The 46,162-nt window shown below is 53.5% G+C and carries 50 protein-coding genes and 1 pseudogene (1 of these 51 cut by a window edge); 36 read left to right on the top strand and 15 right to left on the bottom strand.

The window, feature by feature from the left end; all coding sequences use genetic code 11:
* The 12 genes and pseudogenes from DU000_RS12995 to DU000_RS10150 all read left to right on the top strand — a co-directional run.
* A pseudogene (locus tag DU000_RS12995) lies at nt 1-343 on the top strand (integrase core domain-containing protein); the annotation flags it as partial.
* 206 nt (nt 344-549) lie between these two features.
* Entirely contained in the window at nt 550-891 is a 342-nt protein-coding gene (locus DU000_RS10195; protein WP_147266997.1) for a hypothetical protein, read from the top strand.
* Nucleotides 892-1,044: 153 nt separating this feature from the next.
* A complete protein-coding gene (locus tag DU000_RS10190; RefSeq protein WP_114403304.1) occupies nt 1,045-1,908 on the top strand; it encodes a biotin--[acetyl-CoA-carboxylase] ligase in 864 nt (287 codons plus the stop codon).
* Nucleotides 1,908-2,891, top strand: coding sequence for a type III pantothenate kinase (locus tag DU000_RS10185; protein ID WP_114403303.1), 984 nt, complete (start codon nt 1,908-1,910; stop codon nt 2,889-2,891). Before DU000_RS10190 ends, DU000_RS10185 begins: the two co-directional genes overlap by 1 nt.
* A 43-nt stretch (nt 2,892-2,934) precedes the next feature.
* Nucleotides 2,935-3,693 carry a hypothetical protein gene (locus DU000_RS10180; RefSeq protein ID WP_147266996.1) on the top strand — a complete coding sequence of 253 codons (759 nt, stop codon included), beginning with the start codon at nt 2,935-2,937 and terminating at the stop codon, nt 3,691-3,693.
* Nucleotides 3,662-4,105, top strand: a complete 444-nt coding sequence (locus DU000_RS10175) for a hypothetical protein (RefSeq protein WP_114403301.1) — start codon at nt 3,662-3,664, stop codon at nt 4,103-4,105. The genes DU000_RS10180 and DU000_RS10175 overlap by 32 nt, the downstream gene beginning before the upstream one ends.
* Before the next feature lie 105 nt (nt 4,106-4,210).
* Complete coding sequence (locus DU000_RS10170; protein ID WP_114403300.1) at nt 4,211-5,104, top strand: LysR family transcriptional regulator; 894 nt, start codon at nt 4,211-4,213, stop codon at nt 5,102-5,104.
* An 83-nt stretch (nt 5,105-5,187) separates the two neighbouring features.
* Nucleotides 5,188-6,420 (top strand): CaiB/BaiF CoA transferase family protein, encoded by a 1,233-nt coding sequence (locus tag DU000_RS10165; RefSeq protein ID WP_114403299.1) that lies wholly within the window; start codon nt 5,188-5,190, stop codon nt 6,418-6,420.
* Nucleotides 6,421-6,424: 4 nt separating this feature from the next.
* Nucleotides 6,425-7,336, top strand: a complete 912-nt coding sequence (locus DU000_RS10160; RefSeq protein WP_114403298.1) for a hydroxymethylglutaryl-CoA lyase — start codon at nt 6,425-6,427, stop codon at nt 7,334-7,336.
* Nucleotides 7,337-7,437: 101 nt separating this feature from the next.
* Nucleotides 7,438-8,406, top strand: coding sequence for a Bug family tripartite tricarboxylate transporter substrate binding protein (locus DU000_RS10155; protein ID WP_114403297.1), 969 nt, complete (start codon nt 7,438-7,440; stop codon nt 8,404-8,406).
* Nucleotides 8,407-8,557: 151 nt separating this feature from the next.
* Nucleotides 8,558-8,725 (top strand): hypothetical protein, encoded by a 168-nt coding sequence (locus DU000_RS12750; protein WP_158529684.1) that lies wholly within the window; start codon nt 8,558-8,560, stop codon nt 8,723-8,725.
* A 94-nt stretch (nt 8,726-8,819) separates the two neighbouring features.
* The gene (locus DU000_RS10150; protein ID WP_114403296.1) at nt 8,820-12,464 is read left to right on the top strand and encodes an indolepyruvate ferredoxin oxidoreductase family protein; all 3,645 of its coding nucleotides are present in this window, start codon (nt 8,820-8,822) and stop codon (nt 12,462-12,464) included.
* A 6-nt stretch (nt 12,465-12,470) separates the two neighbouring features.
* On the opposite strand, the gene DU000_RS10145 is transcribed toward DU000_RS10150, so the two are convergent.
* Nucleotides 12,471-13,577, bottom strand: a complete 1,107-nt coding sequence (locus DU000_RS10145) for a DUF3108 domain-containing protein (RefSeq protein WP_114403295.1) — start codon at nt 13,575-13,577, stop codon at nt 12,471-12,473.
* A gap of 284 nt (nt 13,578-13,861) precedes the next feature.
* Here DU000_RS10145 and DU000_RS10140 point away from each other — a divergent pair, with 284 nt between their 5' ends.
* From DU000_RS10140 to DU000_RS10130, 3 genes are all read left to right on the top strand, one after another.
* Nucleotides 13,862-14,965, top strand: a complete 1,104-nt coding sequence (locus DU000_RS10140; protein ID WP_240001873.1) for an HD-GYP domain-containing protein — start codon at nt 13,862-13,864, stop codon at nt 14,963-14,965.
* A 49-nt stretch (nt 14,966-15,014) separates the two neighbouring features.
* The gene (locus DU000_RS10135) at nt 15,015-15,638 is read left to right on the top strand and encodes a PhaM family polyhydroxyalkanoate granule multifunctional regulatory protein (protein ID WP_114403293.1); all 624 of its coding nucleotides are present in this window, start codon (nt 15,015-15,017) and stop codon (nt 15,636-15,638) included.
* 128 nt (nt 15,639-15,766) lie between these two features.
* A complete protein-coding gene (locus DU000_RS10130) occupies nt 15,767-16,936 on the top strand; it encodes an FIST signal transduction protein (protein WP_114403292.1) in 1,170 nt (389 codons plus the stop codon).
* Here DU000_RS10130 and DU000_RS10125 read toward each other — a convergent pair.
* From DU000_RS10125 to DU000_RS10110, 4 genes are all read right to left on the bottom strand, one after another.
* A complete protein-coding gene (locus DU000_RS10125; RefSeq protein ID WP_147266995.1) occupies nt 16,933-17,628 on the bottom strand; it encodes a zinc ribbon domain-containing protein in 696 nt (231 codons plus the stop codon). The two genes, DU000_RS10130 and DU000_RS10125, sit on opposite strands and share 4 nt — an antisense overlap.
* 98 nt (nt 17,629-17,726) lie before the next feature.
* Nucleotides 17,727-19,232, bottom strand: a complete 1,506-nt coding sequence (locus DU000_RS10120) for a GGDEF domain-containing protein (protein WP_114403290.1) — start codon at nt 19,230-19,232, stop codon at nt 17,727-17,729.
* A 104-nt stretch (nt 19,233-19,336) separates the two neighbouring features.
* Nucleotides 19,337-21,280, bottom strand: coding sequence for a PhoX family protein (locus DU000_RS10115; RefSeq protein WP_114403289.1), 1,944 nt, complete (start codon nt 21,278-21,280; stop codon nt 19,337-19,339).
* A gap of 117 nt (nt 21,281-21,397) precedes the next feature.
* Nucleotides 21,398-23,080: a hypothetical protein gene (locus DU000_RS10110; RefSeq protein WP_114403288.1), complete on the bottom strand. Its 1,683-nt coding sequence runs from the start codon at nt 23,078-23,080 to the stop codon at nt 21,398-21,400.
* A 234-nt stretch (nt 23,081-23,314) separates the two neighbouring features.
* On the opposite strand from DU000_RS10110, the gene DU000_RS10105 reads away from it, so the two are divergent.
* Nucleotides 23,315-23,764 carry a hypothetical protein gene (locus DU000_RS10105; protein WP_147266994.1) on the top strand — a complete coding sequence of 150 codons (450 nt, stop codon included), beginning with the start codon at nt 23,315-23,317 and terminating at the stop codon, nt 23,762-23,764.
* Here the strand turns inward: DU000_RS10105 and DU000_RS10100 are convergent.
* On the bottom strand, nt 23,761-24,702 hold the full coding sequence (locus DU000_RS10100; RefSeq protein WP_114403286.1) for a MerR family transcriptional regulator: 942 nt from the start codon (nt 24,700-24,702) through the stop codon (nt 23,761-23,763). The genes DU000_RS10105 and DU000_RS10100 overlap by 4 nt on opposite strands.
* 56 nt (nt 24,703-24,758) lie before the next feature.
* A complete protein-coding gene (locus tag DU000_RS10095) occupies nt 24,759-24,992 on the bottom strand; it encodes a hypothetical protein (RefSeq protein ID WP_114403285.1) in 234 nt (77 codons plus the stop codon).
* Between DU000_RS10095 and DU000_RS10090 the strand changes: the two genes are divergently transcribed.
* The 15 genes from DU000_RS10090 (at nt 24,991) to DU000_RS10015 (ending at nt 37,426) form a co-directional block, all read left to right on the top strand.
* Nucleotides 24,991-25,578 (top strand): glutathione peroxidase, encoded by a 588-nt coding sequence (locus DU000_RS10090; protein WP_114403284.1) that lies wholly within the window; start codon nt 24,991-24,993, stop codon nt 25,576-25,578. The genes DU000_RS10095 and DU000_RS10090 overlap by 2 nt on opposite strands.
* Nucleotides 25,579-25,693: 115 nt before the next feature.
* Complete coding sequence (gene folE2, locus DU000_RS10085) at nt 25,694-26,488, top strand: GTP cyclohydrolase FolE2 (protein WP_114403283.1); 795 nt, start codon at nt 25,694-25,696, stop codon at nt 26,486-26,488.
* 270 nt (nt 26,489-26,758) lie between these two features.
* Nucleotides 26,759-28,135, top strand: coding sequence for an NAD(P)/FAD-dependent oxidoreductase (locus DU000_RS10075; RefSeq protein WP_114403281.1), 1,377 nt, complete (start codon nt 26,759-26,761; stop codon nt 28,133-28,135).
* The gene (locus tag DU000_RS10070) at nt 28,132-28,980 is read left to right on the top strand and encodes a DUF1365 domain-containing protein (RefSeq protein ID WP_114403280.1); all 849 of its coding nucleotides are present in this window, start codon (nt 28,132-28,134) and stop codon (nt 28,978-28,980) included. The genes DU000_RS10075 and DU000_RS10070 overlap by 4 nt, the downstream gene beginning before the upstream one ends.
* A 6-nt stretch (nt 28,981-28,986) precedes the next feature.
* On the top strand, nt 28,987-30,255 hold the full coding sequence (locus DU000_RS10065) for an SAM-dependent methyltransferase (RefSeq protein ID WP_114403279.1): 1,269 nt from the start codon (nt 28,987-28,989) through the stop codon (nt 30,253-30,255).
* A 55-nt stretch (nt 30,256-30,310) separates the two neighbouring features.
* A complete protein-coding gene (locus DU000_RS10060) occupies nt 30,311-30,898 on the top strand; it encodes a chalcone isomerase family protein (RefSeq protein WP_114403278.1) in 588 nt (195 codons plus the stop codon).
* Nucleotides 30,895-32,316, top strand: coding sequence for an MFS transporter (locus DU000_RS10055; RefSeq protein ID WP_114403277.1), 1,422 nt, complete (start codon nt 30,895-30,897; stop codon nt 32,314-32,316). Before DU000_RS10060 ends, DU000_RS10055 begins: the two co-directional genes overlap by 4 nt.
* Nucleotides 32,313-32,852, top strand: coding sequence for a DUF3833 domain-containing protein (locus DU000_RS10050; RefSeq protein ID WP_205074057.1), 540 nt, complete (start codon nt 32,313-32,315; stop codon nt 32,850-32,852). The genes DU000_RS10055 and DU000_RS10050 overlap by 4 nt, the downstream gene beginning before the upstream one ends.
* 71 nt (nt 32,853-32,923) lie before the next feature.
* On the top strand, nt 32,924-33,025 hold the full coding sequence (locus tag DU000_RS10045; protein ID WP_240001872.1) for a DUF2256 domain-containing protein: 102 nt from the start codon (nt 32,924-32,926) through the stop codon (nt 33,023-33,025).
* Nucleotides 33,015-33,788, top strand: a complete 774-nt coding sequence (locus tag DU000_RS10040; protein WP_114403275.1) for an SDR family NAD(P)-dependent oxidoreductase — start codon at nt 33,015-33,017, stop codon at nt 33,786-33,788. Before DU000_RS10045 ends, DU000_RS10040 begins: the two co-directional genes overlap by 11 nt.
* A gap of 5 nt (nt 33,789-33,793) precedes the next feature.
* The gene (locus tag DU000_RS10035; protein ID WP_114403274.1) at nt 33,794-34,228 is read left to right on the top strand and encodes a nuclear transport factor 2 family protein; all 435 of its coding nucleotides are present in this window, start codon (nt 33,794-33,796) and stop codon (nt 34,226-34,228) included.
* Nucleotides 34,229-34,285: 57 nt separating this feature from the next.
* On the top strand, nt 34,286-35,155 hold the full coding sequence (locus tag DU000_RS10030) for a ferritin family protein (protein ID WP_114403273.1): 870 nt from the start codon (nt 34,286-34,288) through the stop codon (nt 35,153-35,155).
* Between the two features lie 180 nt (nt 35,156-35,335).
* Nucleotides 35,336-36,523, top strand: a complete 1,188-nt coding sequence (locus DU000_RS10025; RefSeq protein ID WP_114403272.1) for an ATP-binding protein — start codon at nt 35,336-35,338, stop codon at nt 36,521-36,523.
* Nucleotides 36,520-37,011 (top strand): D-glycero-beta-D-manno-heptose 1-phosphate adenylyltransferase, encoded by a 492-nt coding sequence (gene rfaE2, locus DU000_RS10020; RefSeq protein WP_114403271.1) that lies wholly within the window; start codon nt 36,520-36,522, stop codon nt 37,009-37,011. The genes DU000_RS10025 and rfaE2 overlap by 4 nt, the downstream gene beginning before the upstream one ends.
* 28 nt (nt 37,012-37,039) lie before the next feature.
* Nucleotides 37,040-37,426, top strand: a complete 387-nt coding sequence (locus DU000_RS10015; RefSeq protein WP_114403270.1) for an RNA-binding S4 domain-containing protein — start codon at nt 37,040-37,042, stop codon at nt 37,424-37,426.
* 10 nt (nt 37,427-37,436) lie between these two features.
* Here the strand turns inward: DU000_RS10015 and DU000_RS10010 are convergent, their stop codons facing one another.
* Complete coding sequence (locus DU000_RS10010) at nt 37,437-38,204, bottom strand: helix-turn-helix domain-containing protein (protein ID WP_114403269.1); 768 nt, start codon at nt 38,202-38,204, stop codon at nt 37,437-37,439.
* 132 nt (nt 38,205-38,336) lie between these two features.
* Between DU000_RS10010 and DU000_RS10005 the strand changes: the two genes are divergently transcribed.
* Genes DU000_RS10005 through DU000_RS09995 form a run of 3 tightly spaced genes read left to right on the top strand, consistent with a single transcriptional unit; the run spans nt 38,337 to nt 40,260 of the window.
* Nucleotides 38,337-38,885 (top strand): fatty acid desaturase CarF family protein, encoded by a 549-nt coding sequence (locus tag DU000_RS10005; protein WP_114403268.1) that lies wholly within the window; start codon nt 38,337-38,339, stop codon nt 38,883-38,885.
* Between the two features lie 35 nt (nt 38,886-38,920).
* On the top strand, nt 38,921-39,523 hold the full coding sequence (locus tag DU000_RS10000) for a YebB family permuted papain-like enzyme (protein WP_114403267.1): 603 nt from the start codon (nt 38,921-38,923) through the stop codon (nt 39,521-39,523).
* On the top strand, nt 39,517-40,260 hold the full coding sequence (locus DU000_RS09995) for a sterol desaturase family protein (protein ID WP_114403266.1): 744 nt from the start codon (nt 39,517-39,519) through the stop codon (nt 40,258-40,260). Before DU000_RS10000 ends, DU000_RS09995 begins: the two co-directional genes overlap by 7 nt.
* 19 nt (nt 40,261-40,279) lie before the next feature.
* On the opposite strand, the gene DU000_RS09990 is transcribed toward DU000_RS09995, so the two are convergent.
* From DU000_RS09990 to DU000_RS09975, 4 genes are read right to left on the bottom strand one after another with little or no spacing between them, the layout of a single operon-like run.
* On the bottom strand, nt 40,280-41,011 hold the full coding sequence (locus DU000_RS09990; RefSeq protein WP_114403265.1) for an LrgB family protein: 732 nt from the start codon (nt 41,009-41,011) through the stop codon (nt 40,280-40,282).
* The gene (locus DU000_RS09985) at nt 41,008-41,385 is read right to left on the bottom strand and encodes a CidA/LrgA family protein (protein ID WP_114403264.1); all 378 of its coding nucleotides are present in this window, start codon (nt 41,383-41,385) and stop codon (nt 41,008-41,010) included. The genes DU000_RS09990 and DU000_RS09985 overlap by 4 nt, the downstream gene beginning before the upstream one ends.
* Before the next feature lie 12 nt (nt 41,386-41,397).
* Nucleotides 41,398-42,195, bottom strand: coding sequence for a tRNA threonylcarbamoyladenosine dehydratase (locus DU000_RS09980; RefSeq protein WP_114403263.1), 798 nt, complete (start codon nt 42,193-42,195; stop codon nt 41,398-41,400).
* A complete protein-coding gene (locus DU000_RS09975; protein WP_114403262.1) occupies nt 42,188-42,700 on the bottom strand; it encodes a TlpA disulfide reductase family protein in 513 nt (170 codons plus the stop codon). The genes DU000_RS09980 and DU000_RS09975 overlap by 8 nt, the downstream gene beginning before the upstream one ends.
* A 26-nt stretch (nt 42,701-42,726) precedes the next feature.
* Here DU000_RS09975 and DU000_RS09970 point away from each other — a divergent pair, with 26 nt between their 5' ends.
* A complete protein-coding gene (locus DU000_RS09970; protein ID WP_114403261.1) occupies nt 42,727-43,449 on the top strand; it encodes a DUF4197 domain-containing protein in 723 nt (240 codons plus the stop codon).
* A 16-nt stretch (nt 43,450-43,465) separates the two neighbouring features.
* Here DU000_RS09970 and DU000_RS09965 read toward each other — a convergent pair whose 3' ends face one another.
* From DU000_RS09965 to DU000_RS09955, 3 genes are read right to left on the bottom strand one after another with little or no spacing between them, the layout of a single operon-like run.
* Nucleotides 43,466-44,254 carry a hypothetical protein gene (locus DU000_RS09965; RefSeq protein ID WP_114403260.1) on the bottom strand — a complete coding sequence of 263 codons (789 nt, stop codon included), beginning with the start codon at nt 44,252-44,254 and terminating at the stop codon, nt 43,466-43,468.
* Between the two features lie 47 nt (nt 44,255-44,301).
* On the bottom strand, nt 44,302-44,871 hold the full coding sequence (gene slmA / locus DU000_RS09960) for a nucleoid occlusion factor SlmA (RefSeq protein ID WP_114403259.1): 570 nt from the start codon (nt 44,869-44,871) through the stop codon (nt 44,302-44,304).
* Nucleotides 44,872-44,905: 34 nt separating this feature from the next.
* On the bottom strand, nt 44,906-45,610 hold the full coding sequence (locus DU000_RS09955) for a pyrimidine 5'-nucleotidase (protein WP_114403258.1): 705 nt from the start codon (nt 45,608-45,610) through the stop codon (nt 44,906-44,908).
* A gap of 179 nt (nt 45,611-45,789) precedes the next feature.
* On the opposite strand from DU000_RS09955, the gene DU000_RS09950 reads away from it, so the two are divergent.
* Nucleotides 45,790-46,162, top strand: partial view of a hypothetical protein gene (locus DU000_RS09950; protein ID WP_114403257.1) — the 5' portion only. It continues 275 nt past the right edge of the window; 373 of the gene's 648 nt are visible here — the first part of the coding sequence; the start codon lies at nt 45,790-45,792; the stop codon falls past the right edge of the window.

The raw sequence follows: 46,162 nt of genomic DNA, 5'->3' as shown, positions 1-46,162 counted from the left end.
GGCCGAGAGCCGTGGCTTGCCCAAGGGCATTACAGTCGATAATGGTCCAGAATTCGTCAGCAAGGCGTTGTATGAATGGGCCTATGCTGTTGGCTTGCAATTGCGCTTCATTCAACCCGGCAAACCATAGCAGAACGCTTATATCGAGAGTTTCAATGGCAAATTCCGCGACGAATGCCTGAATGAACACTGGTTTATGTCGATGCGTCATGCCCGCCAGCTTATCGAGGCATAGCGACACGACTACAATACTCAGGGGCCCCATAGTGCCATCGGCTATCAAACCCCTGATCAGTTTGCAGACAGTTTTTTAACCGCAAACTCTACGTCCAGTTCGGACTAAGTTGGGGAGCAGGTCAACTGTCCTTAAAAAAAGGACGGCTAGTTTGTGATTGGTAAAAGTCAGAGAACAATAAATTATTCTAGCCTGGCCCCTTTAATCTTCATTCCTGAATTCGCCATATGATTTATCTTTAATAATCTGTAAACCGAAAATCTATATTAATCGTTGACGTGTGGGTTAAGATACTAACTACGGGGGAGCTTTAGATGAAAAGACCGCAACGATTAAAATTACGGTATAAGTGGCTTGCTATCTCAATCGTCATGAGCGTACCCACTGCGTGGGTGACACTCTCTATATCTGCCCTATATTTTTGGCAAACTGGGTTTCAGCCCTTAAAAGGGTTTGCGCAATATATTGCACAGCTACCTTTGATCGTACAGTTGATCAATCTAATACCTCAGGGAAATATTGCAGGTATATTTCCTGCATCTTATGTCGTGTTATTGATCATGATTATTATCTGTGGCTTGTGTTGGAGCCGTTTTCACCATCATCAAAAATGGTTGTTGCGCGAAGATGAACAGCGAGAGTTAAACGATGTTTAATTACAAGCTACAACCGCTTTTTTACCCCCCAATATGACTATTTCTGCCAGAAGCTATAAAAAAGCTTAGCGGTGCCCGAGCCTGCGCAGAGCCAGCCAAACTGGCTAAGCGGTTGCTTGCCGCAAGGGTATATTCCTGCGCTATGATGCGCCCATGTCTACCCCAACTTCTATTTCCTCTGAGCCCACTGCGGTGATTGTAAACCCCTTGGATGCCCTGCATCTACGCGCGCAGATGCAGGCACTGGATGCTGGTTTAGCAGCACAATTGGCGCTAAGCGTCGTCGCAACCACCGGCTCGACCAATGAAGACCTGCTTGCCCAAACCCGACCGGCGGCACCTCTCACGTGGGCAGCGCGGTTGGCAGAAAGCCAAACCGCTGGCCGTGGGCGGCGGGGGAAAACCTGGCTTGCGGCACCTGGTCATAGTTTAACCCTGTCGTTGGCGTGGTATCAGGCCCCGGCCTTGGAACGCTTAAGCGGGCTGGCGCTGGTCATCGGACTCGCGGTGCGCGAGGTATTGCGGGAGGAGGGCTTGGATTGCCAATTGAAGTGGCCAAACGATATCTGGCTACAGCAACAAAAAGTGGGGGGCATTTTGCTGGAAACCACGGGCAGCGCCAGTGCGCCCATCGTCGTGATTGGCCTGGGTTTAAACCTGCACTTGCCCACGGCGTTCAAGGCGGCAATTCCGCAAGCCATTACCGCACTGGATGAATGGATTATTGTGCCTGAGCGTAATGCCCTGGCTGCGCGTTTGATGATTCGCATCATGGCGTATGCCGAGCGCTTTGCCGCCACAGGGTTTACCGCTTTCCAAGCCGACTATGCGGCGGCGGATGCGCTTATGGGTCAGGCAGTCTGGCTACGTGGCAGCACCGATCAGCCTGCTTGGGCACTTGGGGTCGATGAACAAGGGCAATTGCAGGTTAGCGATGCGCCCCCTGGCGACCCACGCGGCACACTCAGCGTTGTGAATGCGGGTGAGGTCAGTTTGCGCTTACGAGGCCAAGCCTAATGCGCGCACTCACCGCCCCTGCTCTGTTGCTTGATGCGGGTAACACCAGGCTCAAATGGGCCCTGGCGGAAACCTGCCCAGGCCTGCTCAGCAGCCCCTGGCTGGCGGCCGATCACTGCGGGGCAGTCGTCGTTGGCAGCAGCACCATGGCAACCCTGGTGGAACAACTGGCCGCACAACTGATGGGGGTTCTCGCAGGGGCGGCGCCCAGGGCAATCGTGGTATGCGGGGTGCGGCACGCAACGGCGATGACGGCGTTGGCTCATGAGTTACAACAGCGATGGCCTGATGCTGCGTTTAGCATGATGAAAGCACAGCCTGAGTTTATCTCGCCGGACGGAACGAAGAAATTGCATTCGCCGTATCACCCTAGCGGCAGTTTGGGGGCAGATCGTTGGGCGAGTTTGATCGGCGCAATGCAGGGCCTACCAGACTCGATACGGTATGCCGTGGTCGTCAACGCAGGCACGGCAACAACCATTGATGCGTTGTGCTGTGAGGCGCTAACGGCAGAGTCGGCAAGTGGCGCAGCCGCTGGCAAAACAGCGATATGGCGGCATGGTGGCGGGCAAATTTTGCCAGGTCTTCGGCTGATGTGGGAGAGTCTGGCGCAAGGCACCGCCAACTTGCCGCACCCCGATGCCGATGCGCATGCACCCCGCGCTATCGGCTGGGGCCAAAACACCGCGCAAGCTTTGGAACAAGGCGTCTGGGATGCCCAAATTGGGGCATTGCTGTTAGCATTAAGCCGGGTGAGCGCGATGCCACTCACCCCAGCCAACCCTGTCAGCACCACGCCGGTCGTCGCACTTATTCTTGCCGGTGGGCATAGCCAGGGGCTGTTAAAGGCGCTGCAGGACGCACATTTATCTATGCTAGAAAAGAACCTGCCGGGTGTGGCCGCGGTAACGCTTTTGGCGGTACCAGAGTTAGTCTTGCGGGGGTTAGCCTTTGCTATACCGGCGGCCAGCGCACCGGCATGAGTGGGTGTCGCTAACGTAAGGTTTTGTTTTATTTGGGGTCATGATGCGGGTTATCTTTGTTTTATTACTGCTGGCCAATGGGCTGGTCTGGCTGATTGCACAAAACTATCTCGACCCTGGGCCGAATTGGCGCCCCGCAACGCGTGAACCGCATCGGCTCGACTCGCAATTAGAGGCCGAGAAGCTGCTGCCGCTCGATGCGGCAAGCTATAGCCAGCGCTTGCAACAAGCGAAAACCGCCAGTGTTGCTGAGAAAGAGGCCTCGGAAAAAAATTCGACCCCCAGCGATACAGAGACGGAATCAAACCCGCCAGCGACCAGCGTCGCGGCTAAACCTGCGCCAGAAGGGCTGGTTTGTGTCGAGATTCCGGCACTGGATGAACCAACGAGTAAGCGGCTCTTGGCGAGCTGGCAAAGCCTCAAGCTGGGCCAGCGTTTGCAGCAAAAGCGGCAGCCAGACAATACGCAGTGGTTGGTCTTTATTCCACCCCGCCCAGACCGCCCTGCCGCCGAAAAAAAAGTGGCGGAACTGAAAGCACTGGGGATCCAGGAAACCTATATTTTGGGTGACCCTGGCCCATTGCGTTGGGCAATTTCTTTAGGGATTTTCAGCAATCAGGAAACGGCGCAGCAATTTTTGCTTAAGGCGCAAGAAAAAGGGGTGAAGACGGCCAAAATCGGCCCGCGTAACCCTGATGCGGGGAGCACCACGCTGACGCTGCGCAAACTCAATTTAACCGAATGGGAAAAGATACAAGTCGGTCTCAAAAATGTTAAAGGCTGGGCCAAGCGTGATTGCTGAAGCCAGCCAGGTACTGATTCGTATCCGACTGATCGCTTTGCCTCCCGAGCCGGCAGCCCGAACAGCGGCCTTGCGTGTCATTCAAACCGACCCAGGACGGGAACAGACCTTGTGCGTGGTGGTCGATAGCAGCGACAGCCCGCCGGGTATCCCACTGCTGGTCCATGCGGTTAGCCAGGCGACTGACGCCGCGGGCTGGTCGCGTTCGCCGGCATTGCGCGCTTATTGCGCCTGCTGTCCGCAAGTGCAAGGCTTAGTCGCGGTACTGCGGCAAGCGCAGTGGCGTTTTGCGCGAGGTGGGCAGCGCCTTTTTACACACGTCACACTGCTTTACCCCATTGAATCAGATGCGGCCATCCGTGAGTTACTCGACAACATCGCGCTACAGGGCCTAGGGTATGCGCTGGCTTAAAACGCGTTGGCTAAATCGGATTACAATGCCATGCAAACGATTTCAATATAACTAAATTTTAGTACTCGGAGACGACGGCCCTCAACCCCAAACTGGGTGACATTTATGAAGCCGCTTGATGTACTGACTTTACGTTTGATTGTGCAAACTGCCGATTCGGGTTCCTTTACTGCCGCTGCAGAAAAAAGCCATTTGGTGTTAGCGGCGGTAAGTAAACGGATCCAAGAGGCCGAGCAATCTCTGGGTATTAAGCTATTTACTCGGCAATCGCGCGGCGTGATCCCCACTCCCGCAGGGCATGTGATCATTAAGCATGCGCGTACGATTCTCGATTCGCTCTACCGCTTAGGGACTGATGCACAAGCTTTCACGGCGGGGCTGCAGGGTATCGTTCGGATTGCGGCGAACACCTCTGCGGTCTGCGGTTATCTGCCAGAAGAATTCGCGCAGTTCGTTGTGACAAATAAAAATGTGCAGATCGATTTAGATGAAGTCACCAGCGAATCTGTGGTGAATGGGATTGTGGCGGGTCAATATGATATTGGGATTATTGGCGAAAATGAGCCGCATCCGGGACTAGAAACCTTTCGCTATCGGGCTGACTTTCTGAGCGCTGTTTTGCCCGTGGCGCACCCGTTCGCAAAGCATGCGCAAATTTCTTTCACTGTCCTCCAACAAGAGACGTTTATTGGCTTGGAAATCGGCAGCTCGATTCACAAATTAATCCGCAATCATCTCGGCAGTCAGATTAACCTACGTATGCATGTTCGTAGCTTTGATGCTATGTGCAGAATGGTTCAAGCTGGCCTGGGGGTGGGGATTTTACCTACGCACATGGCCCTCAAACATGCAGCCTCCATGTCAGTTTGTGTGCTGCCTTTAAGCGACGAATGGGCGGCGCGGCATCTGCTGGCTTGCTGTACCTCGACCGCCGCATTGAGTGCGGCTGCAAGTACCTTTTGGCAGCAATTGAAAGCGGGCGTCTGCCTTCACGACTGATTAAGTCATCCTTGCCGATTGATTGATTTACCTGGGCTGATGGCCTTTCTATTATGTTGGCTTGCCATCACGCTGGAATCTGCATGTCCCCTGCTGCCCCACCTCCTTCCGCCACGCCTTTGCCGCTGGCTGGCATCAAAGTGCTAGAGCTTGGTCAATTAATCGCTGGCCCTTTTGCGGGGAGAGTCTTGGCCGATTTTGGCGCCGAGGTCGTCAAGGTTGAGCCGCCGCAGACAGGTGATCCCTTGCGAAACTGGCGGGTGTTACGCAATGGCACGTCATTGTGGTGGCAAGCGCAATCCAGAAATAAGCGCTCTATCGTCATTGACTTAAAACAGCCGGCAGGTCAGCAACTGGTTCGCGACATCATTCATGAGTTTGATATTTTGATCGAGAACTTCAAGCCCGGTGCCTTAGAGGCATGGGGGCTGGGCTGGGATGAGCTGGTCAAATTAAATCCACGCCTGATCATGTTGCGCATCTCTGGGTATGGGCAAACGGGTCCTTATAGCCATTTACCAGGATTCGGCTCAATTGGTGAGGCAATGGGTGGCTTGCGCTACCTGACGGGTGAGCCCGGCAGAGTGCCCGTGCGTACGGGTGTATCGCTCGGCGATACGCTCGCCGCATTACATGCCGTGATTGGTTGTTTACTGGCGCTGCAGCAAGTCAAACAGAGCGGGGCGGGGCAGGTCGTTGATGTGGCACTCTATGAATCGGTATTTAACATCACGGAAAGTTTGCTCTCTGAGTACGATGCGGCGGGAGTTGTGCGCGAACCTGCGGGCAGTGCGCTACCTGGTATCGCGCCCTCAAATGCATACGCCTGCCAAGATGGTCATTTTCTGATTGCCGGTAATGGCGATGGTATTTTTCGCCGGCTCATGACCGCTATTGGGCGCGCAGATCTGGCAGCACGCCCTGACCTGCAAGACAATGCGGGGCGGGTGGCGCATGTTGTGGAAATTGATCAGGCGATAGGTGCTTGGTGTGCTTCTAAAACAATCGCTGACGCCCTGGCAATACTCGTTGCAGCGAATGTGCCCGCAGGGCGTATTTATACAGCTGCAGACATTGCCAATGACCCGCATTACCTGGCCCGCGACATGATTTTGTCACTTCCCACCCTTGAGGGCGAGGCGGTTGCTGTTCCCGGTATTGTTCCAAAATTAACGGCGACCCCAGGTTGTGTGCGTCACCCCGCGCCGCGCCTAGGGCAAGATACGCGTGCGATCTTGACTGCATTGGGCATCCCTGCCCAGCGTCTAGATGCTTTGCTCTCTGCGCACGTCATTGCAGAATCATTGGAGCACTAGCCTCATGAACCGCATCAAACTCAATGAAGTTGTTATGCGTGATGGGTTGCAGAGTGAGGCCACCCTGCTCTCGACGGCAGATAAACTGCGCTTACTCAATACCTTGTCAGCGCTTGGCTTTGCAAAAATCGAAGTGTCGTCTTTTGTTTCGCCTAAAGCGATTCCGCAGCTAGCCGATGCCGAAGCGGTCTTTCAAGCCATGGATCGCCACCCAGCCACTCGCTATACCGCACTAATTCCAAATATAAAGGGGGCTCAGCGTGCAGCAGCTTGTTGCGTGGATGAATTTAACCTGGTGATGTCGGTTTCGGCGTCACATAACCAGGCCAATTTGCGCATGAGTCAGGCCGATTCCTTTGACCAGCTCAGTGAGATCACCGGGTTGGCGAGGCAGCAACAGATAGCACTTAATGTGTCACTCTCTTGTGCCTTTGGTTGCCCCTATGAGGGTGACATACCGCTGACAACGGTCACGAGCTGGGTAGAGCGCTGGCTTGCGCAGGGCGTGTCGGCGATTACCTTATGCGATACAACAGGCATGGCGTATCCTAGCCAAGTTGATCTGTTTATCTCTCACTTAACGCAGCATTATCCTGAACTGGCGTTAACACTCCATTTTCACAATACGCGTGGCTTGGGTTTGGCAAATTTGCTTGAAGCTTATCGACTGGGCATGCGTTCCTTTGATACCTCGCTGGGCGGACTGGGGGGTTGCCCATTTGCCCCTGGGGCAACCGGTAATGTCTGCACAGAGGATGTCGTTCATGCCCTGCAATTGGAAGGGGCCGACTGCGAGATTTCGCTCCCGGCTTTACTCCAAGCGAACACCTTACTGAAAACGCTGGTGGGGCATCCGCTGGTCAGTCAGGTTGGTCTGGCAGGGTCGCGTCTGCACAAACCGGATTCAACAGTGTGATTGCTAAATGCATTAACCTAGAGGGACAAGGAGTGGCTATGAGCTAGAGAAATCGCCGTGAATAACTCACCTTATCAAAACTACAATCAGGAGACATTGCAATGCAATATTCTTTTATTTGCCGTTCATTGGCAACGCTCTGGTGCCTTTTCGTGGCGAGCGCCAGCTTCGCTCAATCGTTTGATCGCCCCTTTACGATGGTCGTCCCTGCACCGCCCGGCGGTACCGCAGATTTAACCGCACGGGCCCTGGCCGAGCCGCTGAGTAAGGCCATCGGTCAGCCAGTTATTGTGGAGAACAAAGGCGGCGCGAATGGCATCATTGGTGGCAATGCCGTTGCGCGGGCCAAAGCGGATGGCTACACCCTACTGATGGAGTTTTCTGGCTTCCATACCATGTCGCCACACTTGGTTAAGTTTCCTTACGATCCGCTCAAGGATCTGCAAGCTGTGGCTAATGTGGTGATTGCGCCGCAAGTCATGGTAGTGCGCGGCGACTCCCCCTTCAAGACTGCTGCCGATCTGATTGCTTATGCTAAGAGCAACCCTGGCAAACTAAACTATGCCTCTTCCGGTAACGGCTCGGTGCAGCACATCACGACAGAGTTATTTGAAATAGAAACCCGTTCTGCCATGGTGCATATTCCCTATCGCGGCACAGGGCCGCAGTTATTAGGGTTACTGGGCGGTGATGTTGACCTCACCATGACCACAGCCCCCCCCTTAATGCCCCATATTCAGAGCGGGAAAATGCGGGCCTTGATGGTGACCAGTCGTCAGCGCTTGATCGCTTTGCCTGATGTACCCACCGCAGCCGAAGTGGGCATGCGGAATTTTGAGGTTGCTTCGTGGTTTGGGGTGTTCACAACAACCGGCACGCCGATGCCTTTCGTGGAAAAACTCTCTGATGAGATCCGTAAAATTGTGACCAGTGCCGAATTCCAGAAAAAGATGGAAGCGCAGGGCGCGATTACCCGTTACATGAACCCAGAAACCTTTGCCGCTTTTGCTAAAGCGGAATCAAACCGCTGGGCCGAGGTCATTAAACGCGCGAACATCAAACCCGATTAATTTCGATGACTCGCTAGCCTCTTAACCGAGGCTTTCTGTTTAGCGCCTATTGAAGTAAACACTTAATTATATTATTGTTAAACATTCGCTCAAAAGGTGAACCCTGCCCGTAGTCATGCGGGCCCCGAAAACACGATTTTTGGATACGCTTATGTCTGCTTATTTCTTTACTCCGCTTTTCTTTACGCGACCATTGCGCTGGCCGCGCGTCAGCAAGCCTATGACAACAGATTGCGAGCGCCCTTTAGCGCTTGCCACGCCGAATATGCGGCAACGCAATAAATCTGGTTATTGGCAAGTCGCCCAAACGCGCCGATAACGTAGCCAAACAATATAAGGTCAAGCGCTTTGCCAGTAGCTTGATCTGTCTATGCCATCACGTTGTACATCAAGAGTGACAAGGAGTGCATCACATGCAGCTAAATGAATTGGCTCATGGTTTAAGTTTGGATGACAAATACACCGTTCAAACAGGCCGCATTTATCTTTCCGGCATTCAAGCCTTGGTCCGCCTGCTGCTGCTACAAAAGCAGCGCGACCAAGCAGCAGGCCTGAATACCGCTGGGTTTGTTTCTGGCTATCGCGGCTCCCCTTTAGGCGGCGTAGATCAGCAACTATGGAAAGCCCGTCAACATCTGGCCAAGCACGACATTCAATTTACGCCAGGGCTGAACGAAGACTTAGCCGCCACCAGTGTCTGGGGTAGCCAGCAAGTCAATCTCTATCCTCAGGCGAAATATGACGGGGTCTTTGGGCTTTGGTATGGCAAAGGGCCGGGGGTGGACCGCTCGATGGATGTGTTAAAGCACGCCAATGCTGCGGGCACCAGTCGTCATGGCGGGGTGATCGTGGTCTGTGGGGATGATCATGGCGCCAAATCATCAACCTTACCGCACCAGTCTGAACATGTGCTCAAGGCAGCCGGGATTCCGGTGTTTTATCCCGCAACGGTACAAGAGTATCTGGATATGGGGATCCACGCCTACGCGATGAGCCGTTACACCGGGTTATGGGTGGGCTTTAAGGTGGTGACCGATGTGGTAGAAGCCTCAGCCTCGGTGGAGGTTGATCCGCTGCGCGTCAATCCCCTTCTGCCGACGGATTTCATCTTACCGCCCGATGGCTTGAATATCCGCTGGCCGGATACCCCCCTGGCAATGGAAGCGCGACTGTTGGATTACAAGTTATATGCTGCTCTGGCTTATGCTCGGGCGAATCAGTTAAATCAAATAGTGATTGATTCTCCACGCCCCCGATTAGGCATTATGACGGCCGGGAAGGCCTACTTGGATGTCCGTCAGGCGCTGGATGATCTAGGCCTGGATGATGGCCTGTGTGCGGAATTGGGTATTCGCCTGATGAAAGTGGGCATGACCTGGCCCTTGGACGCACAGCATGTGCGCGAGTTTGCGACTGGCCTGGAAGAGATTCTGGTGGTAGAAGAAAAGCGGCAATTACTGGAATATCAAGTCAAAGAAGAGCTGTACAACTGGCAAGAACATGTGCGGCCCAAAGTGTATGGCAAATTCGATGAAAAAGAGGGGGGGGAATACGCGATCCCGCAAGGCAATTGGCTATTGCCTGCGCATGCCGAGCTTTCCCCCGCGCTGATTGCAAAGGCCCTCGCACGCCGCTTGGAAAACTTTTCTTTACCCAGCACGGTGCGAGAACGGATTGCGGCGCGGATAGCGGTGATTGATGCCCGTGAACGCGCCTTGGCAGGGGCCACCCCACTGACGTTGGCGCAGCGGCAACCGTGGTTCTGCTCTGGGTGCCCCCACAATACCTCCACTCGCGTACCTGAAGGGAGCCGGGCAATCGCGGGCATCGGGTGTCACTACATGGCGATGTGGATGGACCGCAGCACCGAAACGCCAACCCAAATGGGCGGCGAAGGCGTTACCTGGATCGGCCAAGCACCATTCACCCACGAAAAACATGTGTTCGTCAATTTGGGAGATGGCACGTATTTTCATTCAGGCTTGCTGGCGATTCGGGCGGCGATTGCCGCAAAGGTTAATCTGACCTACAAAATTCTGTACAACGATGCGGTTGCCATGACCGGTGGCCAGCCGGTTGATGGAACCCTAACGGTGCCACAACTGGTGCAGCAGGTGGCGGCGGAAGGCGTCGCTGAAATTGTGTTGATGAGCGATGATATTGAGAAGTATGCCCAAACCTCGTTCGCCTCGGGTTCGGTGCCATTTAGTGTGCGCCATCGTGATGAGCTAGATGCAGTGCAAACCCGCTTGCGGGAGTGCGCTGGAACCAGTATTTTGATTTATGACCAAACTTGTGCCGCAGAAAAACGGCGGCGGCGCAAAAAAAACACCCCAGAAAAAATCGTCTTTCCTGACCCACCACAACGGGTGGTGATTAATGATGCCGTCTGCGAAGGCTGCGGTGACTGTTCAGCCCAATCAAACTGCCTTTCCATTGAGCCCTTGGAAACGCCATTCGGACGCAAGCGGACGGTTAACCAATCGAGTTGCAACAAAGATTTTTCTTGCCTGAAAGGCTTCTGCCCGAGCTTCGTTACGGTGAAAGGCGGTAAGGTTCGCGCAGCGAAAGGCTTGTCGAGCCTGCCCACCCCCTCTCAAGCAACACCGCAAGACACCTGGCCTAGCCTGCCAGAACCGACATTGATTGATCTCGACCAGCCCGCTGGTTACGCTTATTACAAGTATGCCTATGGCATTTTGGTAACGGGCATTGGCGGCACCGGGGTGGTTACCATTGGCCAGCTTCTGGGTATGGCGGCGCACCTGGAAGGCAAAGGGTGTACCGTGCTAGACATGGCTGGCCTGGCGCAAAAAGGGGGCAGCGTCTATTCCCATGTGCAAATCGCCAGCACTCCCGCCCATCTGTTTGCCACCCGCATCGCCACCGGGGATGCGGATGTGGTCTTAGGCTGTGATTTAGTGGTTGCGGGCAGCGATGAAGCGTTATCAAAAATGCAACCGGGCCGCACCCATGTTGTCGCCAATACCGGCGAAACGCCGACAGCCGATTTTATCCATCACCCAGATTGGCAATTTCCCGGCAACCAAATGGTTGAGCGCATTCAAGGAACCTGTGGACAAGCTCACGTCGCCCTGGTGAATGCCACGGAATTAGCGACAGCACTGTTGGGCGATGCGATTTATACCAATCCTTTTATGCTCGGCTTTGCATGGCAAAAAGGCTGGATTCCACTGACCGAAGCAGCCTTGCTAAAAGCGATTGAATTGAACGGGGCCGCCGTCGCCAAAAACCAGACCGCGTTCTTATGGGGCCGGCGGGCCGCGCATGATCTGGTTGCCGTGAAACGGTTTATCGCGCCGAGTCAGGTTATCGCCTTGGCACGCCCCACTGCGCAGCCCCCAGAAGAGTCGCTAGCAGCACTGATCGCGCATCGTCGTGATTGGCTCACGCAATATCAAGATGCGGCCTATGCGACGGGGTATCAACAATTGGTCAACGAGGTTAAACAAGCCGAGGAACGGATCTTTACTGCTGCGGGGGATGCCCAACCAGTGCGCGATTTGAGTCTCGCTGTTGCGCGTTACTATGCCAAACTGCTGGCTTATAAGGATGAATATGAAGTGGCTCGTTTGTACACCGAAACCGGTTTCATCGAGAAAGTAGCGAGCCAATTCGAGGGAGACTACCAGCTTGAGTTTCATCTCGCGCCCCCCATTCTGGGAGCACGTGATCCGCATACCGGGTTGCCCCGCAAGCAACGTTTTGGGCCGTGGATGATGAAGGGATTCAAACTTCTCGCCAAGATGAAGGGGCTGCGTGGGACCCCCTTCGATGTCTTTGGTTATACCGAAGAACGCCGTCGGGAACGCCAACTGGCGGTGGACTATGCGGCCCGCTTGCGTGCGGTCTTGACAGACCTAAGCCCAGCAAACTACGCGCTGGCGGTTGAGATTGCCTGCCTACCTGAACAAGTGCGGGGCTTCGGTCACGTTAAAGCACGGCATGAAGAAGAGATGCAGCAGACGCTGCATGCTTTGTGGGCAAAGTGGCAAGCCGCGATTGCAGCCGGGAGCACCGGTAAACAGTCAACCTGAAACAGGTTATTCACTCGCCCATTCTTGATTCGGCCGCAAGGGTGGCAAGATCGTCAGCAGCCTTGCGGTGCCGGTGAGGATCACGCCATCATCGCGAAATAGTTTGAATTGGAGGGGTAAGTATTGGTGGTCAGGGCTCAACCAGACCACCATTCCTTCTTCATTTTGGCGTTGCCCGCTGAGGGTCGTGAAGGCGACCATCTGGACAACCCCAAACGGGGTTTGCACCCCCTCGACGCCTTTATTTTGAACCGCGTATTGAACCAAGTCTTTGGCCGTGGTTGCAGGCACCACAAAGGCGGCGCCTGAAGTCTGCAAAGCGGGATTTTGCTGCACCAACAGCCCTAGCTGAATCAAGAAAGAGGGCAGGTTTTGCACGCCTGGCGGTAAACTCGTGGCTTTATTGCCCGCACTAAAAAGAATCTCTTGGCGTTCATGGGCATAGCTCACCCCGCGTAGACTTTTACGGTTGCCCACCCGATCTTCCCAGCGGCTAGGCTCTAAGCCAGCCGCACTTAATCGCCCCCGTGAGCGCCACATAAAACCCCAGGTCGTTTCTCGCAAGGTCACCGAAAAATCTTGCCAGTTGTGCTGCCATAGCAGCTCTGCGCTGCTATCAATACCAAATTGCCAACGATTCCGAGCTTGCAAGTCATACTCAATTTTGGTGGGTTGGGCGAGCGGTAAGCTTCCCATCAGCGGACCGCTCGGAGGAATTTCCAATTCTCTGGCACTTATCCCCGGCGGGGCCTCAGGAACGACGCTAGCAGGATCGATCTCGCTGGCGCTTTCTGCAGCGGCAGTCGTTGCAGAGGCAGCCGGGGGGTTGCTTGGCAGCGGAACCGCTGACGGCCTAGCAATAGCGCGGCGAGGTGGGGGAACGGGCGGAACCCCTGAACTGGCGGCAGGCGTAGGCGGCGCAGGTAACAAACTCACCATCTTGACGTCACTCACCGTGAGGTCAGCGGTCACGGGCAAGCCGATGCGTAACTGACTGACAAGCCATACCGCGCTGTGTATCAGTAGCGACAACGACGCCGCACTGAGGATCAGCGCCAGTGGCCAGCGGCGAGTCGGTAGTGCAGCACGCGAAACAGAGAAGGGGGCTGACATCCAATAACCCTACGTAACGGCACGGTTTGCGCTCGTGCCTTAAGTTTTCGATAAAACACCCGAAGAATCAGTTAGATTATGGCTGATCAGGCGGGTGTTGTGCAAAGGCTGCACCTGGCCGTAAATCGCCGCTAAATGACAACTGACCCTACGCCACTACTGGCTGGCGGCCAAGTGAAGTGGCACACTAGGGATTGGGTACGGGCCAAGGGGTGCCCGGAAAATAAAGAAAGAGTATCAGCCTGCCTGAGTAAGGCATGATGCCAAGGAGAATCATTGTGAGTATGCACCGTTTATCACCGGAGCATTTGCAGATCGACAAACCCTTGCCGTGGGATGTTTACGACGCGCAAGGCCAGCTCCTGCTGCGTAAAGGGTATCTGGTTGAGAAAGATCGCCAGATTGAAATGCTGCTAGAGCGCGGCATGTTTGTGGACGCCGAACAATTCAAAGCCTCACGCGACGACGACAAACCAGCGGCCCCAGTCTTTAACCCCTTTTGGTTATGGGATGATATTTTCAAAAAGCTGACCCGTATTTTGAAAAATATCGAGCAAGTGGACGACTTTGCCGACAGCATCGAAGCAATGGCGTCTTTGTTGCAGTTTTTAAGCGATAAAGATGCCGATGCGGGTATTAGCGTTCTGTTGCTATTGGATACGGGTAAATATCCGGTCGCGCAAAGTCTCCACACCGCCGTAGTTTGTGAGCTGGTTGCCAAGCGTATGGGGTGGAGCCAAGCCGATCGGCTCTCACTGGTTTCTGCCGCCATGACCATGAACGTTGGCATGATGGAACTGCAAGGCTGGCTGGTTAATCAAAACACGCCGTTAACGGATGAGCAACGCCAGCAAATCAATCATCACCCCCAAGTCAGCCATGACATGTTAAAAGCGGCCGGGGTCACCGATTCCAAATGGCTCACGGCTGTTTTACAGCACCATGAGCGACGCGGGGGTAAAGGCTATCCACACAAAGTCATGCAGCCCGACCCCATGGCAGAATTGATTCACCTGGCTGATGTGTTTTGCGCCAAAGTCAGCCCGCGCGCCTATCGCAAGGCGTTGGCACCGAATCAGGCAGCCAAAGAGTTGTTCCTGGACGATGGCGGTGAAGGGAACCCCTTACCGGCGATGATCATCAAGGAAGTCGGTATCTTCCCCCCAGGCAGTTTTGTAAAACTGCAAAATGGGGAAACTGCGGTGGTTGTCAGGCGGGGTCAAACTGCCAATACGCCGATTGTCTTTAGCTTGGTAAGTGGCCAAGGTGTGCCATTTGTTGAGCCGATGCGACGCGATTCTTCGCGTAAAGACTATACGATTGTCAGCATCGTGCCCAAAGATAAAATCATGATTCGCTTAAACCCCGCTAAACTCTGGGGTTACTAAGCCGCCGTAACATGACGCCCAGCCTCTATTGACGATATTCTTGACCACTATGTCTGATGCTTCAGCCTCCCCTTTTGCTGCTTTTAATTTTAATGATGGGATGGCCTTTGCCAAACAATTGTGGCAAGGGCTGCCAACAGGTGCCCTTGGCAATGGCTTTGGCAGCTTGAGTCACCCGCTCAGCCCAACGTTAGATATCGCAGAGCTAGACAAACGCTTACAAGATTTACGCACGGTGGAACACTGGCTTAATCTTAATCTCACCATGCTACGCAGCACGATTCAGGCCATCGAAGTTCAGCGCGGCACTGTTGCTGCCCTGCAATCGTTTTCAGATGCCTTAAAAACGGGGGGGATGCCAGCACCCCCCGCAGCCGCAGCGCCAGCGGCAGAAACACCCACCGACGTACCGCCCCCAGACAACCCCAGCGGCTCCCTGTTTGATGCTGCACAGTGGTGGCGGCAGTTACAGACCCAATTTACCGATGTGGCGCAGCAAACCCTGGCCGCCAGTCAAGCGGGGTTAAGTTCTACTGGGTTAGCCCCCAGCCAGGGGGCCTCAGCCGCGGCGGCTCGTGCCAAGCCAGCCAAAAGTCCCGCGCGGAAAGCAAGATCTACCACCGCTCCAAGCCCATCCGGGCGCCGCCAGTCTCGCACACGCAATCCACGCTAAAGGCTGCCGTAAAACAGCCGAAATAGTTGCAGGGGCTGCGCCAGTTCATCACAACCGATGAACAACGAGGCGCGCGGCATGTTGATCAATCGCTGCGGCTGCAGCACGCTATCCGTTGAGACCGCATCATGCAATTTCGCTCTGGACATGCGACCCATCCCAATTGGCGCATGGCGGCCGAGTTGGCAATTAGTCAGTTAGGCAGTGCCCAGGAGGCACAACAGCTCGGCCAACGGGACTGGGTGGGCTTTGTCTATTTCACCGAGCCCTTCTTTGCGCATGCGGCAGAGCTAATCAAACATTTACGGCAACGCACCGGGGTCCAAGACTGGGTTGGCTCTAGTGCCACCGCTGTTGCTTGTGGTGGTGCAGAATATTTGGATGAGCCCGCAGTTGTCATCATGCTGGGGCATTTTCCGACAGGGAGCGTACGCCCCTTTTCGGGCCTGCAGCGCCCCCCTCAGCGCGAAGAAAAAAATGCGCAGGGTAATTATCTGGCGCACAGTGCCCTCGCGCATGTTGACCCGGCTACCCATGATATTCCTGAGTTATTCACTGACATGGGGCATAAATTACACAGTGGTTTGGTCTTTGGCGGCATCAGCAGTGGTCGGGAGCACACGGCTCAAGTGGCGAATACAGTTTTTTCTGGCGGCATGTCAGGCATGATCTTTGCCGACTCCGTGCGCATGATTACCCGTGTCTCGCAAGGCTGCCAACCCTTGAGTCCAATCCGTAAAGTAACGGCCGCAGAGGGGCATTTTCTGTTGGGTTTAGATCAGCAACCGGCACTTGAGCAACTCCTCAGCGATCTCGGCGGCGGCAGCGGCCAAATCATCAGTGAAAAATACTTGGGTAAGTTGTCGCATGGCCTGTTTATTGCTCAAGTCGATAACAATACCAGCGGCCAAGGCCCCGCCGATTACTTGGTCAGAAATGTGGTGGGGATTGATCCTGCACGTGGCAGTCTTGCAGTAGGCCTGCAATTAGAAGAAGGCGACAGTATTTTCTTTTGCTCTCGCGATACCGATGTTGCGCGTGCCGATCTGATTCGAGTTTGCACTGAAATCCGCGATGAAATGGAATCTGTCCATGCGCTGACGGGCGCCTCCATCAAGGGCGCGCTCTTTATCTCCTGTGTCGGTCGTGGGGCCAATCTGTTTGGGGAGATGGGTGCTGAAGTGCGCTTAATTCAATCGCAGCTGGGCGACATTCCCTTACTCGGCTTTTATGCGAGCGGCGAAGTTGCGCGCAGCCGGCTTTACACCCACACCGCCGTGTTGACAGTCTTTTTCTAATCAAGCAGGCGTTTCCAGCGCTGACTCAGCCAAGAATGGTGTGCCGTAATCCGGGCAATCGCCCAGCCTAAAAACCCGCCTAATACAAATGCCGAGAGAAAAGGCCAGGCGCCATAGACAACCCAATATTGGTGCAGTACCAAATACAAAAATAGCAGGGGCATCATTAACCACCCAGATAAACCACTGCCGGCATGCTGCCAAGCGATTTGGGCATAGTGCCAAATGGGTACTAAGGGCTTGGTGACGACAATATCTAGCAGTAGGGGTGGGACAGCAAACAAGCCCCCTATCACGAACAGCGCGCACAACAAGGCAGGAAAGCCATTGTCAAAAAACCGCGACAGGACGCTTGAGCCGAGTTTCAATACAAGCACGGTCAGTAAAATGATGGCGAGAGTGAGTGGGGCAGTAATTGCATACACCTGCCAGAGTTTTTCCAGTTCGGTTGCACCTGCTAAGCCGGGAGAAGTCAACTTGGCCACCCAGGTGGGTAAGCTTAATGTCGGCAAGGCCAAAACCGTGGCAACCCATGCTGCCCGGCGGCGAATGAGTGCCCACGTGGCCGCCCATGCTTGCGCTGCTTGGTCTGCCTGGGTGACTTGGGGGTTAAGTGGGTGGCCACAATGCGGACACGTATGTGCTGCTGGACTCACTTTGCCACCGCAGGCGGGACACCCTAACAATGTCACGGATAACCTGTGCAGCTGTCGCCGTTTGGTGCGAGACTGGGCCACCGCTATTGCGTTATCTGTTACGTTATCTCGCGAAGACTGAGGTTGTACCATAGTTACTGATCCATCAGAGAAGGCCCCGCCCCATTTGCGGCCAGTTGTAATCCTAATGTTCGTCGCAACGCTTTATTTTGGTACATCTGTTGATCTGCCACCTGCAACAAACTCACGGCGTTTTGTCCTTCTTCTGGAAACATAGCAAATCCTAAGCTGGCACTGATACGCAACCAATTGCCGTCATAGTGAATTGGTGCGTGGAAAACGGCTTCTAATTTTTGCACAATTTGCTGTTTCGCAAATAAATAATCCCCCTCCGTCACCAGAGTAAATAGCGCTGCGAATTCATCGCCACCAATCCGCGCAACCATATCATCGGCCCGACAATGTTCGGATAGGCGCTGCGCGATCTCTTTCAACACATGATCGCCCGTGAGATGACCGTGCTGGTCATTAATCATTTTGAAACAGTCAATGTCAATCACGGCCACTAAGCAGCGTTGCTGATTTCGGGTTGCCCGCGCCAGAACTTGGCGATTTTGATGTTCCCACAAACGACGATTGGGAATTTGGGTTAAGGGGTCCAGATAAGCGAGCTGAGTCATCTGTTCCTGCAACGCGTATTCTACGGTGACATCGCGTAAGGTCAATAATTCATAAGATCGATGCTGAATGCTTAACGTTCGCCAGCTAGGTTCTAAGCGCAAGGTTGTGGGTGTACCCACTAGGGTATAGATCCAAGGCTGGATGGTGGTATTAAAGAGTTGGGTCAGCGGGGCGCCCAAGATCTGTTCCGAGGGACGCTGTAACAACCGTAATAATGCTTGGTTAGCAGTAACGATTACTTTTTCTGTGTTCAGCAGACAAACGCCGACGGCGATTTCGTCCAGCACCTGTTGCAACATCTCTTTATGTTGCTTGTTATGCTGATAACGCCGATAGAGCAGATAAACAATCAAAACGCCGTTAATGATTTCCAACAGGAACATCCCCAGCAACTGCCAACGGATCTTTTGTGCGCGTTCCCGAGACATGACCTCGATTTGGGTGGTCAGCGCATTCATTAAGGATAAGAGCTCCCGATTAGATGCCAAAAAAGGGGGGAGTAAGAGCACGACTGCATTTGGACTACTGGCCTGTAAGCTTTCTAGCTCTTGTTTATGTTGCAACCATAATCCGGTTGCGCGTAACAGCAGTTGTTGTGTCACTACATCATCGATCGGCTCAAGCTGAATGAGGCCTTGCTGACCCGTCCGGGTTTGCCCTCCACGCATTAGGGCCTGTAAGGTTCGCTCGAACAATTGGGCTGCCTCGCGTAGCTCTTGGTCTGCGCTAACTTGCACTTCGGTTGGGAGGCTAGGCTGGGTTAGCAGCACCATCGTTTTTCCAATCTGCTGGGTCAACATCCGTTGTCGACCCGCCAGATTAATGACAGCAGCATCGGCTTCTAGCGCCTGCGCCAACTGGACATTCAAGTAAATTAACAGCAGCTGTAACAGGACAAAGCTTAAGAGCGCCAACCGCAGCAGCGTTCGCGAAGAGCGAGGCAAAGGAGGAATATGCATAAGCCCGCACCCAATCCACTTGGGCAAATACCCAAGTAAAGGAAAAGGGTCTAGCTTACCGAGTTAAGTAAAAAATTACCAGTCAAGCCGCAACAGGATTGACCTTAGGTTCCGATCAGGCCTCCATCCACCCGCCGAATGGCAATCGTGGCAGAACGCGGGCGGCCGCCCTGCGGGCCGTCTGGCCAATTACTGACTGCCTGAGGTCGGCTCGGATCGCTGCGCTCACTCGGACTTTCGCCAGGATGCTGGATATTCACAAAGAGCGTGCGGCCATCACTGGCAAAGGCAAATCCGGTAATTTCACACCCACGCGGGCCAACTAAAAAGCGGCGGGTTTCACGGGTGCGGGGATCTGCCGCGAGCAGCATATTGTTGCCAAGATTGGCATAGGCCTGTTTGCCCAGGGTGCTGGTTGATACATCGGTGGCAATCCACAGCACGCCACGGGCATCGAATGCCAGGCCGTCAGGGCTGCCAAAAGCATCGCCATTCACGGTCACGCGCGAATCGCGCTCTGGGTCCCCTGCCAACACAAATAATTCCCAGTCAAATTTTAAGGCCGCAGCATCCTGCTGGTTTTCACGCCAGCGAACGATTTGACCATAGACATTTTCAGCACGAGGATTCGGACCATCGACCGGTGATTTTTTACCACGCTCACTGTTATTGGTAAGCGTGACATACCCTTCGCCCGTTTGTGGATGCAGCGCAATCCATTCCGGTCGATCCAATTTAGTGGCCCCAACATTATCTGCTGCCATACGCGCATGGATCAGGATTGTCGCCTGATCGGCAAACCCATCAGCAACCGTCAAGCCGGGCAAGCCATGGATCAAAGGCAACCACTCGCCACGTCCATCCGCTTCAAAGCGTGCAACATATAAAATGCCCTCGTCGAGCAGATGGCTCGATAACCGCGTCTTTGACGTAAAGCGCTGGCGTGAGACAAACTTATAGAGATATTCGTTACGTTCGTCGTCCCCCATGTACACGACGACGCGTTTATCCTCGCTGAGCGTGACGGTCGCCCCTTCATGCTTGAAACGCCCAAGCGCCGTTCGCTTGATCGGCGCACGCTGTGGGTCGTAGGGGTCAATTTCAACGACCCAGCCAAAACGATGAGGTTCGTTCGGGTTTTGGCTGGCATCAAAACGTGTATCAAACTCATGCCAACGGTAGCCAAAGCCCTGTTTGTTCGTGATGCCGTAGCGAGCTTGGCTTGCGCTGGGCGCGGCGTCACCTAAGGCAAAGTAACCATTAAAGTTTTCTTCACAGGTTAGGTAGGTGCCCCATGGCGTCACCCCATTGGCACAATTATTAAAGGTCCCCAGTACCCGCCGCCCGCTTGGATCAGCGGCTGTTTGTAAGAGTGCATGGCCCGCAGCAGGCCCCCTTACCTCAATGGGCGTCGCGGCGGTAATCCGCCGGGCATAGCGACTCGGCTGAACTTGCCAACGGGCGTTCTCAGCCTGCCCTTGCTGCGCTATTTGCACAACACTCACGCCGTGGGCTGCCTGTGATTTTTTCACTTTTTCCGCAGACCATGCCTGCATCCCGTCGGTATGTAGCAACCCATCATCCACGTATTCATGATTCACGCAGAGCAGCCCTGCTTGGCTGCGGGCGTGATGGCGTGGGAGAGGAAACAAGTGCATACCGTCGTTGTGCATACCGCATTGTTTTTCTTGTTCAGCCGCAGTATTGCTCGCATCCGGTTTGAATACGGGCCCAAGGGTTGGCCCCTGAATAGAATCACCCCACGCATAAACCACTTCGTAGCGATATCCGGGAGGCAGCGTGACCGTATCTGCACTACTGACGGGCACACTGGCAAAGCCAAACAGCGGCTTAAAAGTGGAGGAGGTCACAGCACCTGAGGTTTGAGGCGTTGCCGCTACCGCATTAATCACCCCACCAGCCCACCAACCCAGCCATGCTGCCCCGGTCGCTTTTAGGTAATGTCGACGTTGTGCGAGCACATGGAGTGAAGGGGTGGGGCACTGATTGGGGGATGCCTCATCGGTGCTGTCAGTAAATTCATTCATGACCGGCAATTCGCAAAATAAACCAATTAGCGTAGCCAACTAGCGTGACGAATTGATGACAATAACGGGCCGCCAGTAAGTCCCTGGCAATGGCCCGTCCCAGCCCGCACGCTCGAATTAGGGCCGATCCACTGACATGCCAAAAAATGGTACGGCGGTATTGGTGGTGGTAACGACATTCCCACTGAATGTAATGCCCATAGCGCGAGTCTGAATCAATTCACTGAAACTATAGGTTATTCCCCCAATATTGTAGGTACCTGCAGGGCGATGACGTGTTCCTAAACGTGGGAAGTTATAGATGACCGTATCGACCCTGCCATCGCTACGATTACGTGTAACCGTACTACCGCTGATGCTGGTAACGGTATTGGTATATTCTGGACTGTTGGTTCCGGTGAAGCTACTGACGAGACCACTGCGGGTCGTTTGCGTTCCGACATCCCAGTAAGTCGATTGCGAGTTCAGCGCAGGCAAGCTCATTGACGTATTGCGTGTCATCACACCAATCACCGTTTGATCACCCATCAGCATCATTTTTTCACCGTTAGGGCTGCGGTAAGCGTAGGCAATGAAGGGCGTTAAAGAATTATCGATCACAAAGCCACCGCGCGTATTGTTGTAGCTCGTGGTTGCAGAGACAAAAGTTCCGCATGGCGCCGTGCCCGTACAGACTCTGGCGCTCATTGCCCCGGTTGCCGTATACACCACTTCCTCGAATGCGATATTCCATCCAGTCAGTGGGGCACTAAAGCGTCCAAACTCAATCGTATTCCAACTTCCCGCAATATCAGCCAAGCGTAACCGCTGCGCCGGCACAGCGATGCCAATTACCGGGGTAGGAGTGGTGTAGTGATACACCAGTACCCCACTGGACGAAATATAGGCTTTGCCACTTAATGTTCCTTCTGTAATCGTTGCCTCACAGGGATTTGCCGTCAAGGTTAAGGTACCGTTTCGCGTGGTGCTCCCTTCATAACTGGTCGTAAAGGTTCCCCCGGTAGACGTCAAATTCGGGGTCAATAGCCCGCGGTAGGCGCTACCAATATCGGCTGCCACAAAGCGATAAGGGATATTTCTGATCGCGGGACAGTTAGGGATGGGGGGCGCACTGAGCAACCTATTGATCATCGTATTGTCGCCACCTGCACCCATGTGCGCTAGCGCATTATTGATGGCAGTTAAAGTCGTTTGACCCGTGGTGCTGATACGAGTATTCAGTTGATCAATCAAGGCATCCAGCGCATCCTGCGTTACCCCGGGGGCGCTGGGACGAAATGCAGCATGGGTGAGGGGATTGGTTGCGCCCAGATTAATGGCGCCTGCAGTCGCGGTGTTTAATGCGGTGCTAACGGCGGCCACCGCATTGTTGATATTAGCGGTCGTAATCAGGGCAGACAGCGCAGACAAATTGCCTGCCGCATTTGAGGGTAAATCACCCGATAGATAAGCGACGGCCATGTCGGTTAAGGGGGAGATATGAATGGTGCTTACACCTGCTGGCGCCACCGAACGTAAACTCACACTGCCGAGGGTGGCCGTTAATACGCACGGCAAGCCCTGTGCAGTGAGGCTGTACAATCCATTGGCTGTCGTGGTTGCCGTGCTAGTTCCCCCCTGGCAGGTCGCCGTTACGGTTGCACCGGCCAATGCCGCGCCGGTTGCCGCATAACCCGACAAACTGGCCGGCGTCACCGGTGCTGGGGTTGTGCCACCCCCGCTGCCACCGCCACCGCCGCCACACCCGAGCATACCTAATGTAACGATACCGAACACTAGCCAGGTTAATTTCGCTGCCATTTTATTCTCCATTATCTGTCTCACCCGTCACCCGCATTAATTGACTTTTTTGGCGAAGTATACACGTGCAAGCTTATTTCACTGGTCAAAAAGGAAGCGTCAGCGCTCTCAGCCACCCATCTATCGCCCCTAGAGCGTTAACTCTAACAGTCTTGATTTAACATTTGTTTAATGGATTTGGGGCTGGATTTAACAGATATTGCCACCGCACCCATTTCTATTAAAGGCATTGTCATGCGGCACCCATCTGTAGCGCCTTGCGCGCTGGAGCAACTGTTAGGCAATCAGGCTTGTCTATCATTACACCATCTCTTGAGCGAGTTACCCGATTTACTGGCCCTCGAGCTGCAAAATATCCATGGGCAGCTATTGTGTCGACGTGCGATGCCTGAGCGACTGGTTGGTCTGTTGCTGGATCCGATTGAGCTACTCCGCCGCAGCAAGGCGCAATGTCAACGCAAGCTGGCCCCCTATTTTTTGGAGGAAACGGTCTTTGTTTTACCCGGCCATGGACTCTATGGCGGCAAAGCGACGGTGAATTTGATATCAACGGCGCGCGCTGACTCGACCACGCTGATCATTGAAGTAGTTGCTCGCGCGAGCCTACCCGTGCCACAGTTGCAAAACCGGTTAATCGCTTGGGCGCAAGCACTCCAGCATGCCGCAGGTAATGCACCGCACTAATGTTGACTGCGCCAGGCGTTAACCGCTTCTGCAACCTGCTCTAAACTTCTCAGCGCACGGACCTGATCAGGCGGCCGTCGTTGTAATACTGGGCAGCTCCCCCCCGCCCAGATTTCGATTTCGGGAGGTAAGTGCAAACGTAACTCTTGCAACCCTGTCGTTACTAAATTGGGGTTCAAGCAGGCGGAGAACGAGAGTGCAACAATATCGCATTGCTGCACGGTGGCTGCGCGCACAATATCCAGAATGGGGGTTTGCACTCCCAAGGAAATGCAACGGCACCCTTCCAGCGCAAACATGGCTTCTGCCATTAGCAGCCCCAAGCCATGCGACTCTTGCGGAAAAGTGGTAAGTAGTATGCGCGGCGCGCGCGTCTCGCTGGAAGGTTGGGGGATGGTATTGATCGCATTGCGTAGCGTCACTGTCATCGACTCAGTGAACAAATGCTCTTCAAAAATTTCAAGCTGGCCCCGCGCCCATGTCTCGCCAACCGTATAGGCAAGGGGCGCGGCTACGGCGCCTACGAATTGACCTAAGCCCAAACGCAAGACGCTTTCTGACAAGCTACGTCGCAGCTCCTCCACTTGATGGCGGCGAATCAGGTTCATGAAACCCGGAATATCTTCACCTTGATGGGTAGGAACAGCCGTCACTTTGCGGCTATTTTGCCCAATTGAATTAGAGAGCTGAACCAAGTCAGCGAGCGGCAATTGAACGACCTTACCAGGGCGAAAGCCCTGATCCAGGAGCCGCCGAACAACCCGCAGTTTCTCTACCTGCTCAAGCGGGTAGAGACGCTCATCAAATTGGTCACGCTCTGGCTGCGGGAAGCCGTAACGGCGCTCCCAGACACGCAGCGTATCCTTGGTTAACCCGGTATCTCGTTCGACAGCAGCGATAGACAACATTAAGGGCGGAGGCAACGAGCGTTCATTCATGAGATTAATCCTGGCCCTGTCATCTGAGCAATATAGCGTTGACAGGTATTAACAGATTACCCCGTGGCCGCAAAAACTTCAAGTTGGGCAAACTCCTTTTTGTCTATGTCAAACGCCTTGACAATCTGCATTTCTATCCATATTATCGATTTGAATCTTGCTTTGACCAAGACAAATAAGTCGAAAAATAAGCCAAAAACTAGCTCATTGGACAAAATATGGGCAACTTTTTCGCTTAACAGAATACTCCATGCATTACCTGGTGATGAAATTTTAAGAAAGCGTTCCATGCTTAAACATAGAGGGTTTGTGGCAGGTCTGGTGTTTGCGGGGTTGGCAACCTTACCAGCAGCGACCTGGGCGGCAGGCAATACAACAAGTACCGCCCCCGCCTGTCCAGCCTTGCTCAATACCCAGCTACCGCGCCTGCAAGACGAGCAGCCCCAAGCCCTGTGTCAATATGCGGGCAAGGTTTTGCTGATTGTGAATACGGCCAGCTACTGTGGTTTTACCGGACAATACAAGGGGCTTGAGGCCCTCTATGCCAAATACAAAGACCAAGGTTTGGTGGTTTTGGGCTTCCCATCAAATGAATTTGGTCAACAAGAACCCGCGAATAACAAAGCAATCGCGGATTTCTGCGAAAACACCTATGGCGTGAAATTTCCCATGTTTGCCAAATCAGCCGTGACGGGGAGCCAAGCCAACCCGGTTTATCGGCAACTGATCGCGCGCACAGGGAAAAGCCCCAGTTGGAACTTTTATAAATATTTAGTGAATCGACAGGGTGAGGTAATTGACACCTTTTCGAGTTTAACTGGCCCTGAAAACCGCCAGCTCATTCGTGCCGTAGAGCAGGCGTTAAAAAGTCCTTGACGGTTTTAACCCAATGAATAGCCCTAATACCTGAGTGGCAATGACGTTGGCAGGGAACCGCAGACTCAGCACCCACTCTTAGCAAGGAAACGCATTCCACCCACAAAGGAAAATCATGAACGCGCCTGAAAAATTATTTTTACCAGATGTACAAAATCACTTGGATACCCGTAATCTGGTCATTCAGCGTGTTGGCGTCAAGTCGATTGTTCATCCTGTCCAGCTGCGGACAGCCGCCGGCGTCCAGCCCTCGGTCGCGCACATTGACATGTATGTGCGCCTACCGGCAGAAGTCAAAGGCACGCACATGTCTCGTTTCCTGGAAGTGCTACAGGAACAGCATGATCCACTCAGCTATGACACGTTGCAAACCCTGATGCGGGCGATGCTGCTCAAACTCGATGCCACATGCGGCTACATCGAAATGCGCTTCCCGTATTTCATTCAAAAAACGGCACCCGTATCCGGCGTTGCCAGTTTGCTGGATTATCAAGTGACCTTGCGTGCTGAGGTCGTCCCCAGTCAACCGGGGGTTGTTCAAATCAGTCAGCAAGTGTTAGTGCCAGTCACCAGTTTGTGCCCTTGCTCGAAGAAAATATCAGATTACGGCGCCCATAATCAGCGCTCGCATGTGACGATTAATCTCCAATTGAATGCGCCGCTTGCCATTGAAGAGCAAGTCAGGATCGCTGAAGACGCCGCCTCCTGCGAATTGTGGGGGCTGCTCAAGCGGCCTGATGAAAAATGGGTGACCGAGCGCGCCTATGACAATCCGAAATTCGTTGAAGACCTGGTGCGAGACATCGCACTCAAACTACAACAAGATGCTCGCGTTCAGCGTTTCACCGTAGAAAGCGAAAATTTTGAATCGATACACAATCATAGCGCCTATGCCTTAATTGAAGGCTAAGCATTCGCCCTCATTGTTACTTGGCGTGAGTGAGTTTTAAGGAGACTTTTTAATTTTTAAGGTTCGACAGTGGAAACCAGTTGCAGATTCAATGCGTAAAGCCAACATGTCAACCTTAATTACCCTTCTTTTTGATCGCAGCATCTGTGCCTTTGTGCAAGCACCAGAGCATTCTTTACCTCCCTCCCTCTCATTTGGTTCTGGTGTGGATGCTGCGATTTTTTTATTCATCCGGCGTGATAGGGGCGCAATCTCAGTACAATGCCACCCATGAACCCCTTACTCACGCCCTCCCCTTCCCGGCCGCATCGCATTGCAATTGTTGGTGCTGGCATCAGTGGCCTAGGTGCCGCTTATCAGCTCGTGCAGCACGCGCTGCAGCAGCATGTGCCATTAACGATTACGCTCTATGAGGCTGCGGATTACTTAGGGGGCCACAGCAATACAGTCGAGGTTGAAGCAGATGGCCTACGCGCACCGGTAGACACTGGCTTTTTAGTCTTTAACGAACGCACCTATCCTAATCTGCTACGCCTATTCGCAGCGCTTGAGGTGCCCGTCGCCAAGTCGGATATGTCCTTTTCAGTCGACGTACCAGGAGCAGACATTCAGTGGGCGGGCCATAACTTAAACAGCGTTTTTGCCGATCGGCGTAATCTACTGAATGGCCAATTTTGGCGGATGCTGAAAGATATTCTGCGTTTTAACCAACAAGCCACCGCGCTTGCGACCACGGCGTCGGCACTCAACGACAGCACTCAGGAAACAGCACTAGGTGACTTTCTGCAAATGCATCATTACAGCGATGCGTTCCGTGATTGGTATCTGTTGCCGATGGCCGGTTCGATTTGGTCCTGTAGCACCCAGCAGATGCTTGATTTCCCGGTCGCGACATTTGTCCGCTTTTGTCACAATCACGGCCTGTTGCAAGTGAATAACCGGCCCCAGTGGTATACCGTACGAGGCGGATCGCGTGAATATGTACAGCGCCTCGCTACATTTTTACAGAAAAATCACACCACGATCCGTTTAAATACCCCGGTAGAAGCAATCCAGCGCGATATCGTGCGGGGTCGGGTGGCCGTCAGCGCGGGGGGTGGCAGCGAAGAATTCGATAGTGTCATCTTGGCCTGCCACAGTGATCAAGCCTTGGGGTTATTGAAAGATCCCTCGCTGGATGAGCAATCGCTGTTGAGTGACCTGCGCTATCAATCGAATCGCGCCATTTTGCACACAGACGCCACACTCCTGCCAAGTAATCCACGCTGCTGGGCTGCCTGGAACTACTTCAGCGGGCACTTTTCCCAAGCAGCGGGAGACTCCGCCGCCGCCGTTGGCGTCACCTATCTACTCAATCGCCTGCAGCCGTTACCTTTTCATTCCCCGGTGATGGTAACGCTCAACCCTGTGCGTGAGCCCGAGCCCGCAACCGTGATTGCGACCTTTGATTATGCCCACCCGATTTTTGATCGGCCAGCGATCGCGGCACAGCAACGTATCGCGGAAATACAGGGGAAACGCCTCACCTGGTTTGCGGGCGCCTGGCTCGGTTATGGTTTTCATGAAGATGGCTTGACCGCTGGCTGGCAAGCCGCCAATGCGCTTGCTGCGCAATGCTTTCCCTCACTCAATGGTCAGCCTTCATGAGCGAGACTGCCGTGCCATCAGCCCGAATGGAGAGCACTGTAAAGCCCATCCAATTTGGATTCGGACAAATTCGGCATAAGCGGCTGCGCCCTGCCGTCAATGCTTTTGCCTACCCTGGCTGGTTTCTGCGGCTTCCAGTGCGCCACTTGGCAGCGCAGCACTGGCGCACCGGTCTTCCCGGCCTTAGCCTTGGCGAGCCAGGGCAGCGCGGGCGCTTTTCCGTGCTAGCGCGCGACCACGGTGACGGCAAACATGACTTACTGAGCTGGGTAGAAGGGGTTTTAGCGCAAGCCTCAATTCAAGACGCTGATGGAGAAATTTGGCTGCATACGTTTCCCCGTGTACTGGGCTACGTTTTTAACCCAGTGAGTTTTTGGTTTTGCCACCGCCGTGATGGCCAATTGCGGGCGATTGTCTGTGAAGTCAATAATACGTTTTCGGAACGCCATTGCTACCTGCTGGCTAATGCCGACGGGCAACCCTTGCGCAATGGCCAGCGCTTACAGGCAGAAAAAGTCTTTCATGTTTCGCCGTTTTGTCAGGTAACCGGGCATTACGTTTTTCAATTCGTGTTCGCCGGTAATACGGCGGGTGATATCCCAGCGCGCTTTCTGGCACGGATTGATCATCATGATGCCAACGGCCCGCTCCTGCTAACCAGTATTAGCGGCACCCTACAAGCGGCGGATGCGCGCACGGTTGCCCACGCTTTTTGGCGATACCCTTGGCTAACCTTTGGGGTAATTGCGCGTATCCACTGGCAAGCGCTTAAGTTATGGTGCAAAAAAGTACCGTTCTTTCGCAAACCTGCTTTGCCAAACCAGTTCATAACCAGAAATCAGTGAGGCTCTATGTCTAAGACCATTACGCAGTTTTCTCACGCACCCTTGGTACCGTCTTTAGCGCAAGAACCGGAACGAAGTTTTATTGCTTGGCAAGAAGTCAAACAAACGCTGGCACATCGCAGCGCACGGCTGGTTTTCCGTTTGCTCGACAACTTACAACATGGCAGCCTGCACATCGTCTTGCCCGATGGGTCCCTAACACGTTGTGGCCACAGTGAGCCACAAGCCACGCTGCATTTGCATAACTGGCAGGTGTGTGAAGCGGTACTGAAACGAGGCGACATTGGGTTTGCTGAAAGCTACATGGCCGGAGACTGGCATAGCGATGATCTGGCCAGGCTGTTAGATGTCTTAATTTTAAACCGGCAGGCGCTGGATAAAGCCGTTTATGGCTCCTGGTGGGGTAGTTTGTATTACCGCCTGAAACACTGGTTACAAGGCAATACACGCCAGCAAGCGCGTAAAAATATTCAGGCCCACTATGACTTGGGCAACGCTTTTTATCAGCTCTGGCTCGACCCTTCCATGACCTACTCGAGTGCGCTGAATCTCGCTGATGCGCCAAGCCTCGAAGCGGCACAACAGGCGAAATATCAACGTATTCTGAATGAGCTGCAACTTAGCGATCATGCCAAGGTTTTGGAAGTCGGCTGCGGCTGGGGCGGCTTTGCCGAGCTAGCCACGGCGCAAGGCGCAACGGTTGTTGGCTTAACTCTCTCAACCGAGCAGCAACACTATGCGCAGCAGCGCTTGGCCCGCCTAGGGCGAGCAGAGCAAGCGGAATTTCGTCTACAAGATTATCGCGATACCCAGGGGCAATTCGATGGGATTGCCTCGATTGAAATGTTCGAGGCAGTAGGTGAAGAATATTGGGCCACCTATTTTGCAGCGATTGCGCGTAACCTGAAATCTGGCGGGCGTGCTGTCATTCAGACCATCACCATTGCCGATGCGCTATTTGAGCGCTATCGCCGCAGCACGGATTTTATTCAACAATATATTTTCCCCGGTGGCATGTTGCCTAGCCCGAGCCGTTTCTGCCAGGAAGCAGAACTAGCCGGGCTGCGTGTTGTCAATCAACGGGCCTTTGGCCAAGACTACGCCGGTACGCTGCGACAATGGCGGCATGACTTCATGGGGCAACTCGATGCCATTCGCCGGCAGGGCTTTGATGACCGCTTCATTCGCATGTGGGAATTTTATCTTGCCTATTGCGAAAGCGCCTTCCGCCAAGGCAACACCGATGTTTACCAATACACCCTGCAGAAAAACTGATTACCTGGCCCCTGCGTAAACTGATTATTGAATCATTGCGGTTAGGAGGTGCGTCATGCAATTGCTAGCAATCAATCCCGGTTGGATTCGTAAAATCAGTTACTGCTTGTTATTCATTAGTGTCGGCTGTTTGCTCTCGGTCAATCAGGCCACCGCGCTGCCCTCACCAAGTTATGTGCAAGAAGAGCTATCAACAAACCAATTCATGGGCAGTGGCAAATTTCGCTGGTTTGGTTTAGCGATTTATGATGCCGCCTTGTGGGCAAAGAATCCGGCCTCGCTACAGCAAGGTTTCGCTTTACGTCTCACCTACGCGCGGAATCTAGATGGAGAGAAAATTGCAGATAGCAGTGCCGAAGAAATCGAGCGACTCGGTTTTGGTACGCCTACCCAGCGCCAAGAATGGCAAAAGCGCATGCAAAGCCTTTTTCCGAACGTGAAAGCAGGTGACCGTATTACCGGCATTAATCTGGCAGGGCAGGCCACCCGCTTCTATTTCAATGGCCGCGAACTCGGCACCATCGCCGACCCGGCTTTTACACAAGCTTTTTTTGCGATCTGGCTCGACCCACGCACCCGTGCCCCCAATTTACGCGCCGCGCTACTCGGCCAAACGGTCAACGGGGCGGCTAGCACACCATGAAAAACGGCATATTGGCTCAGCTCGCCTATGGCGGTCTGGCCTTACCCCTCGCTGTGTTAGCGTTGCCCGTGTATCTGTATGTGCCTAAATACTACGTCGATCATTTCGCACTCTCTCTCAGCACCATCGGCTTTCTGCTGCTCGCCATTCGCCTACTGGATGCGCTGTTCGATCCCTGGATTGGTTATTATCTGAATCAAAGCGGGCCCATCAGCACCGCCCACCGCCTACGCCGCACTATTCAATGGGCCACCCCCCTGCTCTGCCTTGGTTTAACCGGGGTCTTTTTACCCTTACTCATACCCGCCTGGTTCACACCCCATTTCAGCCACCAACCTACCCTCACCTGGATATGGTTAACACTGGGTCTGGTACTGGCCTATGGCGGCTACAGTTTAGCCAGCATTGCCCATCAAGCCTGGGGCGCATGGCTAGGCAACAACGCAGCGGAACGGTTACGCTGGGTGAGTGCCCGTGAGGGCCTCGGGCTACTCGGGGTGATCATTGCGGCCATCGTACCCACCATTGCGGGCTTATCCACCTTGGTTTGGTTGTTTAACCTGAGCCTGGGTATCGCGCTTTGGGCATTGCTCTATTACTGTCCTGCGCCCCAACTTGGCAGCGTGAACCTGATGGCCTCACCAGCGCAAACAGCCCCGCCCCCAACACGCAACCTGGTGGGTTATGGACAAGCATTATTCGCCCCCTTGCGGCAAGCCAGCTTCCGCTGGTTGATTGGGGTTTACATTGTTAATGGGATTGCCGCGAGCATTCCTGCCACGCTTTTTTTGTTCTATGTACAAGATGCGCTGGGTCTGGCGGAGTACGCCGGCCCCTTATTAATGCTCTACTTTCTGCTGGGCGCACTCGGCTTACCGGTGTGGGTCAAGCTCGCTGATCGCTACGGCCAAACCCCGATGTGGGGCTTGGGCATGGGTTTATCCGTGGTCGCTTTTTTATGGGCGGCTTTTCTGCCCCACAGCGGTTGGGAATTACCGGGCTACATCCTCGTCTGCGCGCTGACAGGGTGTGTCTTGGGTGCAGATTTGGCGATGCCCGCTACCCTGTTGGCAAACTGGATTCGCCAACAGAATGATGCGTCGGCCCTCGAGCCAGCCAATTCACCACAAGCGGGTACACAGGCAATCGGCTTATGGCATTGCGTCACCAAGCTTAACCTGGCCATCGCCGCCGGGCTGGCTTTGCCCATGCTCGAATGGGCTGGCTATGTAAGCCAAGCCCCGGGCAGCGCTCCCCTTGCGGCAGGTAGTGATGGTTTGCAGGCCCTGATCTGGGCCTATGCTGGCCTACCCTGTTTACTCAAATTAGCGGCGTGGGGCTTGCTTCTGCGCTCACCACTCGCCCAATTTGAATCCATCGTCCGCCCAGATGTCCTTTCTGAAAGGAAGTCCCCATGATCTCTCGCTTTATGCCACTCAGTCTCTTGTTGGGTGTTGCCCTGTTATTAGGAGGTTGCGCTAACGTGAAAGTTGAACAATATGCTAATCAAACCCCGGTGCTCGATCTACAGCGCTATTTCAGTGGCACCTTGGAGGGCTGGGGGATGTTTCAAAAACGCTCGGGCGAAGTCGCACGCCGCTTTTATGTGACGATCAAATGCACATGGGAAGGCGATGTTGGCACCTTAGACGAAGATTTTGTCTGGTCTGATGGTGAAAAGCAAAAGCGGGTATGGACGTTACGCAAGGTTGGCCCCAATCGTTATATCGGCACAGCAGCGGATGTCGTCGGTGAAGCCATCGGCGTCGTCTCAGGCAATGCGCTAAACTGGCAGTACACCTTGGCCCTGCCGGTTGATGGTAAAACTTACCATGTCCAGTTTGATGATTGGATGTACTTAATTGATGACAAAGTGATGTTAAACCAAGCGACGATGACCAAATTCGGCTTTAAGCTGGGGCAAGTCACCTTGTCGTTCCGGCCCAAAGACTGACCCCGGGGTGACAAACCTTGAATAAAGGTTCTTTCAGGGGCAATAAACAAACCTTGCCTGCCAAGCCCTGCATGCGTTGCGGCAGGCCGATGACTTGGCGGAAGAAATGGGAAAAAGTGTGGGACGAGGTGAAATACTGTTCAGAAAGGTGCCGGCGTGGCCATGAATCCTAAAATACAAACTTGGCAGGGCCGGCGCGTCTGGCTGATTGGCGCGTCAACCGGCATTGGTGCCGCCACCGCCCAGCAGTTGCTTGCCTTGGGTGCGCGGGTTGCCTTATCAGCCCGATCAGAGGACAAGCTGGCGGCTTTGGCAGCAGGGACACCCGCCGCTCAAGTCCAGATTTTGCCGCTTGATATCACACAACCCGCGCAACTTGCACAAGCCCATGCCCAGCTCTGTGCCGCGTGGGGTGGGGTGGATTTGTACCTGATTCTGGCGGGGGGCTACACCCCAATGCGGGCCGATAGTTTTGATGCCGAGGCCGCTCGCGCCTTGTTGGAACTGAATGTACAAGGGGTGTTTAATGTTTTACCGCTGGCGCTGCCGCAACTGCAGCAGCAAGGGCACGGTGGCTTGGGTATTGTGTCGAGCGTGGCAGGCTACCGTGGTTTGCCCAAAGCCCTGGTGTATGGCCCCAGCAAAGCAGCCTTGATTAACTTGGCCGAAACTTTGTATCTCGACCTCGCTCCCAAAGGGATTGGCGTGTATTTGATCAACCCCGGCTTTGTCGAAACGCCGCTTACGGCGCAAAATGATTTCAAAATGCCCGCGCTGATTACGCCGGCCCAGGCGGCGCATGCCTTACTAAGGGGTTTGGCGCGTGGACAGTTTGAAATCACGTTCCCGCGCCGTTTTACCTATTGGCTAAAATTTCTGCGGCTGTTACCGTATCGCCTGTATTTTTATCTTGTTCATAAAATGACAGGTCTCTAACTGCCATGACCGACTTCAGCCCTGCTCTCACAAAACTGCAACAATTCTTTGTTACCCTGAGTCCTGATAGCGTGTTGCAGTTACGTGACTTGTATTGTGCCGACGCCTACTTCAAAGACCCGTTCAATGAAGTACGGGAGATTGAATCGATTGTCGCCCTTTTCAAGCACATGTTCGTGCAAGTGGAAGCGCCGCGCTTTATTGTGCTGGAAACCGTCTTGCAAGGGTCTGCTGCCTTTTTGGTCTGGGAATTTCGTTTTCGCATGCGACGTTGGAATTCAACGGAACAATCGGTACGTGGGAGCAGTCATATCAAATTCGCCCCTGACGGTAAAGTGAGTTATCACCGTGACTATTGGGATGTTGCCGAGGAGTTGTACGAGAAACTACCCCTCTTAGGCAGCCTGATGCGCGGACTGAAAGCGGCGGCCCGGCGCTAATCGTCTTGCCATGATGCGAAACTGGTAAAATCTGCCTACTTTCATTTAGGAACACTTATGCTTTACCCGGAACTCTTCAAAGCCCTCGAAGCCGTCCGCTGGAATATGGAAAAAGATATCCCATGGGACCGTTTCGATGCCAGCAAACTCAGCGATGAGCAGGCTAAAACCATCAAAATGAATGCCATTACCGAGTGGGCGGCACTGCCCGCGACGGAAATGTTTTTGCGCGATAACCGGCACGACAGCGATTTTTCGGCCTTTATGTCGGTTTGGTTTTTTGAAGAACAAAAGCATGCGCTGGTTTTGATGGAATACCTGCGGCGCTTTCGCCCAGAATTGTTGCCAACAGAAGCAGAATTGCATGCTGTCCGCTTTGAGTTCGATCCAGCCCCGCCGCTGGAAACCCTGATGCTGCATTTCTGCGGCGAAATTCGCCTAAATCACTGGTATCGCTGTGCCGCAGAATGGCACACTGAACCCGTGATTCAACAAATCTACAAAACCCTCGCGCAAGATGAAGCCCGCCATGGCGGCGCCTACCTGCGCTACATGAAACGCGCCCTGCAAGAAGCGGGGGATACAGCGCGTGCCGCGTTTGCCAAAATTGGCGTACTGATGGCCTCGGCCAAACGTACGCAGCAAGCCTTGCACCCAACTAACCTGCATGTGAATGAAGCCCTGTTCCCGAATGACACGATTCAAAGCCGCACCCCCGAACCTGGCTGGCTAGAAAACTGGCTGGATAGCCAGATCAAATTTGATAGCGTCTGGGAAAGCAAAGTGGTGGATCGCATTTTGCATAATTTGAGCCTGTTGTTTGAACACAGCTTCGCTTCAGTGCAGGACTTGAACCGCTTCCGCAAGGATGCACTGGCGCGCGTCGCAAAACTCACAGGCGTTGAGCAATCCGCACAAACGGCCTAGGCGTCATTCGCTGCCCACCTCGTCGGATATCGATTAACCCCACCCTGGTGGGGTTAATTTTTATCTGAAAGAGGCTGATTAACGCCTCTTCTAACGCCCGATTTTCTGCTTGACAGTCCATTTATAAAATAATTAATATGGGTTATCTTTTTTAGATAACTTTAAATAACATTTTTATACATGGACCCAAGAACCAATCCCTACGCCCCCGGTGCCGGTACCTTACCGCCGGAATTAGCGGGGCGCGATGAAATTATTGAAAAGGCGGCGATAGCCCTAGATCGTTTCCGAGCAGGGTTGCCTGCCCGTAGCCTGTTGCTAGTGGGGCTGCGCGGGGTTGGCAAAACCGTTTTACTCAATAAAATCGCGCTTGAAACTGAAAACCGTGGCTTTATCGTGGTCCAGATCGAGGCCCCAGAGAAGCGTTCGCTACCGGCTTTGCTCATTCCATCCTTACGTAAAGCCCTGCTGCAATTGGACCGACTCGCCCATGTTGGCGACCATGCCAAGCGTGCCCTGCGCGCCTTGGGGGGCTTTGTCCAAGGCATGAAATTGAAATATCAGGACATTGAGTTTGGTCTGGACCTCGGTATCGAGCCAGGCGTGGCCGATACTGGCGATTTAGAACACGACCTGGCTGATCTGCTGATTGCGGTGGGGGTGGCCGCCCAAGAAAAACAAACCGCCATCACCTTTTTTATTGATGAACTGCAATACGTCGCGGAAGAAGAGTTTGCGTCTTTAATCACCGCGCTGCATCGGTGTGCCCAAAAGCAATTACCGGTCGCGCTCATTGGAGCGGGTTTGCCGCAACTCGTGGGGCAAGCCGGGCGCGCCAAATCTTATGCGGAGCGTTTATTTGAATACCCTGAAATTGGGCCGCTTACGCATGAAGAAGGCGCCAAAGCCCTAACGGCACCTGCCGTCAAACATGGGGTGGCATTTGAACCCAAAGCCTTAACCGCAATTTTGAAAAAAACCGAGTGCTATCCCTACTTTTTGCAGGAGTGGGGTAAACACAGTTGGTTAACCGCAGCATTGTCGCCGATTACGTTGAATGATGTTGAAGCAGCGACCGATCTCGCGATTAGTGAACTCGATGCCAGTTTCTTCCGGGTACGCTTTGATCGACTCACGCCTTCCGAAAAACGGTACTTGCGTGCCATGGCCCAACTGGGTGCCGGGCCACATCGCTCTGGCGACATTGCTAAGCTATTAAAAAAGCAAGTCAATGAAGTTGCCCCAGTGCGGGCCAAGCTCATCAACAAAGGCATGATTTACAGCCGCGCCCATGGTGACAATAGCTTTACCGTACCGCTCTTTGATCAATATATGAAACGCGTTATGCCGACTTGGGATAAATCATGAAAGTGCGCTTCGAACAAAAAATCTGTGATCCCACCCAACTCGCCGCCCGCGTTGCCGAACTTCCGCGCCCCATTGTGTTTACCAACGGGGTGTTTGACATTCTGCATCGTGGTCATGCCACCTATCTTGCACAAGCCCGCGCATTGGGAGCGAGCCTAGTAGTTGCAGCGAATAGCGATGCCTCCGTCAAACGCTTGGGCAAAGGCGATGATCGTCCGATTAACAATGAAGGCGATCGCATGGCGGTATTGGCGGCGTTGGAGTCGGTGAGTTTAGTCACCGTGTTTACCGACGACACGCCACTCAATACCATTTTGCAAGTCAAGCCCGACATCTTGGTAAAAGGCGGGGATTGGCCGATTGAAAAAATGGTGGGGGCAAAAGAGGTCATCACCTGGGGTGGACAAGTGCATTCCATTCCCTTTGAGTTTGAACGATCAACGACGGCAACGCTGAATAAAATCCGCCAAGCAGGCCCTGGCGCGTAACTGCCCGGTAGAAAATAGGTGAAGGGGTATGAGTAGCGTGCGCTTAGATAAATGGCTATGGGCCGCGCGGTTTTTCAAAACCCGCAGCCTCGCGACGCAAGCCATTGATGGCGGCAAAATTTTCTTAAATGACGAGCGCCCCAAGCCAGCTAAAGAAATCAAGTTGGGCGACCGTTTAAAAATTCGCATCGGCCCTACCGAATACGATGTATTTGTGCGCGCCCTTAGCGATAAACGTGGCCCAGCCCCAGAAGCAAGGTTGCTCTACGAAGAAACGGTCGTCAGCATGGCGCGACGGCACGAACAAGCCGAGCAGCGCCGCCTTGCCCCTGAGCCAATGCAAGCGTTTAAGGGCAGGCCGACGAAACGGGATCGCCGCGTTTTACAGACCTGGAATAAGACCCACGGCGAATAAATGGTGTCAGTTAATGCGCTGCACGCGGATGGTTTTTTGGTTTAGCTCGTTCTCTCAACCCCGTCACAAAACTAATCGTCCAAGGCCGAATGCCCAGCCCCACGCCAATCGTTTTTCGACGTTGCGGCGGGAGGGTGCTGTCTAACTCCGCTAGCTCATTAAATTCAGCGGCTAGGCGTTCGATTTTGCGTTTGATAATTTCTACCGAGGCGGCGGAGAGTTCGCGGAATTCAAAACGGAATAGCCCGCCATATTCTTCAAAGCGTACCATTAAAAAATCTTGCATGGCTTCTTGCCCGTAACGATTACGAATCGCGCCATCCATTCTTAAGCGTAAATTACGACTGACTTTTAGCCGAACGCGATTGTTAGGGAGTAAATCTAACACCCCGATTTTTTCTAATTGGGCCATGAGCCGAATGCAGTCGGCTTCGGTGATGTCGTAGTGCGCTTGAATCTGTTGAATATCCCATTCGTTATACAGCAAGTAAAAAATGGCGAGCAACTTCGGGTTACTCGCGAGTTTTTGTTCTTGCTCTGGTGTCAGCACATCAGCGCTGTCACGCAAGCCTCGCGCTAGCTTGGCCAGCTCAAAAAAATCTATCTCTAGCGCGAGACAAACATTCTCCAGTTTTTGCAACGTGAAGCTCTCTTCAGCGAATAGCCGCTTCACGCTCGCCTCACTCAAGCCAATCCGGTCGGCGATGTGCTGATAGGTCAGTCCGCGTGATTTGAGCACACGCTTTAGGGCATCAAGTAGCTGGGTAGTCTGGCTCATGGCTTGAATAGCAAAACGCCGAGTATTGAAAAACGATACTCTACATCAAAGGTATTGGAAATTAAATAACTATGCACCACACTGCCAGCGCTGTGTATGACAACTCGTTAAATATTGAATAGGGAGCAGACAATGCTGGTAATCCAAGTAATTGTTGGTGTGGTAATCGCTGATCTCGTGTCAGGATTGTTTCATTGGTTTGAGGATGGCTATATTCATAAAAAAATGCCGATACTCGGCAAGTGGTTTGGCCAAGTAGCGGAAGATAACCGCCTGCACCACAGCAAGCCCCGTGCATTTTTGAGTAAGAGTTGGTGGCAAAGCTCTGCGGATTTATGCCTCGCTGCGTTGCTGGTCTTGGCGGGGGCCGCCTGGTTAAAAGTATTGAATGCCGGTGTATGGGTCTTTGCGATTTTGGTTGCGAATGCAAACCAAATACATAAATGGGCGCACCAAAACCCAAAAGAAAAAGGCTGGTTAGTCCACAGCTTACAAAAGCTACGAATCCTGCAAACGCCCCGTGAACATGGGCGCCACCACACTGGCGAGAAGGATACGCACTACTGTGTGATTACCAACTTTACCAACCCAGTTTTAGAAAAAATGGGTTTTTGGAAAGTGTTGGATTGGGTCATGACGAAAGTATTTGGCCTTAAGCGTTTTAATGAAACCGCGCAATGAATTGGCGGTTTGTAAATATAAATCAGGAGCAGACGATGAATACAGCAGCAATACAAGAATTGGCGCGGCAATTAAAGATTGGCGATTTGGTCTTTATTGATGTGTGTGCCAAACCATTCAAAATGGTTTCAGATGCCACTGCATCATGGACAAACCACGTTGGCATCGTGGTTCAGGCAGACGGCAGCGCGGTGGTAATTGCAGAAAGCACTTTTCCCTTTTCCAAACGCACCTCGCTGGATACATTCATTAACCGCAGCACACAGGGGCGCGTCGCCGTTAAGCGCCCACGCATGAGCTTTACCGCAGAACAAACACAAGCGATTGTGGCGGCGGCCGATAAGCGCATGGGGATTTTGTACGACACCGGTTTTGATCTGTATTCCCGCCGGCAATTTTGTTCACGCTTGGTGTACGAAGTGTTGCAAGAAGCGGTGGGGCTGACTGTGGGCGAGGTCGAAAATTTCGCCACCCTATTGCAACACAACCCCCGCGCCAAATTAGGTTTTTGGCGCTGCTGGTACTTTGGTTGGATTCCTTGGCAGCGTCGTACCGTTACCCCGGCGAGTATGTTGCGGAGTGCCCAAGTGGTAAATGTCTATGAATCCAATCAGAACGATATGGAGGTTGCATGTTGAATCTTATTTTAGGGGTGGGCGTGGCGTGTATCCTCATCGAACGATTCAAGCCGGGCTGGACACTGCCCAAGGTTAAAACTTGGCCGCTCAGAGTGGCTCTGGTTAACTGTGTTCAACTGGGGGTGGTGTTGCTGGCAGGGGTGACTTGGGAAAAATGGTTGTTTGGAAATTCGCTATTTCATGTATCTCACTATTTGCCCACGTGGGGGGCTGGGCTGTTTGCATATTTTATTGCGACATTCGTTTTTTATTGGTGGCATCGCTGGCGGCATGAGTACGATTGCTTGTGGCGCGGCTTTCATCAAATACATCACAGCCCACAGCGCTTAGAGGTGATTACCTCGTTCTATAAACACCCCGGTGAAATGGTGGCGAACTCAATCATTGGAAGTCTACTTGTGTATACCTTGCTTGGCCTCAATCTTGAAGCCGCAGCCGTCTACACAGCATGTACGGCACTGGGTGAATTTTTTTACCATACGAATATCCGCACTCCGCAGTGGATTGGTTATATTTTCCAGCGTCCTGAAATGCATCGTATTCATCATGAGTATGGGCGGCATAAAAATAACTATGGGGATATTGTCTGGTGGGACATGCTGTTTGGGACGTATGAAAATCCAACCCAATGGGATGGGGCGTGTGGCTTTGATGACGAGAAAGAGCAAGCCCTAATAGCGATGTTGACCTACCAGGACGTGCACCAAGCGGAGCAGTTCAGCATGCCCGATCGTTGAAAGGATTGAGGGTTTTGGATTAGATTAACCAATCCCGTAGCAGTGCGATCAGTGCCGGCAAATACAGCGCACACACCATGCCATGCAGACCCATGGCGAGGGCAGCAAAAGCACCCTCACGTTCACCGAGCTGAAAGGCGCGGGCCGTGCCAATGCCGTGGGAGGCCACACCCAACGCAAAGCCCTGCACGGCAGGCTGTGGGCAATGAATCAGGCGATAGAGCGGTTGTGCGAGAACTGCGCCGAGGATGCCCGTCAAAATCACCAAGACGGAGGTGAGCGAGGGTAAGCCGCCAATCCGCTCGGCGATGCCCATGGCAATCGGCGTGGTAACGGATTTGGGGGCAAGGGAAAGCAAGGTTGGCAGGCTAGCGCCGCAGAGTTTGCCAATCAGTAATGCCACCATGACGGCAGCGAGCGAGCCAGCAATTAGCGCGACAAGCAGTGGCCCTAGCAGGCGTTTAACTTGATTGAATTGCGCGTATAGCGGAATGGCAAGGGCGACCGTCGCTGGTCCTAACAGGAAGTGGACGAATTGCGCACCATCAAAATAGGTTTTATAAGGTGTTCCGGTCGCACTGAGTAAACCCACCAACACCAGAATGCTGATGAGGACTGGATTGACCAGGGGATGTTGCCCACAGCGAGCGCTGAGCCATACCGCCGCTTGGTATACCACCAGCGTGAGGGTGAGCCCCAGCAAAGGCGTGGCGGATAAATACACCCACACTTCGGTAATGCGCGGGCTCATGAAGATTCTCCCGGCTCAATCTGCTCATGGCCTCGCATACCCCGTTGCAAGACCCAGGCAGTGACAACAATCGCAGCAAGGGTGCTGCCAACCAGCGCCAGGGTGATGGGTAGCCACTCGTGAGTAATACGTTCTATGTGCAGCATCACGCCAACCCCAGCGGGTACAAACAATAGCGATAAATGTTGCAGGAGTTGCTGTGCGGTTTGACGCAGCGGGAGTGGAATGTTCTGATGCTTGCGGCCACGCCAGAGCAATGCCGCAAACAATAACGCCATGCCAATCACTGGGCCGGGGATAGGTAATCCACACAGCAGGGTGATGGTTTCCCCCGCGAGTTGAAAGAGCAAAATCAGGGTGAGCGCTTTGAGCATAGAGTGCCTTGTTTAACTTGCCGCTTTACTCAAGAGCTGTGCTAGCGCTTGCTGCGCGAGCACCATTCCCATGCTGGCCGTCACCATCACGCTGGAACCATAGCCTGCGCAACTCAAGCCTTGCGGGGCTGCGTCTACACCTTGCGCTGTGCTGTTTATATCGCAGGCCTGCTGGGTTTTGGGTTGCACAATGGGTTCATCCGAATACACACAGGGAATCCCAAATTTCTTTTTTGGGTCACGGCTAAAACCATGCAGCCGACGCAAATTCGCACGGAGCTTAGCCGCAATCGGATCGCCTTGCGTGCGGGCCAAGTCATCGACTCGCAAGCGGGTGGGGTCGCGCCGGCCCCCGGCGGCCCCGCAAGTAATGATGCGATAGCCATTGCGTTTGCAGTATGCCAGCAGGACGGTTTTAGCGCGGCCATCGTCACAGGCATCGACGACGACAGCATGGCTCGGCAGTGCGCCAATCAGTGTGGCGACATTCTCCGCAGCAATAAATTCATCTACTTCTTGCACGTGGCAATCGGGGTTAATCAGCGCAATCCGTTCACGCATGGCGGTGACTTTGGCTTGTCCTAGCGTATGGGTTAGCGCATGAATTTGCCGGTTGAGATTCGATTCGGCGATATGATCAAGATCAATCAAGGTCAGCGTGCCCACCCCACAGCGGGCGAGGGCTTCGGCGGCCCATGAACCGACGCCGCCAATACCAATCACACAGACGTGACTGGTTTGCAATATAGCCAGGGTTTCAGCCCCATAGAGGCGATTTAGACCGCCAAAGGCACGGGTTACATCAGGCATGGGGAGCAGCGAGGGCCGACTCAATCAGACCATGCAATTCAGCGAAATTGGGTTTGCCCAAATAGCGCTTCAAAATACGACCTTCTTTATCAACCAGAAAAGTCGTGGGCGTCATGACGACCTGGCCAAACGCCTCGGCCGCTTGCCCTTGTGTATCAAGCGCGACGGTAAATGGAAGCTGGCGCTGCTGGGTAAAGCTCACCACATAATCAGGGCGGTCATATTGCATTGCCACCGCAATCAACTCAAACCCCTGTGGCTGATATTTGTTAAATGTTGTCACCAATTCTGGCATTTCAGCGACGCAAGTGGTACAAGTAGTCGCCCAGAAGTTGACGAGATACACTTTGCCCCGCAAGCTGGCCGTGGAGAGTGGGCTGCCACTCAGGGTGGTATAGGTCAAAGCCGGGGCATTGGCAGCAGGGCGAAAGGCTTGCCAGATAAAGCCGAGCACGATCAATCCAGCACAGACTGCCAACCACCAAGAAGATTTTCGGCGCAACATCACAGCTCCATCAGAAAGGAAAAGACATGCTACAACACATTAATGATCACCGTATTATAAAAGCACTGCGCATCGCTGCCGTGTCCGCGCTATTGACTGCCACAGGTTTCGCACAAGCGCAAGCGTCGGGCTTGGCATCCGTGAATGAAAAAGAGGCGGGTGCCGCTGTTAAGGCGGCCTTGGCAAAAGGGGCGGATGCTGCAGTTGGTTTGCTGGGTAAAGAGAATGGCTTTTTGGGCAATGACAAAGTCAAAATTCCGCTGCCAGAAAGCCTACAAAAGATTGAGGCTGGCCTGCGCATGTTTGGCCAACAAAAGCGCGCTGATGAGCTGGTTGTCGCCATGAATCGAGCGGCTGAGCAAGCGGTACCACAAGCCAAAACGTTACTCAGCAATGCGGTCAAATCAATGTCTGTCGAAGATGCTAAAAAAATATTGAGCGGCGGGGAAGGCTCTGTAACGCAGTTCTTCCGCGAAAAAACAGCGGCCCCCCTGGCTGAAAAATTTTTACCGATTGTGAAACAGCAAACAGCCAAGGTTGAGCTTGCCAGCAAGTATGATCAATTGGCAGGGCAAGGGGCTAAACTTGGTATCGTCAGCCAAGAGCAAGCCTCTATCGATCACTATGTGACACAAAAAGCCCTGGATGGGCTGTATGTCATGATCGCGGAAGAAGAGCAAAAAATTCGCGCCAATCCGGTTGCCGCTGGCAGTGCCGTGTTGAGCAAGGTTTTCGGCGCGTTGAAGTAGGCTTTTTTATCGGGCCTCATTCTCGGTCCCAATGAACGCGGACAAAGGCAAAGAGCACATTGCCATTGTTCGCGTTTTTGCTGTTGCTCAGCTTAGGGATGGGAACCAGATTCAGGGTGGCTTTTTTCGTCCCAATGCTAAACAAGGGGAACGCGGCTGGGAAGGGTACGCCGCCAAAAATATCCGGGCGCTGCGTCACCAATACCGATGCCCCAGCCCCAAAACGGATGCGGTCGCCCCAGATAGCTTGATAGGCGTAGCCGGCCATCGGTTGTACTTTTTTGTGTGACTCCAAGAATGCCATGGCATAGACCGTATGTTCATTCCCACGCTCTGATACAACCGTGCGGCCATAGCCACCGCCCCAAGCATTGTTATTAAGGGTTTTTAGTTTTTCATCAGTATAAGTACCGGGGTCATGGTAAGCATACCCACTCAGAAAAATCTCCTCGCGGCCTTGATCCCAAATCTGCCCAAGGAAATGCTTACTTTTATTCCAATAACCGGTGAGCCCCTGGCCCGGGTTTTCGGCTGGCGTAAATAGATAGGGAGCAAAAGCATCTCGCCGCACAGTCGCATTGACTACCCCAGGCGCCGATCCCGCTACCGCTTGGGTACGGGATTGCTCTTCAACGCGCGGTGAGGTTGCTGACGCCAGTGTGCTGGCCCCAAGCAGGGTGGAGTGTGGGCTACGATCAAGCTGCAACGGCAAGCTCTCATTGGCCCAACCAGGCAAACTTATCGCCAGTAATGCCGTGGTGAGCCACCGACTGAGGGTAACGGGCGATAAGCTGAATACAAACATGGCCACTCTGAACTCCAAGAATGAATGATAGCGAAGGGATCTCTGAGCTAGCGCAGCAGGATGGCAATAGCCTCACCAGGCTCAGTCGGCTTTTTAGCGAAAGCGGTTTTGGCATAGCGCTGCCAGCGGCCCAGCACGAAAGCAATCAAGATATTGGCTTGAACGACTGCTTGGGCCTCAGTGCCATTGCCCTGACTGGCTGCAATTCGGAGTGCTTGCTTTAAAGAAAGTTCCACGCGATCGATAAACTGGTTCATCCGCTCTTGCAATCGGGTGTTCTCGTGTAGCAAGACCTCGCCAGTCATGACGCGGGTCATCCCCGGATTTTTTTCCGCAAAGTTAAGTAACATGGAAACGATTGCCTGGGCTTGCCGCAAACCTGCTTCTTCGCTGGTGGTAATCTGATTAATCAGCCCAAAAATACTGCTTTCAATAAACTCGATCAGGCCTTCATACATTTGTGCCTTACTGGCGAAATGCCGATAGAGCGCGGCCTCTGAAACATCCAAGCGGGCAGCTAAGGCAGCCGTGGTAATTTTCTCCCCCTTAGGGTCTTCAAGCATGGTGGCCAAGGCTTGCAAAATGCGGAGCTTTTTTTCGCTGGGTTGCGCAGTCATCGCGTTCCACCTAAGTCGGTTAGGTTACTGAAGGTTAAGAGGGAGAGGCCAGACGTTGACTGACCCGGGCTAATTGTTGAATAGATTTTACTTGAACATCACACCATTTTGGCTTCAAACGTGGTTGCACCCGTCCATTCGCGCCGATCTGCCCTGGACCAAGTAATCCAGTGACCCAAACGGTACGCATCCCTAATGCCCGCGCTGCCTTGAGATTTTCCAGTGAATCTTCGATTAAAACAGCCCGACGGGCAGGAATCCGCTCGCGCGCCAGGATGGCGCGTAACATGCGCCGGGAAGGCTTAGGGCGATACTCCCCGTGCAAGCGCATATGCTCAATCGCATAGAGCCGGCCGAGCTGCATGTGCAAGCCCAAATGTTGAATAACCCGCGTTGCATAACCATAGGGGGCGTTCGTCAACAAGCGTTTATGCCCAGGCAAGCGCCGTAAACTGTCCCGCAAGCCGCGCTCACTGCGAATTAAGGTGGCCAGATCAGGAAAAGTATGGCTCGCGGCCAGAAATTCATGGGGATCAATCGCGTGATGGCGAATCAGCCCGAGCATGGTCGCCCCATAGCGCTGCCAGTAAGCTTGGCGCAGTGACTGTGCCGACACCAGGTCTAAACAAAGCTTTTCAGCCACATAGGCTGTCATCATCTGATTAATGCGCGGAAAAATCGCCACCCCAGCGTGATGCAGCGTATTGTCAAGATCAAAAAACCAGTAATGAAAAGACATGATACCTGTTAGAAAAAGAGGCGGCCTAATCCTCGGTGAGGAAGGCGGGAAGGTGTCTTTGTTAGCGCAGCGGCTTGGCGACAATGCGGCAATGCGCCGCAACGAATTTTACGCAAGCGGACTACGCGCAGTGGCACGAACGCGTATGATTGTAACTTGTCTGCTTGATGTGTCTGCCCATGTTGTTTCTACCCCGTTTATTGATGCGCTTATTCTCCTCACCGCTGTGGCGATGGTTGGCTCAAGGCTGTTTGACGATCGGCACTTTGATCGCATTATCTGCTTGCAGCCCAACTTATGATTGGCGACAGCTGCAGCATCCTACCTATCCCTATCGTGCGCTGTTTCCGGCGAAGCCCGTCAGTGCAACCCGGGCCATACCCTTGGCTGGGGCCGACTACCCGCTCTCACTGCAATCGGCAAAAATTGGCGATACCTTATTTGCGGTAGCGATTGTGACCAGCCCCGCGCCAACGGATCGCGCTCAGCTAGAGCAGATTCAGCAAGCGCTGTTGTTGTCATGGTCAACCAATATTCGTGCCCAACACGCCG

The sequence above is a fragment of the Parvibium lacunae genome (genome assembly GCF_003335215.1).
Taxonomy (GTDB): Bacteria; Pseudomonadota; Gammaproteobacteria; order Burkholderiales; family Burkholderiaceae_D; genus Parvibium; species Parvibium lacunae.
The sequence above is the reverse complement of the archived record's forward strand: the minus strand, read 5'-3'. Positions and strand labels throughout refer to the sequence as shown.

Bases quoted from the DNA above. Each gene is read 5' to 3' on its own strand.
- DU000_RS10165 (WP_114403299.1), top strand. From the start codon at position 5,188: ATGTCCCCTGCTGCCCCACCTCCTTCCGCCACGCCTTTGCCGCTGGCT.
- DU000_RS10030 (WP_114403273.1), top strand. From the start codon at position 34,286: ATGCTTTACCCGGAACTCTTCAAAGCCCTCGAAGCCGTCCGCTGGAAT.
- DU000_RS10070 (WP_114403280.1), top strand. From the start codon at position 28,132: ATGAGCGAGACTGCCGTGCCATCAGCCCGAATGGAGAGCACTGTAAAG.
- DU000_RS10190 (WP_114403304.1), top strand. From the start codon at position 1,045: ATGTCTACCCCAACTTCTATTTCCTCTGAGCCCACTGCGGTGATTGTA.
- DU000_RS09970 (WP_114403261.1), top strand. From the start codon at position 42,727: ATGCTACAACACATTAATGATCACCGTATTATAAAAGCACTGCGCATC.
- DU000_RS10040 (WP_114403275.1), top strand. From the start codon at position 33,015: ATGAATCCTAAAATACAAACTTGGCAGGGCCGGCGCGTCTGGCTGATT.
- DU000_RS10160 (WP_114403298.1), top strand. From the start codon at position 6,425: ATGAACCGCATCAAACTCAATGAAGTTGTTATGCGTGATGGGTTGCAG.
- DU000_RS10095 (WP_114403285.1), bottom strand. From the start codon at position 24,992: ATGGAACGCTTTCTTAAAATTTCATCACCAGGTAATGCATGGAGTATT.
- slmA (WP_114403259.1), bottom strand. From the start codon at position 44,871: ATGACTGCGCAACCCAGCGAAAAAAAGCTCCGCATTTTGCAAGCCTTG.
- DU000_RS10100 (WP_114403286.1), bottom strand. From the start codon at position 24,702: ATGAATGAACGCTCGTTGCCTCCGCCCTTAATGTTGTCTATCGCTGCT.
- DU000_RS10170 (WP_114403300.1), top strand. From the start codon at position 4,211: ATGAAGCCGCTTGATGTACTGACTTTACGTTTGATTGTGCAAACTGCC.
- DU000_RS10045 (WP_240001872.1), top strand. From the start codon at position 32,924: ATGCGTTGCGGCAGGCCGATGACTTGGCGGAAGAAATGGGAAAAAGTG.
- DU000_RS10050 (WP_205074057.1), top strand. From the start codon at position 32,313: ATGATCTCTCGCTTTATGCCACTCAGTCTCTTGTTGGGTGTTGCCCTG.
- DU000_RS10025 (WP_114403272.1), top strand. From the start codon at position 35,336: ATGGACCCAAGAACCAATCCCTACGCCCCCGGTGCCGGTACCTTACCG.
- DU000_RS12750 (WP_158529684.1), top strand. From the start codon at position 8,558: ATGTCTGCTTATTTCTTTACTCCGCTTTTCTTTACGCGACCATTGCGC.
- DU000_RS10105 (WP_147266994.1), top strand. From the start codon at position 23,315: ATGCGGCACCCATCTGTAGCGCCTTGCGCGCTGGAGCAACTGTTAGGC.
- DU000_RS10065 (WP_114403279.1), top strand. From the start codon at position 28,987: ATGTCTAAGACCATTACGCAGTTTTCTCACGCACCCTTGGTACCGTCT.
- DU000_RS09995 (WP_114403266.1), top strand. From the start codon at position 39,517: ATGTTGAATCTTATTTTAGGGGTGGGCGTGGCGTGTATCCTCATCGAA.
- DU000_RS10055 (WP_114403277.1), top strand. From the start codon at position 30,895: ATGAAAAACGGCATATTGGCTCAGCTCGCCTATGGCGGTCTGGCCTTA.
- DU000_RS10010 (WP_114403269.1), bottom strand. From the start codon at position 38,204: ATGAGCCAGACTACCCAGCTACTTGATGCCCTAAAGCGTGTGCTCAAA.
- DU000_RS09985 (WP_114403264.1), bottom strand. From the start codon at position 41,385: ATGCTCAAAGCGCTCACCCTGATTTTGCTCTTTCAACTCGCGGGGGAA.
- DU000_RS10145 (WP_114403295.1), bottom strand. From the start codon at position 13,577: ATGTCAGCCCCCTTCTCTGTTTCGCGTGCTGCACTACCGACTCGCCGC.
- DU000_RS10180 (WP_147266996.1), top strand. From the start codon at position 2,935: ATGCGGGTTATCTTTGTTTTATTACTGCTGGCCAATGGGCTGGTCTGG.
- DU000_RS10060 (WP_114403278.1), top strand. From the start codon at position 30,311: ATGCAATTGCTAGCAATCAATCCCGGTTGGATTCGTAAAATCAGTTAC.
- DU000_RS10130 (WP_114403292.1), top strand. From the start codon at position 15,767: ATGCAATTTCGCTCTGGACATGCGACCCATCCCAATTGGCGCATGGCG.
- rfaE2 (WP_114403271.1), top strand. From the start codon at position 36,520: ATGAAAGTGCGCTTCGAACAAAAAATCTGTGATCCCACCCAACTCGCC.
- DU000_RS10015 (WP_114403270.1), top strand. From the start codon at position 37,040: ATGAGTAGCGTGCGCTTAGATAAATGGCTATGGGCCGCGCGGTTTTTC.
- DU000_RS10005 (WP_114403268.1), top strand. From the start codon at position 38,337: ATGCTGGTAATCCAAGTAATTGTTGGTGTGGTAATCGCTGATCTCGTG.
- DU000_RS10115 (WP_114403289.1), bottom strand. From the start codon at position 21,280: ATGAATGAATTTACTGACAGCACCGATGAGGCATCCCCCAATCAGTGC.
- folE2 (WP_114403283.1), top strand. From the start codon at position 25,694: ATGAACGCGCCTGAAAAATTATTTTTACCAGATGTACAAAATCACTTG.
- DU000_RS10150 (WP_114403296.1), top strand. From the start codon at position 8,820: ATGCAGCTAAATGAATTGGCTCATGGTTTAAGTTTGGATGACAAATAC.
- DU000_RS10185 (WP_114403303.1), top strand. From the start codon at position 1,908: ATGCGCGCACTCACCGCCCCTGCTCTGTTGCTTGATGCGGGTAACACC.
- DU000_RS10075 (WP_114403281.1), top strand. From the start codon at position 26,759: ATGAACCCCTTACTCACGCCCTCCCCTTCCCGGCCGCATCGCATTGCA.
- DU000_RS10120 (WP_114403290.1), bottom strand. From the start codon at position 19,232: ATGCATATTCCTCCTTTGCCTCGCTCTTCGCGAACGCTGCTGCGGTTG.
- DU000_RS09965 (WP_114403260.1), bottom strand. From the start codon at position 44,254: ATGTTTGTATTCAGCTTATCGCCCGTTACCCTCAGTCGGTGGCTCACC.
- DU000_RS10195 (WP_147266997.1), top strand. From the start codon at position 550: ATGAAAAGACCGCAACGATTAAAATTACGGTATAAGTGGCTTGCTATC.
- DU000_RS10155 (WP_114403297.1), top strand. From the start codon at position 7,438: ATGCAATATTCTTTTATTTGCCGTTCATTGGCAACGCTCTGGTGCCTT.
- DU000_RS10140 (WP_240001873.1), top strand. From the start codon at position 13,862: ATGCACCGTTTATCACCGGAGCATTTGCAGATCGACAAACCCTTGCCG.
- DU000_RS10135 (WP_114403293.1), top strand. From the start codon at position 15,015: ATGTCTGATGCTTCAGCCTCCCCTTTTGCTGCTTTTAATTTTAATGAT.
- DU000_RS10090 (WP_114403284.1), top strand. From the start codon at position 24,991: ATGCTTAAACATAGAGGGTTTGTGGCAGGTCTGGTGTTTGCGGGGTTG.
- DU000_RS09975 (WP_114403262.1), bottom strand. From the start codon at position 42,700: ATGTTGCGCCGAAAATCTTCTTGGTGGTTGGCAGTCTGTGCTGGATTG.
- DU000_RS10110 (WP_114403288.1), bottom strand. From the start codon at position 23,080: ATGGCAGCGAAATTAACCTGGCTAGTGTTCGGTATCGTTACATTAGGT.
- DU000_RS10175 (WP_114403301.1), top strand. From the start codon at position 3,662: ATGTTAAAGGCTGGGCCAAGCGTGATTGCTGAAGCCAGCCAGGTACTG.
- DU000_RS09980 (WP_114403263.1), bottom strand. From the start codon at position 42,195: ATGCCTGATGTAACCCGTGCCTTTGGCGGTCTAAATCGCCTCTATGGG.
- DU000_RS10000 (WP_114403267.1), top strand. From the start codon at position 38,921: ATGAATACAGCAGCAATACAAGAATTGGCGCGGCAATTAAAGATTGGC.
- DU000_RS09990 (WP_114403265.1), bottom strand. From the start codon at position 41,011: ATGAGCCCGCGCATTACCGAAGTGTGGGTGTATTTATCCGCCACGCCT.
- DU000_RS10035 (WP_114403274.1), top strand. From the start codon at position 33,794: ATGACCGACTTCAGCCCTGCTCTCACAAAACTGCAACAATTCTTTGTT.
- DU000_RS09955 (WP_114403258.1), bottom strand. From the start codon at position 45,610: ATGTCTTTTCATTACTGGTTTTTTGATCTTGACAATACGCTGCATCAC.